At 43.6% G+C, this 57,671-nt stretch carries 52 protein-coding genes (1 of these 52 running past the window's edge); 48 read left to right on the top strand and 4 right to left on the bottom strand.

What is annotated here, in order from left to right; genetic code table 11:
- Both O9139_RS25305 and O9139_RS25310 read left to right on the top strand, forming a co-directional pair.
- Positions 1 to 804: pilus assembly protein N-terminal domain-containing protein (locus O9139_RS25305; protein ID WP_270884540.1), on the top strand; the 804-nt coding region annotated here is incomplete at its 5' end.
- A 335-nt stretch (positions 805 to 1,139) separates the two neighbouring features.
- A complete protein-coding gene (locus O9139_RS25310) occupies positions 1,140 to 4,310 on the top strand; it encodes an S-layer homology domain-containing protein (protein ID WP_270884541.1) in 3,171 nt (1,056 codons plus the stop codon).
- A gap of 50 nt (positions 4,311 to 4,360) precedes the next feature.
- On the opposite strand, the gene O9139_RS25315 is transcribed toward O9139_RS25310, so the two are convergent.
- Complete coding sequence (locus tag O9139_RS25315; protein ID WP_270884542.1) at positions 4,361 to 5,068, bottom strand: stalk domain-containing protein; 708 nt, start codon at positions 5,066 to 5,068, stop codon at positions 4,361 to 4,363.
- A 112-nt stretch (positions 5,069 to 5,180) separates the two neighbouring features.
- On the opposite strand from O9139_RS25315, the gene O9139_RS25320 reads away from it, so the two are divergent.
- The 23 genes from O9139_RS25320 to O9139_RS25430 all read left to right on the top strand — a co-directional run bounded on the left by O9139_RS25320 (position 5,181) and on the right by O9139_RS25430 (position 25,194).
- Complete coding sequence (locus O9139_RS25320) at positions 5,181 to 5,735, top strand: hypothetical protein (protein WP_270884543.1); 555 nt, start codon at positions 5,181 to 5,183, stop codon at positions 5,733 to 5,735.
- Between the two features lie 123 nt (positions 5,736 to 5,858).
- The gene (locus tag O9139_RS25325; protein WP_270884544.1) at positions 5,859 to 6,134 is read left to right on the top strand and encodes an alpha/beta-type small acid-soluble spore protein; all 276 of its coding nucleotides are present in this window, start codon (positions 5,859 to 5,861) and stop codon (positions 6,132 to 6,134) included.
- Between the two features lie 316 nt (positions 6,135 to 6,450).
- Positions 6,451 to 7,656, top strand: coding sequence for a methionine adenosyltransferase (metK, locus tag O9139_RS25330; protein WP_270884545.1), 1,206 nt, complete (start codon positions 6,451 to 6,453; stop codon positions 7,654 to 7,656).
- 175 nt (positions 7,657 to 7,831) lie between these two features.
- Positions 7,832 to 10,438 (top strand): stalk domain-containing protein, encoded by a 2,607-nt coding sequence (locus O9139_RS25335; RefSeq protein ID WP_270884546.1) that lies wholly within the window; start codon positions 7,832 to 7,834, stop codon positions 10,436 to 10,438.
- A gap of 92 nt (positions 10,439 to 10,530) precedes the next feature.
- Positions 10,531 to 11,718 (top strand): sensor histidine kinase, encoded by a 1,188-nt coding sequence (locus tag O9139_RS25340; RefSeq protein ID WP_270884547.1) that lies wholly within the window; start codon positions 10,531 to 10,533, stop codon positions 11,716 to 11,718.
- Positions 11,696 to 12,421 (top strand): response regulator transcription factor, encoded by a 726-nt coding sequence (locus tag O9139_RS25345; protein WP_270884548.1) that lies wholly within the window; start codon positions 11,696 to 11,698, stop codon positions 12,419 to 12,421. Before O9139_RS25340 ends, O9139_RS25345 begins: the two co-directional genes overlap by 23 nt.
- A 72-nt stretch (positions 12,422 to 12,493) precedes the next feature.
- A complete protein-coding gene (locus O9139_RS25350; protein WP_270884549.1) occupies positions 12,494 to 12,892 on the top strand; it encodes a hypothetical protein in 399 nt (132 codons plus the stop codon).
- A 35-nt stretch (positions 12,893 to 12,927) separates the two neighbouring features.
- On the top strand, positions 12,928 to 14,817 hold the full coding sequence (locus O9139_RS25355; protein ID WP_270884550.1) for a DEAD/DEAH box helicase: 1,890 nt from the start codon (positions 12,928 to 12,930) through the stop codon (positions 14,815 to 14,817).
- 257 nt (positions 14,818 to 15,074) lie between these two features.
- Entirely contained in the window at positions 15,075 to 15,584 is a 510-nt protein-coding gene (locus O9139_RS25360) for a ComF family protein (RefSeq protein ID WP_270884551.1), read from the top strand.
- 91 nt (positions 15,585 to 15,675) lie between these two features.
- A complete protein-coding gene (locus O9139_RS25365; RefSeq protein WP_270884552.1) occupies positions 15,676 to 16,098 on the top strand; it encodes a TIGR03826 family flagellar region protein in 423 nt (140 codons plus the stop codon).
- Positions 16,099 to 16,207: 109 nt separating this feature from the next.
- The gene (flgM, locus tag O9139_RS25370; RefSeq protein ID WP_270884553.1) at positions 16,208 to 16,480 is read left to right on the top strand and encodes a flagellar biosynthesis anti-sigma factor FlgM; all 273 of its coding nucleotides are present in this window, start codon (positions 16,208 to 16,210) and stop codon (positions 16,478 to 16,480) included.
- A gap of 38 nt (positions 16,481 to 16,518) precedes the next feature.
- Positions 16,519 to 17,025: a flagellar protein FlgN gene (locus O9139_RS25375; protein WP_270884624.1), complete on the top strand. Its 507-nt coding sequence runs from the start codon at positions 16,519 to 16,521 to the stop codon at positions 17,023 to 17,025.
- Positions 17,026 to 17,037: 12 nt separating this feature from the next.
- A complete protein-coding gene (gene flgK, locus O9139_RS25380) occupies positions 17,038 to 18,609 on the top strand; it encodes a flagellar hook-associated protein FlgK (RefSeq protein WP_270884554.1) in 1,572 nt (523 codons plus the stop codon).
- A 22-nt stretch (positions 18,610 to 18,631) separates the two neighbouring features.
- Complete coding sequence (flgL, locus tag O9139_RS25385) at positions 18,632 to 19,552, top strand: flagellar hook-associated protein FlgL (protein ID WP_270884555.1); 921 nt, start codon at positions 18,632 to 18,634, stop codon at positions 19,550 to 19,552.
- A gap of 18 nt (positions 19,553 to 19,570) precedes the next feature.
- Positions 19,571 to 20,137: a DUF6470 family protein gene (locus tag O9139_RS25390; protein WP_270884556.1), complete on the top strand. Its 567-nt coding sequence runs from the start codon at positions 19,571 to 19,573 to the stop codon at positions 20,135 to 20,137.
- Positions 20,138 to 20,199: 62 nt separating this feature from the next.
- On the top strand, positions 20,200 to 20,622 hold the full coding sequence (fliW, locus tag O9139_RS25395; RefSeq protein WP_270884557.1) for a flagellar assembly protein FliW: 423 nt from the start codon (positions 20,200 to 20,202) through the stop codon (positions 20,620 to 20,622).
- Positions 20,623 to 20,625: 3 nt separating this feature from the next.
- Positions 20,626 to 20,859, top strand: coding sequence for a carbon storage regulator CsrA (gene csrA / locus O9139_RS25400; protein WP_270884558.1), 234 nt, complete (start codon positions 20,626 to 20,628; stop codon positions 20,857 to 20,859).
- 146 nt (positions 20,860 to 21,005) lie between these two features.
- Complete coding sequence (locus tag O9139_RS25405) at positions 21,006 to 21,815, top strand: flagellin N-terminal helical domain-containing protein (protein ID WP_270884559.1); 810 nt, start codon at positions 21,006 to 21,008, stop codon at positions 21,813 to 21,815.
- A gap of 247 nt (positions 21,816 to 22,062) precedes the next feature.
- Positions 22,063 to 22,872, top strand: a complete 810-nt coding sequence (locus O9139_RS25410) for a flagellin N-terminal helical domain-containing protein (protein WP_270884560.1) — start codon at positions 22,063 to 22,065, stop codon at positions 22,870 to 22,872.
- Positions 22,873 to 22,935: 63 nt separating this feature from the next.
- Positions 22,936 to 23,988 (top strand): tetratricopeptide repeat-containing glycosyltransferase family 2 protein, encoded by a 1,053-nt coding sequence (locus O9139_RS25415; protein ID WP_270884561.1) that lies wholly within the window; start codon positions 22,936 to 22,938, stop codon positions 23,986 to 23,988.
- A gap of 70 nt (positions 23,989 to 24,058) precedes the next feature.
- Complete coding sequence (locus O9139_RS25420) at positions 24,059 to 24,433, top strand: flagellar protein FlaG (protein WP_270884562.1); 375 nt, start codon at positions 24,059 to 24,061, stop codon at positions 24,431 to 24,433.
- A gap of 6 nt (positions 24,434 to 24,439) precedes the next feature.
- Positions 24,440 to 24,829, top strand: coding sequence for a flagellar export chaperone FliS (fliS, locus tag O9139_RS25425; protein ID WP_270884563.1), 390 nt, complete (start codon positions 24,440 to 24,442; stop codon positions 24,827 to 24,829).
- Complete coding sequence (locus tag O9139_RS25430) at positions 24,826 to 25,194, top strand: hypothetical protein (RefSeq protein WP_270884564.1); 369 nt, start codon at positions 24,826 to 24,828, stop codon at positions 25,192 to 25,194. The genes fliS and O9139_RS25430 overlap by 4 nt, the downstream gene beginning before the upstream one ends.
- 268 nt (positions 25,195 to 25,462) lie before the next feature.
- Here O9139_RS25430 and fliD read toward each other — a convergent pair whose 3' ends face one another.
- From fliD to O9139_RS25445, 3 genes are all read right to left on the bottom strand, one after another.
- A complete protein-coding gene (fliD, locus tag O9139_RS25435; protein WP_270884565.1) occupies positions 25,463 to 27,286 on the bottom strand; it encodes a flagellar filament capping protein FliD in 1,824 nt (607 codons plus the stop codon).
- 131 nt (positions 27,287 to 27,417) lie between these two features.
- On the bottom strand, positions 27,418 to 29,373 hold the full coding sequence (locus O9139_RS25440) for a tetratricopeptide repeat-containing glycosyltransferase family 2 protein (RefSeq protein ID WP_270884566.1): 1,956 nt from the start codon (positions 29,371 to 29,373) through the stop codon (positions 27,418 to 27,420).
- 25 nt (positions 29,374 to 29,398) lie between these two features.
- Positions 29,399 to 31,357, bottom strand: a complete 1,959-nt coding sequence (locus O9139_RS25445; RefSeq protein ID WP_270884567.1) for a tetratricopeptide repeat-containing glycosyltransferase family 2 protein — start codon at positions 31,355 to 31,357, stop codon at positions 29,399 to 29,401.
- Between the two features lie 373 nt (positions 31,358 to 31,730).
- On the opposite strand from O9139_RS25445, the gene O9139_RS25450 reads away from it, so the two are divergent.
- The 23 genes from O9139_RS25450 to argH all read left to right on the top strand — a co-directional run.
- Positions 31,731 to 35,084, top strand: a complete 3,354-nt coding sequence (locus tag O9139_RS25450; protein WP_270884568.1) for a glycosyltransferase — start codon at positions 31,731 to 31,733, stop codon at positions 35,082 to 35,084.
- 19 nt (positions 35,085 to 35,103) lie between these two features.
- Positions 35,104 to 35,874: a glucose-1-phosphate cytidylyltransferase gene (gene rfbF / locus O9139_RS25455; protein WP_270884569.1), complete on the top strand. Its 771-nt coding sequence runs from the start codon at positions 35,104 to 35,106 to the stop codon at positions 35,872 to 35,874.
- A gap of 2 nt (positions 35,875 to 35,876) precedes the next feature.
- Entirely contained in the window at positions 35,877 to 36,956 is a 1,080-nt protein-coding gene (rfbG, locus tag O9139_RS25460) for a CDP-glucose 4,6-dehydratase (RefSeq protein WP_270884570.1), read from the top strand.
- Complete coding sequence (locus tag O9139_RS25465; RefSeq protein ID WP_270884571.1) at positions 36,953 to 38,182, top strand: class I SAM-dependent methyltransferase; 1,230 nt, start codon at positions 36,953 to 36,955, stop codon at positions 38,180 to 38,182. Before rfbG ends, O9139_RS25465 begins: the two co-directional genes overlap by 4 nt.
- A 1-nt stretch (position 38,183) precedes the next feature.
- The gene (gene rfbC, locus O9139_RS25470) at positions 38,184 to 38,714 is read left to right on the top strand and encodes a dTDP-4-dehydrorhamnose 3,5-epimerase (RefSeq protein WP_270884572.1); all 531 of its coding nucleotides are present in this window, start codon (positions 38,184 to 38,186) and stop codon (positions 38,712 to 38,714) included.
- A gap of 12 nt (positions 38,715 to 38,726) precedes the next feature.
- Entirely contained in the window at positions 38,727 to 39,572 is an 846-nt protein-coding gene (locus O9139_RS25475; RefSeq protein ID WP_270884573.1) for a phytanoyl-CoA dioxygenase family protein, read from the top strand.
- Positions 39,573 to 39,588: 16 nt separating this feature from the next.
- Positions 39,589 to 40,761, top strand: coding sequence for a class I SAM-dependent methyltransferase (locus O9139_RS25480; protein ID WP_270884574.1), 1,173 nt, complete (start codon positions 39,589 to 39,591; stop codon positions 40,759 to 40,761).
- 18 nt (positions 40,762 to 40,779) lie between these two features.
- A complete protein-coding gene (locus O9139_RS25485; RefSeq protein ID WP_270884575.1) occupies positions 40,780 to 41,472 on the top strand; it encodes a formyltransferase family protein in 693 nt (230 codons plus the stop codon).
- A gap of 23 nt (positions 41,473 to 41,495) precedes the next feature.
- Positions 41,496 to 42,185 (top strand): WbqC family protein, encoded by a 690-nt coding sequence (locus tag O9139_RS25490; protein WP_270884625.1) that lies wholly within the window; start codon positions 41,496 to 41,498, stop codon positions 42,183 to 42,185.
- Positions 42,178 to 42,915: a cephalosporin hydroxylase family protein gene (locus tag O9139_RS25495; RefSeq protein ID WP_270884576.1), complete on the top strand. Its 738-nt coding sequence runs from the start codon at positions 42,178 to 42,180 to the stop codon at positions 42,913 to 42,915. The genes O9139_RS25490 and O9139_RS25495 overlap by 8 nt, the downstream gene beginning before the upstream one ends.
- A 1-nt stretch (position 42,916) precedes the next feature.
- On the top strand, positions 42,917 to 44,047 hold the full coding sequence (locus O9139_RS25500) for a DegT/DnrJ/EryC1/StrS family aminotransferase (protein WP_270884577.1): 1,131 nt from the start codon (positions 42,917 to 42,919) through the stop codon (positions 44,045 to 44,047).
- Between the two features lie 318 nt (positions 44,048 to 44,365).
- Positions 44,366 to 44,563, top strand: coding sequence for a cold shock domain-containing protein (locus tag O9139_RS25505; RefSeq protein ID WP_270884626.1), 198 nt, complete (start codon positions 44,366 to 44,368; stop codon positions 44,561 to 44,563).
- A gap of 157 nt (positions 44,564 to 44,720) precedes the next feature.
- Positions 44,721 to 45,269 carry a ribosome hibernation-promoting factor, HPF/YfiA family gene (gene hpf, locus O9139_RS25510; protein WP_270884578.1) on the top strand — a complete coding sequence of 183 codons (549 nt, stop codon included), beginning with the start codon at positions 44,721 to 44,723 and terminating at the stop codon, positions 45,267 to 45,269.
- A gap of 249 nt (positions 45,270 to 45,518) precedes the next feature.
- Positions 45,519 to 48,035: a preprotein translocase subunit SecA gene (secA, locus tag O9139_RS25515; protein WP_270884579.1), complete on the top strand. Its 2,517-nt coding sequence runs from the start codon at positions 45,519 to 45,521 to the stop codon at positions 48,033 to 48,035.
- A 79-nt stretch (positions 48,036 to 48,114) separates the two neighbouring features.
- A protein-coding gene (prfB, locus tag O9139_RS25520) for a peptide chain release factor 2 (protein ID WP_270884580.1) occupies positions 48,115 to 49,234 on the top strand; the annotation gives its coding sequence in 2 pieces (ribosomal slippage) (positions 48,115 to 48,186 and positions 48,188 to 49,234; 1,119 coding nt in all).
- 91 nt (positions 49,235 to 49,325) lie between these two features.
- Complete coding sequence (locus tag O9139_RS25525) at positions 49,326 to 50,195, top strand: YitT family protein (protein WP_270884581.1); 870 nt, start codon at positions 49,326 to 49,328, stop codon at positions 50,193 to 50,195.
- Positions 50,196 to 50,518: 323 nt separating this feature from the next.
- Positions 50,519 to 51,568, top strand: coding sequence for an N-acetyl-gamma-glutamyl-phosphate reductase (argC, locus tag O9139_RS25530; protein WP_270884582.1), 1,050 nt, complete (start codon positions 50,519 to 50,521; stop codon positions 51,566 to 51,568).
- Positions 51,569 to 51,587: 19 nt separating this feature from the next.
- On the top strand, positions 51,588 to 52,814 hold the full coding sequence (gene argJ / locus O9139_RS25535) for a bifunctional glutamate N-acetyltransferase/amino-acid acetyltransferase ArgJ (RefSeq protein ID WP_270884583.1): 1,227 nt from the start codon (positions 51,588 to 51,590) through the stop codon (positions 52,812 to 52,814).
- 51 nt (positions 52,815 to 52,865) lie between these two features.
- Complete coding sequence (gene argB / locus O9139_RS25540; RefSeq protein WP_270884627.1) at positions 52,866 to 53,636, top strand: acetylglutamate kinase; 771 nt, start codon at positions 52,866 to 52,868, stop codon at positions 53,634 to 53,636.
- 33 nt (positions 53,637 to 53,669) lie between these two features.
- Positions 53,670 to 54,866 (top strand): acetylornithine transaminase, encoded by a 1,197-nt coding sequence (locus O9139_RS25545; protein WP_270884584.1) that lies wholly within the window; start codon positions 53,670 to 53,672, stop codon positions 54,864 to 54,866.
- A gap of 24 nt (positions 54,867 to 54,890) precedes the next feature.
- Entirely contained in the window at positions 54,891 to 55,850 is a 960-nt protein-coding gene (gene argF / locus O9139_RS25550; RefSeq protein ID WP_270884585.1) for an ornithine carbamoyltransferase, read from the top strand.
- A gap of 48 nt (positions 55,851 to 55,898) precedes the next feature.
- A complete protein-coding gene (locus O9139_RS25555) occupies positions 55,899 to 57,137 on the top strand; it encodes an argininosuccinate synthase (protein ID WP_270884586.1) in 1,239 nt (412 codons plus the stop codon).
- Positions 57,138 to 57,203: 66 nt separating this feature from the next.
- On the top strand, positions 57,204 to 57,671 hold the beginning of the coding sequence (gene argH / locus O9139_RS25560) for an argininosuccinate lyase (RefSeq protein ID WP_270884587.1). It continues 948 nt past the right edge of the window; 468 of the gene's 1,416 nt are visible here — the first part of the coding sequence; the start codon lies at positions 57,204 to 57,206; the stop codon falls past the right edge of the window.

Below are 57,671 nucleotides of genomic sequence, written 5' to 3' on the forward strand. Positions count from 1 at the left end.
GAAGGCACACATGTTGACTACACAGCAGTTATCCGCAAAAACGGTGTAGAAATTGCGAAAGTAACAAAAACATTGACGGTAGCTAGCAAAACAGACGACCTGACTTACGCTGTAGATGCTCTTCACCCAATGTTCAATGCTTTGGACAGCGGCGTAATTAGCGGAAAACAAGTTTACGGAAATGGCCAGGAATTGACTCAAGCAGATCAAGAAAACCCGGCAGTAAGCTTGTTCGGCCAAGAAGTCACGATCTCTGCTAAAAATGCAGCAGGTGACGTCGTCGAATTGCCTAACAGCATCAAATCCGTAACATCTTCGAACACAAGCGTAGCACGGGTTGCTCTGAACTCAACGAACCAAGCGTTCGTGATCGGTAACAAAGCGGGTACAGCAACAATCAGCATCACGTACCTGACAGCTAAAGGTGAAGTGAAGCAAGCAACTGTTCCTGTAACAGTGAAAACTGATGCGATCGCTGTAGACAAGATCGAAGCAGAAACAGATACAGTAGCAATGAACAACAACGAGAACCTGTTTGACAAAATCGACATCAAAGTAACGGACAACTACGGTACAGAGTATGACGATATGGAAGCAGGCGAGTACAACTTCATGTTGGGTCTGACATTTGCAGCAACTCACGTTAAAGGCGGTACAGTATCCATCGACCAAAACGGTAACGTAAGCGTGAAAGCAGATGAAACAAATACAAGTGGTAAAGTATCTTTCGATCTGACAACGTACTCCGCTAACGGCAAATCCGCAGTAACTCCTATTGAAGTAACAGCTCCAGTTGCTAACTAATAGTTATCTCACTGAAAAAGAAGGCCCTTTGGGGCTTTCTTTTTTTATTGAAAATTTTTCTAGAATATTTTTTTATTCATTGCGCAACTTTTTTGCAACGGGCGCGTTTAATACTTTGAAAACAAAGAAGCAATAATTAATTTCCTAACTTGGTTCACCTTATACAGTTTGGAAAATAACTCTTTACGACTCTATTCGACCAATGTATAATGTGAATTGGCATGAGCTTTTATTTATTCTACTATTTTTTACTAGTTTCAGATGTGGCTGACTCGAGCCGCATAATGAACTTAGTTATATATTGCTCTAACTCTGGAAAGGGGGTGAACCGGACAATGAGTGAATCGAGCTCAAATATGATTAGAACCAACCTAAAAAATAAACCCAAAGATACTCGAGGAGGAGAAAAAAAGGTTATGAAGAAAAGTTTATCCGTAGTTCTCTCTACAGCAATGGCATTATCCATGTTTTCTTCCGTAGCATTCGGTAAAACATCCGCTGATTTCACAGATCTTAAAGATCTTGATGCAGCTACAAAAGCAAAATTTGACGCTATGATTAGCGCTGGTATTTTTGACGGCGTGAGCGACACAACTTTCGGTCTTAAAGACGAAATGAACCGCGCTCAATTCGCAAAAGTTGCAGCTTTGATCATGGGTCTTGATGTTAACAAAGATCTGAAAACTTCCAGCTTCTCCGATGTTAAATCCGACGACGCAGCTAACGGCTACGCTCTTCCTTACATCGAAGCTTTGAAAACAGCTGGCGTAACTGATGGTTACGGCGAAGGCACTTACAACCCAGCTGGCAAAGTAACTAAAGAGCAATTGGCTACTTTCTTGGTTCGCGTATTGGGTCAAGACGCTGCTGCTAAAGCTAAAACAGGTAACGATTCCACAGTTTCTGACTGGGCTCAAGGTTATGTAGCTCTTGCTCTTGAACTGAAACTTCTTCCTAACGGCACTGACGGTAAGTTCTCCGGTCAAGCTAACGCAACTCGCGATCTGCTTCTGACTGGTGCTTACGAAGCTAAACAACAATACGTACCAGCTGGTAAAGTTTCCGTTACAGGCGCCAAAGCAACAGGTGCTCAACAAGTAACAGTTACTTTCAACAAACCAGTTGATACTACTAAAGCTACAGTATCCTTGAAAAAAGGTACATCTGATGTAGTTACAACTACTAAATTCTCTGATGACAAGAAATCCGCAGTTCTGACTTTGACTGATGTTAAAATCAGCAAGGGCGACTACACTGTAACTGTTTCCGGTTTGGATGCAGCTACTGTAGACAAAACAACTGCAACTTTCACAGGTGAAGACGAAGTTCTGAAAAGCATTGACTTCGTAACAGCTGGCGACACAATCGCTTACGCTGACAAAACTATCGTTAAAGTTAAAGCTTCCAACCAGTATGGTGAAAATGCAACAACTAACGCTGGTTCTTACAACGTTTACACATCTGCTGCAACATTCACAAAAATCACAAAAGACAACGATGGTACTTTGTTGATTACTTTGGATACAGCAACTTCCAACACAACTCAAGGCGTATCTGTAATCCCAGTAACTGTCGTTAACAACGACAGCCACATTACAGCTACTAAAAACTTCAAGTTGGGTACACAACCAATCTTGACTAAACTTGAGCTTGGTTCTGCTCGTTACTCCGTGGGTGATGCTTTAGGTGGTAAAGGCGAAAACGTTAAATTCGACCTTAACCTGTTCGACCAATACGGCGGTACAATCTCTTACGATTCTTTGATCAACGCTAAAGTAGCAAATTCCACTAGCAACTTGTTTGGTACTACTACTGTTATCTGGAACGACTACATCTCTACTGATGATGTGAAAACAGAAGTTGAGGATAACGGAAACGATATCCCAGAAGTTAAGATCTCCCTGTTGAACGATCTTGACAAAGCTGCTGATTACAACTTCACAGTGTTCAACCAAGCTGCGACTGCAACTGGTAAAATCACTGTTAAATCCGCTAAAGTAGCTAACAAAGTTGAAATTGGTGACCTTAACGATGTAATCGCTGCTGGCGATGCAGATGTTTATGTTCCAATCATCGCTTATGACGCTGCTGGAAATCAATTGAGTGTTGATGATCTGACTAGCGATCAAAACCTCAAACGTATCAATATTAATCTTTCTGGTGCAACAGGACTTAATAACGCGACTAGCGTGAAAATTGAAGATTCCGGCGAGCACAGAGGGACTGTTCGTTTGAACAAAATTAACGACAGCGCTAAAGGTGCTGTATCCATTACAGCAATCATCGCAACAGCTAACGCAAGCAGCACTTCCACTAAAACTTACACAATCGCTGATGCTCGTGTACCTGATCACTTCAAAGTGGTAACTGATTCTGCTAAGGGTGCTCTTCCAGGTGCTACATCTGCAATTGAGCTTGCTGTTGTTGACCAATACGGTAAAACACTTGACCATGCTCACTACACAGATAGCCAAGGTAACAACGTTGCTAGCCCTGCTGGTAATAACGAGTATAAAGTGACTGTAAGTGTTGCAACATACAATGCTGGTACAAACTCTACTTACCAAACATTTGGTTTGAAAGATGCTACAAGCGCACAAAACCCAATCAATGGTTCCATTAGTTATGGTAAAGATCTTAACGGCGACTTCGATGCTTTCAATGGCGAGTTCACACTGTTTACTAGTGCAAATACACCTGCAGGCGCTCGCGCTGAGTACTCTGCTGTAATCACTAAAAACGGAACTGAGATCTCCAAGTTGACTAGAACATTCACTGTTGCTAGCGTTGATGATGATCTGACTTACTCCGTGAATGCTGTTCCTACATTGTTCAACACTATCGATAGCGGTATCGTTGTTGGAACAACTTACGGTGTTAATCAATCTATCTCTGCTGACACTCTTAAAGATGTAACTCAAAGCCAAGTATTGGCACGCGAAGTTAAAGTATCCGCTAAGAATGCAGCTGGCGACGTGATTAAAGTTCCAGCTTACACAATTCAAAGCATCACTACTTCCAACAACGCTGTTGCTAAAGTGGTCTTGGCAAGTAACGGTAAAGCATATGTCCTTGGTAACAAAGTAGGTACTGCAACTCTGAACGTATCCTACAGAACTATCAAAGGCGAAATCAAGTCAGCTACAGTTGCTGTAACTACTAAGAACGATGCATTGGCAGTTGATAAAGTTGCTGCTGACAGCACAATGACTATCAACGTCACTAATGCTGCTACAGGTGCAACTGATGGTAATGCATTCTATACTCCAGACCTGATTGTTACTGACAACTATGGTAAAGAGTATGAGCAAAATGATGCTAAATTGGCTAACGGCGTATTGGGCGTAACATTCTCTGCTAGCCACTTCTCCTCCAACATCTCTAACGTTACAATCACTCCTTATGGTGATATCGTTGTAACTAAGGGTGCTGGCGCTGGTACATTTGATCTGACAATTACATCCCCAAGTGGTAAATCCGATGTAGTTGCAGTAACTGTTAACTAATCCATAAGATTAGCTAACGCTTATAAAAAGAAGGCCTTTCGGCCTTCTTTTTATTTTTGTTCAAATGTAGTATGCACATATTTGTTGGTATTCATAATGTTCTTCTGACTATTTTCAATGCTTGTGAACATGCTCATTTGCAAGCTTGTGTTGATCGTCAAATCGGTTTTCCGAGAAACCCAAATCTTAAATAAATCCTTGGTTTGTCCCACGGCATCAAGTACTTTGGATTGACTGGCGATAATTTCGGTTAGAGTCGTATCTGTACTGTTTTGCTTTTTAACCTCATTCGCAAAAGCTAATGATTTATTGTACTCTTCGGTAAGCTCTACGTAATCTCTATCAAGAATATCAGTGATGTTAGGAACCTGATCCAAATCCTTAAATTCCTTGATTTTACTTGCGAAAATATACAGCTGCTGATCTGTGTCGCTTAGCCATTTGTAAGCATTCATGAGGGCAACATTTTGAGCGGTATCAGGGTTAGCAACCTGGGGTTGTTCCTTATTGATACTGACGTTCACGCTATAAGTCGCATCATTCCAGGCTACATCGGCACCTAGCTGCCTTAGCATATAGATAGGCACCATCGTTCTTCCTTTGTAATTGATGGCTGGAACATCTTCAACTTTCAGCTCTTGCCCGTTGGAATGAACGGATACAATAGGACTCCCTTCATAGTCTCCGTGCGTGGAAGACGCATTGACGGTGCTGGATATAAAGAATAAAATCAGAGTGACAGTTAGTAATTTTTTCATGCCTTGTCTCCTTTTTAGTAGAAATAGTTTTCTTCAATAATTCAACAGGAGTTAGGCGATTTCCTTTACATTCCTAGATAAGGAAAAAGTTGATGATAGGAGCTTCTCAAACATGAAAAAAAATAAGTCGTTGATATTATTAGGCTTGTCTTCTGCTTTATTTTTGTCTTCAATGGTGACAACTTCTCAAGCCGAGGCACCTGCGCCCGGTTTCTCTTCGGATCCGGTCATTACGAAGAGCTATTTTGATCAGAACACCTTGAGCGAAGCTAAGGTGAAGGATCTTATCGCCTCCGCGCTCGCAGCGAATGCTGGCACAAGCCAGCCTAGCGGGAGCAATGGAGGCTCGGACACGACCGCGACGACAGCGGCAATGACCGTTGTCCAGATGAAACCAGGACAAACGCTTTATGCCGGCGCCGGCGCGGAATTCATCGTGCGATCCGGCAACGTGATCGCCGTAAGCAGTGACGAGAACGGGATTCCCGATGTTACCGGGGGCAAAGACATTGCCGCAGGGTCAGAGATTGCGACGAATCATCTTTTGATTTTCCCGCGGGATGGACGCGGCATTAAGCCTGCAGCCAAGAATACGGCAGATATTTATGTAATGGTCCGTGGCAACTATTTATTGATGAATCAGGATGGAAGTACAGCTACTCCATAATTTTACCCCTACTGACAAGTACTTATCCGTTTCGACTTCAGAGAAGGAGACATACTAGAGTTGTACTCTTCATCAGGGCATCAGCTGGTATTGTCTTAACAAAACTCTCTGGAGGCGATTGTTATGGCTAGAAGCAACAATGTGAAAGTAGTTCCCGAGTCGAAACAAGCATTGGACATGCTAAAGTACGAGATTGCTGCGGAACTCGGTCTTCCAGTCGGCAAAAACTTCTCTATGAACGCTGACACCGAATTCGCAACGGAGCTAGGTGCGATTCCAGCACACTCGATCAAAGAGGATTATTGGGGCCATATTTCATCCAGAGACACCGGAGCGGTTGGCGGAACGATTACAAAGAGGCTGATTCAAAAAGCTGAGGAAGTTCTATTTTCGCTGTAAAATCTGTAAAGCTATCATATAAATCTTAACAATTGTTTCATTGACACTAGACGACAAATAAAGTAAGATAATTTATTGAAGGTCAATGATTAATCAAACCTTTTCCGACAGGGAAAGGTTCATTTTTTATTGTCACCTATACTTATTTTTACCATATCGGAATTCAAGGTTCTTTGTAGCACTTCGAAGCGCGCATAAGAGGGAGATTCCGTTTGGCGTGAAAAGCTTCCGCTAAAGCCGGAGCCCACTTTATAAAATATAGGCATCGTTTAGAAGCTTTTCAAGCATACTATGATTGATTAGGAGGATGAATAACATGGCTCTAGAACGTGGACGTCGTTTATTTACTTCCGAATCCGTAACAGAAGGTCATCCGGATAAAATCTGTGACCAAATTTCTGATTCGGTTTTGGATGCATTTTTGGCCAATGACCCTAATGCTCGCGTAGCATGTGAGGTTTCTGTGGCAACTGGTTTGGTATTGGTAATCGGTGAGATTACATCCAGCTCGGAATACGTTGATATTCAAGCAATTGCAAGACAAACAATAAAAGATATCGGGTATACTCGCGCGAAGTATGGTTTTGACTCCACAACTTGTGCGGTACTTGTATCTTTGAACGAACAATCCCCTGACATTGCTCAAGGCGTGAACAAAGCGCTGGAAGCTAGAGAAGGTACTATGTCCGATGAAGAAATTGAAGCAATCGGAGCAGGTGACCAAGGTCTAATGTTCGGATTTGCGGTTAATGAGACGCCAGAGCTTATGCCGCTGCCGATTTCGATTTCTCACCAATTGGCTCGTCGCTTGACAGAAGTTCGCAAGAACGGAACGCTTCCTTACCTTCGTCCGGATGGTAAAACGCAAGTTACTGTTGAATATGATGGCGACAAACCAGTTCGCGTTGACGCTATTGTCGTATCCACACAGCATGATGAAGCGATTACTTTGGAGCAAATCCAAGCTGATATCAAAGAGCATGTGATTAAGCCAATCGTTCCAGCCAACTTGTTGGATGAGAACACAAACTACTTCATCAACCCAACTGGCCGTTTCGTAATCGGCGGACCACAAGGGGATGCTGGTTTGACAGGCCGTAAAATCATCGTGGACACTTACGGTGGTTACGCTCGTCACGGCGGTGGCGCATTCTCCGGTAAGGATCCAACGAAAGTTGACCGTTCCGGTGCATACGCGGCGCGCTATGTTGCGAAAAATATCGTAGCAGCTGGCCTTGCTGACAAATGTGAAGTTCAACTGGCTTATGCAATCGGTGTAGCTAGACCGGTATCCATTGCTGTTGACACATTCGGCACAGGCAAAGTAAGCGAAGAGAAGCTTGTTGAACTCGTTAGCAAGCACTTTGACCTTCGTCCGGCTGGTATTATTAAAGAGTTGGATCTTCGTCGTCCAATCTACCGTCAAACAGCTGCTTATGGTCACTTTGGCCGTAACGATCTGGATGTTCCTTGGGAGCGTACAGATAAAGCTGAGATCTTAAAAACAGAAGCATTGGCTTAATCCCAATTCAATAGAAGCCGCTCGTCATGATGACGGGCGGCTTTTTTGCTGTTTTTTTGCCGTATAAATACAACTATTTCTCAACGTAACTTTTTCCATAGTTGGCGAGTCTAAATAATAGTCATATATAATAGATTTATAGACTTAGACTGAAAGAGGAGCGTGGAGAAGCAACATGAAAGTGCAGAAGCAATTAGGTATAGGTGCGCTGGCTTGCGCATTAGTGTGGCAATTGACATCAGGGACAATGATATTTGCAGCAGATTCTACATTGACACTAAGTTCGCAGGAGACGATTACATCTGGGGCTACTCTCAAAAACTATGTATGGACGACAACAAGAAGCGGCAAGGGTGTATCAGTTAACGCGAATGTAATAGAAGTAGACTTAACGAATCCGAATGTAAAGATCGATGCAATGGCTGGCACGAAAAATCAATTTACAAAAAACCAAAGCGTACTGGGCATGGTGAAGGATACGGGAGCTGTAGCCGGTGTAAACGGTGATTTCTTTAATACCCAAGCCGAAGGCGTTCCTGAGGGCGCGCAGATTACGAATGGACAGGTCATGTCGACACCTGCCAAGATATCCGGGTTGTACTCGCTCGCGATTACGAAGGATAATAAGCCGATTATTGATATTTTCGATTTTCAGGGCAAGGTCACGGCAAAGGACGGCACATCGTTTGACCTAGGCGGTGTCAACAAGACCTATTACTGGGACGACAATGGGGTAGCGATGATTGCAGACGGCTTGTTCCTTTATACCAGCGCCTGGGCTATGAATCAGCGTGCTGTTGACGGAACACATGTTCCTACGGAAGCGTTAGTGGTGAATGGCATTGTCAAGGAAATCGCTATCGACACGAACGTCAAAATGATTGCCCCTGCGGACGGGTATATTCTCCGAGGCTCTGGGCTTGCCCGTGATTTTATTGTCAATCATTTGAAAGTCGGAGATCCGATTACAACGAAATACGATATGATCCCGCACGATTTATCCAAAACGTACGATTGGAAAAACTTCAAAATGATGATTGGCGGCAGCACCTTGCTGGTAGATGAGGCGAAACCAAGCTATTTCACCCGCAATATTGGGGATTTCAGCGGTTACAGTCCGAGATCCCGTACAGCTGTCGGATACTCGAAGGATAATAAGACCGTTTATATTATCACGTCTGATAATAGCGGCAGCAGTAAAGGGATGACGCTTCCTGAACTGCAGCAGTTCATGATTCAAGCCGGTGTATGGCGGGGAATGGTACTGGACGGCGGCGGTTCTACGCAGTTGGTATCGCGGCCACTCGGGGATTTCGATCCTAAACTAACGAACAACACCGAGAATGGCAATCAGCGTGCGGTGGCCAACGGTTTGGGCGTTTACTCAACGGCTCCGCAAGGGGAGCTGAAGGGTCTTATTTTACAAGGGCAGAAAGTGTTATTCGTAGGCGAATCCAGCGCTTATCAGTTTAAAGCTTATGATGACTATTATAATCCGATTTCTGTAACTTCGGTTGTTCCACAATGGAGCAGCACGATGACGAACGGCACTTTTAAAGATAATGTATTTACGGCAACACAACCTGGTAAATCTCAGCTTGTCGCCAAGTCTGGCAAAGGAACAGCAACCATGGACGTAGAGGTTGTAGGCAGGGACCAGATCCAGTCGATGAAGTTCAGCGCTGGCTCATTCTCGCTGACAGAAGGCGGGGATTTTAAACTGCCGCTGTCGGTCACAACCAAGAGCGGTGTCACCCGTGATCTGCCTCCGAATTCGGCTCAATGGGAGCTGAGCGGGGTTAAGGGCAGCATTAATGACGGAATCCTGCACGTTGACAGCACAGCAGGCAGTCAAACTGCACAAGTCATCGCCAGATACGACGGTTTCAGTTCGATGGTGACATTGCCGATCGGTCAAGAAAAGGTATGGTATGACCTGGATCATAACGCTGTTATGACGACGAGCGATAAATACCCGGCTGAAGTTGTATCCAACGTGAACATCGGCAAAGAGGCTAGTGGTAACAAAACTTTGGACATTACTTATGATTTCACCAAAGGATCTGGAACCAAAGCCGCCTATGCCCGTTTCGATGGAGCTTATGGTACTCCGGTTGCTGGCGAGCCTGATTTTATCTCAGCTAAAGTGCTGGGGGACGGAAGTTTCAACTGGGTACGCGCAGAAGTGATTGATGCCGATGGCAATTCGAATTTAGTGTCCTTCACGGAGAATATGAATTGGACGGGTTGGCGCAAAGTGACTGCGGATGTATCCAATTTGAAATTCCCGATCAAAATTAAGAGCGTTTATGTTGCAAATCCTGCAAACGGACAGGATGAAAGAGCGATGAAAGGGAAAGTTAGTATTGATGACATTTCGTTCATTTATAAGGGTCAAATGCCAACTTTACCGAAGAACTCCATTAAGCTAACTGTGAATAATAAAAATGCGACTTTGAATGACAAGTCCATGACGCTTGAACAGGCGCCAACGATTGTGAACGGCAATACTTTGGTGCCGATCCGGTTTGTAACGGAAGCGCTGGGCGGTAACGTGAAGTGGAATGATCAAGAGCGCAAGGTGACAGTGATCCGCGGCGATAAGTTGATTGATCTTTGGATTGATAATCCGGATTTGCTCGTTAATGGGGATCGGGTGACAGCAGAAGTTGCGCCGAAGATTATGAACAATGTAACCATGGTGCCTTTGCGGCTTATTTCTGAGAAGTTAGGATTTAAGGTAGGCTGGGAACCTATAAAACAAGGGATTACCCTTGAATAAATAGGGCTAGAAGTTCAATTCATGCCGTCGGAAGTATGGTACAATATGGGGTAGACTAATTTCGTTTTTATAAAAAAGGAGCTTGTTTCACTTTGCAGCCAGACGCTATAGATCGTGTCATAAAGAACGCCATCAACGTCGTGGAGAGCAGCAAGTATCAAATCTTTGAGATTGCCGAGACATCCAGACTTGAGAAAGAGGCACTGACCCGCGAGTTAGAAGAGATCCAGGAAGAAACCAGTGCCACTATTGATATGGTGGACAACCTGGAGAGGGATTATAAGCGATCCCGGATCAGGCTTACGGAAGTTAGTCGAGATTTCAACAAATATCGCGAAGATGATATTAAGACAGCGTATGAAGCCGCTATCGCTCTTCAACTGCAGCTAACGATCGCCAGGGAAAAAGAAGTTCACCTCAAGGCTAGGCGGAACGATCTGCAGCAGCGTGTGAAGAACGTGGAGAAGCAGGTGGAACGGGCTGAAACGATCGTCTCCCAGATGAATGTTGTGCTGGAATACTTATCAGGCGACCTGAATCAGGTCACTCGAATATTGGAATCTGCAAAAAACAGGCAGTTGCTGGGGTTGAAAATTATTTTGGCCCAGGAAGAAGAAAGAAAGCGGATCGCCCGCGAGATTCACGATGGTATGGCACAAACTTTAGCCAATGTCGTACTTCGTACCGAGATTGCCGAGCGTATGCTCATGAAACAGGACATGTCGGCCGTGAAGGAAGAGTTGGTCGATTTAAAGGGACAAGTTCGGGGGGGGCTTGAAGAAGTTCGTAAAATTATCTTCAACCTTCGCCCGATGGCCCTTGATGATTTGGGGATTGTGCCCACGTTGCGCAAGTATGTGCAAGATTTCGAGGAGAAGCACAAAATCCGTACGAAGTTTAATCTTGTAGGTAAAGAGACTCGCATACCGTCCGGGCTTGAAATCGCGATTTTCCGACTGGTGCAGGAAGCTCTCTCGAATGTGATTAAACATGCGAAAGCCACTTTTGTTTCTGTGGAGCTAAGGCTAGAAGCAGACCAAGTGCAGATCTATATTGTAGATAACGGAGTCGGCTTTGACGTGCCCCTAATAGAACAAAGAATTGCCAAAGGGAACAATTTTGGTTTGCTCGGGATGCGTGAGCGTGTTGAGCTTCTGGAAGGCTCGATGGTGTTAGAATCTGCTAAAGATTCGGGTACAAAGATAACGATGCTAATCCCTTTTGGCGGCGGAGCAGAGAACAAGGAGGAAAATCAGAATGGACAACACGGCGAGTCCTAAACGTAACGTGCGCATTGTGATTGCGGACGATCATCAACTCTTTCGTGAAGGCGTTAAACGAATCATTAATATGGAAGATGATATGGAGGTCATCGGCGAATGTGGTGACGGCATCCAGGTCATCGAGCTTTGCAATCAGATCACTCCGGATATTGTGCTCATGGACATTAATATGCCGCTTGAGAACGGCGTTGTGGCTACAGAGCGTTTAAAGCTCATTTTCCCTGATATCAAAGTGATTATCCTTTCGATCCATGACGATGAAAGCTATGTGTTCGAAACGCTCCGCAAAGGGGCTTCTGGTTATTTACTGAAGGATATGGAAGCGGAGTCATTGATTAATGCAATTCGCTCCGTAGTTGCCGGTCATGCTTATATTCATCCCAAAGTGACGGGCAAGCTGATCAACCAATTGCGACGAATGACATACCTGGATGATGTAGGTGTGGTTGGTCAGGGACAAGGCGTGAAGGATGCAGGCTTGAAGTACATCCATAATGCCAACAGTCCGCTGACGAAGCGAGAGGCTGAAGTGCTCCGCTTAATGGCGGAAGGCAAGAGCAATAAGCTGATTGGCGAATTCTTATACATTAGTGAGAAAACCGTTAAGAACCACGTCAGCAGCATTCTGCAAAAAATGGAAGTCGATGACCGTACACAAGCCGTAATCATTGCGATTAAGAATGGTTGGGTAACCTTATAGCCGAACACTCCATCACGTAGAGGAACCCCCCCTCCTTAAGCGGCATACAATGCTGATAAGGAGGGAGCCGCTATGTGGATGGGATTGCTATGGATCGTAGGCTGCTACGGTATCAGCATCGCTGTGCTTCATATCTTGTTCAGTACCCGAAAGGGAAGAAGCAAGAAACAAGCCAAAGTACTGTTAGTGACCAAAAACAATCAAAATCATATTGAATGGTATATTCGTTCTTTATTTTTCTTTTCACGCGTGAAAGGTGGTCAGGTGACGGCTGCGATCTTTGATGACGGGTCGTCAGATGAAACCTTGAAGATCATTGAACGATTATCCCATACGCATGTGCTGGAAGTCTATCATCGGGCAGATGATGAGTTTGTCGATGACTATTTGCGCCGGCACGAGAACGAGCCGTTAATTATTGTGAATCTCAGCAACCGGGAAGATATTGTTGATATTCCTGTTGTTATGTAGTAAACGGTTACAATACAAAGAGAGCAAGGTGAAGGATGAAGGTTCAACTTTACGCGTTGCACATAGGTTCGAAGTGGACGTGGAACTTGTCCGTCCATACACATACCGACATTCATTATTGGTTCGAGCAATACGGTGCTGACGCCAGCATACGATTGCTGGAACCTTTTGTTTCTTTAGGGCAGGCTATACGCATGCTGCAGGCTCTTTCTACGGACTCCATTTTAACCTCGGCGATGAATCGCAACTCCCCCTTAACTCCATTTAAAGCACGATTGCAGTACTTGGCAAGGAAGTGCGGCTTAGCGCAGCACGTGTGCGACTCTCTTACATTCAGTGAAATTTCTTATGTATTCTGGCAAATGGGTAAGGTCCTCCCACTTCAATTACAGGCAGATCGTTATGAGCGGATTGTAAAAGCTTGCAGCGGCAGGCAGCTACTCGTAGATGAACTCCATCAATTGTTGGCGTTACATGGCGTTGATAGCACCCAAAAGGAAGACTGGCTACCCTATTTGCAATTAGCCCATCTTCAAGGCGATCTCCGAATAAGCAGCGGGCTGCATATTTACGAACGCAGGGACTGGCGTCGCCCATTTGTGAAGAAGACCGTTGTACGCTGTAAAAGATGTGGCAGCGGGGCGGCGCGTATGTACTGGACAGATTGCATCCACTGCGGACAAGCATGTCCTTATTGCGAGGAGTGCCTCACAATGGGGCGCGCACGATACTGCTCACTGCTAATACAAGGACGTGCAGTAGATGTCTCCTTACATAGCGACGCGGATGATCTACATGCTTACATTGAGCCCTGGGGGCTCAGCCCGGCACAGACAGCGGCCTCTTTGGAAGGGCTGCGCTATGTGAGCGGAGGGACGGATGCCGGCGGTAAATCCAGTGTGGAGCAAGAAGCCAAAAGGTTCTTGATCTGGGCTGTGACGGGTGCGGGGAAGACGGAGATGATCTTCCCCTTTATTCACTATACGGTCGCTAGAGGAGGCAAGGCCTTAATTGCTACACCCCGAAAGGACGTCGTCCTGGAGCTTCGCCCCCGGATTAAACGGGCGTTCTCCGACTATACCGTCGTTACCTTGTATGGGGGGAGCGAGCAGCGGTGGGAACAAGGGCAGATTACGATCGCGACGACGCATCAGCTGATGCGATTTCATCAGGCATTCGACCTGGTCATTATCGATGAGATTGATGCGTTCCCCTATCACAACAATCCTACGCTTGCCTACGCCGCCGCTACTGTGGTCAAGCCTGGAGGGAGCAATGTTTTACTATCGGCAACGCCGCCAAAAGAGGTGAGAACAGCAGCAGACCGAGGCAGACTGCCGCATGTGCGCGTGCCGGTGCGGTATCATAGACATCCGCTGCCGGTGCCTGAGCTGCTATCCGTACCGACCTTGCGTAGATGCTGTCAGTCGAATACGCTGCCCGACGTGCTGGCTACCCGGCTGCAGGCGTCTATTAAGCGGGGCGCACAGGTTTTTGTTTTCGTACCTAATATTAAGCTGGTTGAGCCGATGGTTGAATTGCTGCGGTCGAAGCTGCGGGCCGAAGACGGAAGCTTGCCGCTACGTGTAGAGGGCACATCGTCCAAGGATGCCGATCGCACCGAGAAAGTTCAGCACTTCCGGGATAAAGCAATCCGTTTGCTCGTTACAACGACGATATTGGAACGGGGCGTGACGATACCGAAATCCGATGTATACATCCTCGACGCCGATTCCAGCCTGTTCGACGAAGCTGCGCTTGTACAGATGGCTGGTAGAGCAGGCAGATCCAAGGACGATCCGGCGGGCATGATTTATTTTGCGGCAAATGAGGTATCCCTGTCACAGAGGGAGGCGGTCCGGCAAATTAAACAAATGAACCGAATCGCGCGAAAAAAAGGATATCTGCGAGGGGAGAATGAATGAGTAAATGGTTGGAACATATTGTTGCCGGGATACAAGCTATGCTCCATCCCAGACGGGATGAGTGTTTACTCTGCAAACAATTAGGACGGCTGCAAAGTAATGAGCTGCGCTTGTGCCAGGTTTGTATGTCGCGGATTCCGTGGATTCAGGATGTACGCTGCCTCATCTGTGGAAGATCTGAGAAGTGTTCGGATTGTTTGCGACGAAAACATTCCTATTTCATAAAGAATCGTAGTGCAGTCCGGTATGATGATACCATGAAGGAACTGCTGGCACGGTATAAGTATCGTGGTGATGAAAGGCTATGTACCGTCATGGGGTACATGCTTTACTATGCCTACCGGATATTAAGCAGTGAAAGCGGAACGGATTTGAGCTTGAATGCAGAGGCAGGATCTACAAACAAGATCATTACATATGTGCCTGTCAGTGAGCGCCGCTTGCAAGAACGAGGGTTCAATCAGGCGGAGCAAATGGCCCGCGAGCTTGGCCGGAGGACCGATCTGCCGGTCGTGCCGCTTTTACTTCGAACTAAGCATACCGATAAGCAGAGCTTTAAGACAAGAAGTGAACGATTGGACGATATGGAACGTGTGTTCGAGATTCATTTAGAAGGCATGAAGGAGGTCCTGTGTACAAGGGCTTCCACTTTGGTCATTTATTTGATTGATGATGTATACACAACGGGAAGTACGATGAATCACTGCGCTAGAGTACTAAAGGAAGATCTCGGTGCAGAAGTTTTTGGTCTTACTTGGGCTCGATGAGCCATTAAATTAATAGTGTAAAAAGATGTCGAATTAAGTTAAACTGGAATTAAATTAGGATATAAGGAAATAATACAAGGAGGGCTGTACAATGAGCATGAATGTTGCGAATTGTCCGCGCTGTGGAAAGATTTTTATTAAGGGTGTCAGTAGTGTTTGTCCCGCATGTATGAAAGATATAGATCGACAATACGAGAAGTGTTTGAAATACTTGCGTGAAAATAAAGGATCGACAATACAGGAACTTAGCGAAGCTACCGAAGTCTCAGTTAATCAAATCACCAAGTTCATCCGTGAAGGCAGAATCTCGTTGGCCAATTCGCCAAACATGTCGTATGCCTGCGAGGTTTGCGGGACGTCCATTCGGGAGAATACAATTTGCGATTCCTGCCGGAGCAAACTAATGCGGGATGTGAGGAATACTGCAGAGGATGAACGGCGCAAGGAAGAGCTGAAAAAGAACGACAGTAAAGTCAGTTTCAATATTCAAGAGCGTTTGAATGACCGTCATTAATATTTAAATGGGACTGTAGGAGTATAAAATTTTATAAGATTGATGCCGATAATAATACTAAAGATTATCGGCTTTTATTTTATATGTCGGGATATAGAGGTGAATTAGCATGAAAATTAATGATAATCAGCGTGTAGGTGCGGTGAATCCTTATAAAAAAGCAAGTGATATGAAATTCGCCCAAACAATGGGCAAGAAAGATAAACCTAAAGATCAGGTTGAGATCTCAGCTGAGGCGAAAGAACTGCTTGATGCTCAAGGGACTACTCGTACAGAGGAGCAAACTCGCCGTATTGAAGAGTTGAAGGCTTCTGTAACTTCAGGAACGTATCATGTAGAAGCGGGTAAGATTGCTGAGAAATTGCTACCGTTTATTAAATAAAGTTATAGACCATAAGAAACAGGTGATATCAAGTGAGTATGGCCGCTTTGATAGAAGTGCTAGAGCAGTTAATTGAACTCCATCAAGCATTACTGCAACTGGGAAAGGACAAGACACCAGTTCTGGTTAAGAATGAAGTGGATAAACTGAGTTCGATTGTCCAGAAGGAGAAAAGTCTAGTCAAAAAGGTAGAAGAGCTTGATCGCAAGAGGGTTCAGCTGATAGGCGAGTATCTGATATCACGCGGTTATAATCCTGATCCGAGAATACGCATCAGTGACTTAGTTAAAGTTGTTTTTAAAGCGGAAGAGAAAAAAGCTCTGATTGATGTGCAAGCAAGATTGCTCGAAAGCATAAGAGAACTTCAAAAACAAAATGAAATGAATCAGAAACTAGTGGAGCAATCTCTCGCTTTTATAAATTACACCTTGGATTTATTTGTGAAAACGCCGGAGCAAGATGCATTTTATCAGCGTCCGCAAGCACAACAGCCACAACATGCATATAACACAGTGCGCAGTGGACTGTTCGATACCAAAGCTTAAGGGAGTGTAACAATGACTTCAACATTTCATGGGATAGAAACCGCCAAGAGGAGCTTATTTACTCAACAAGCAGCATTAAATACAACAGGTCATAATATAGCGAATGCAAATACTGAAGGATTTTCAAGGCAAGTTGTTAATATGAACGCTTCTATACCTATTGAGTACCCTGGTTTAAACAAATCTAATATGCCTGGACAACTTGGTACTGGTGTAGAGTTCAGTTCAATAACTCGTATTCGAGAAGCATTTTTGGATGATCAATATCGAAATGAAAACAAGTCGCTAGGCAGTTGGGAAGTACAGTCAGATACGCTGGATAAATTGCAAACGATCATGAATGAGCCATCAGATTCCGGTCTACGCACTGTTCTCGACAATTTCTGGAAGTCATGGTCTGATTTGAGCAAAGACCCAGAGAATGTGACTGGTCGCAAGATCGTACGCGAGAATGCGATTGCTCTAACTGACGCTATGAACCAAGTCAGTAAACAGTTGAGTGATCTAGGTAATGACTTAACGTCTAATATCGATGTGAAAGTAAATGAAATAAACTCCTCAATCACAACAATTGCTAATTTAAATCAGGAAATTCAACGCATTGAAGGATTAGGCGATGACGCTAACGATTTAAGAGATCAACGGGATTTGCTGACCGATAAGTTGTCCAAAATCGCCAACATAACGGTAACCAACACACAGCAAGGTTATAACATATCGATTGGCAGTATTAACTTGGTAACCGGAGGCACAACGACACCAACTTCAGCGGACGCACTTCAAGCAGCTTTCAATAACGGGGATGGTACTGGAAATTTAAAAAGCGGTGAGATATTTGGTATGATGCTTTCCCGAGACAAATATGTAGCGGACTACCAGAATCAATTAGATACATTGGCTAATACGCTTGCTAATGGCGACCTTACGGTTACTATTCCTGCAGGGTCAGTGATTCCTGAAGGTACCATCTTGAACGGGACAACCTACTCGAATGCCAATGGTAACAGAGAGCTAACTTCCGATCTTACAGTGACGGTAAAAGGTATTAACGGTCTTCATAAATTGGGATATACGTTCGACACACCAGCCAAACAAGGAGTAGACTTCTTTACCTCTACATCGGGAACGGTAACAGCGGCTAGCATTCAGCTGAATCCAGCCATTGCTGCAGACGCCAGCTTAATTGCAACATCGTTAAGAACGACCGGAACTGGTAACAGTGAAACAGCAGTTAAAGGAAATAATACATTGGCCATGTTATTCGGGGGCTTGAAGGATACAACTTTTTCATTTAGCGGTACGAGCAATGGGGTAACAAAGGGAACCATTGATGACTACTTCCAATCAATTGTTGGGCAATTAGGTGTTCAAGGTCAGGAAGCGCAGCGGCAACTTACGAATCAACAGACATTAGTCGATCAAGTCGATTCCCGCCGTCAGTCTGTAAGTGGAGTTTCCTTGGATGAGGAAATGACAAACTTGATCAAGTTCCAACATGCTTATGGTGCAGCATCTCGCTTCATGACAACATATGATCAGATCTTGGATAAACTCATTAATGGAACGGGACAAGTAGGGCGTTAATAGAAGATAGGAGGGGACATCATTGGCATTAAGAGTAACGCAAGGCATGATGCATACACAACTGCTTAGAAATGTGAATAATAATCTAGATCGTATGAATACAAACCAAAATGTTTTAGCTACTGGAAGAAAAATTAATCGTCCGTCGGATGATCCTGTTGGCATTACTTATGCGCTTCGATACCGTAGTGAACTTTCCATGAATGAGCAATACCAAAAGAATATCGATGCGGCAAAATCTTTTGTTGATCATACTGATACGACATTATCGCAATTGACAGAGGTTCTTCAGCGTGCTACTGAATTGACAAACCAGGGTGTGAACGGCTCCAACCCTCAGACAGCACTAGATGCCATTGCCAAAGAAATGGGGCAGCTTTATGAGCAAGCAGTAACCATTGGTAATGACCAGATTAACGGCAAGTCGACCTTCAATGGTCAAATGACGGACAAAACGCCTTACTCTGTCGCGAATGCAGACCAAGAGCAAACAGATACACAACAAGTTGTATATCAATTCTCGGCTGGCGTAACCATCCCTATTAACGTAACGGGTAATGAGGTGTTTGGTTCGCCTAATCCAGCTCCGCCGGCAACGCCTACTACCCCGGATAATCTATTCACTGTATTGAAAGGTTTACAGAATGCGTTTTCTTCTGGAGATCAAACACAAGCAAGAAGTTTAATGGATCAATTAGAAAGTAGATTGAATAAAGTCTTGGATGTGCGCGCAGATGTTGGCGCGAGAGCTAATCGTATCGACCTTATGCAGACGCGAATTGAAGATATGGGAACAAATATCACAGAGCTGGATTCCAAGACGGAAGATGCAGACATGGCTGCTACGATTACACAGCTACAACAGGATCAGAACGTTTATCAAGCCTCTTTGTCAGTCGGGGCCAAAATTATTCAGCCGAGCTTAATGGATTATCTCAAATAATCTGTAGGAGGTATACCTTTGGAGCTTTCAAGGCTGTCTATTCATCAAACCAATGCTCAAATTGGAGTTCAGACGCAACCCTCAAGCTTTGACGTTCAAAAGCAAGATGGATTTATGTCAATTGAGCAGCCATCGGCCAAAATGGAAATACATTCGCACCTGGGTGAGCTGAGTATCGACTCTTCAGCTGCTTGGGCGGCATTAGGGAAAGGCTCGAACCTGGAGTGGTCAAGTTCTATTTACAGCCAGGGAAAGAATATTGCCCTTCAAGCTATTGCTAAGACGGTAGAGAGGGGCCATAGAATGGCACAAATCACAAACCCTCAGAACCCTTTTGCTGAGTTCGCGAAGGAAGATCTTAAGCAGAGAGATCCTGTTGAATATGCGGGATCCCCATCGTATTCTAACGTGAAGGTTCACTATGAGGCGCGTTCGCCCGATATTAACATTGAACCGCAAAAAACCGAGATCCAATACACACCTACTAAACTGGATGTTCAATATCGTCCAGGCTCCGTCGAGGTATATTTAAAGCAAAAGAATTCGATTGATATCGATGTAAGTCCATATAACTGGTATAAATAATAAATATTTGAAAATGCTATGGCGTAAGCTATAGCATTGTCTGCTTTAAGGAGGAGTTATAAGTGCTTAGTTTTATACAAAAAAGAACGATCCAATTGAATGGAAGCATTCTGGGGTTTGAAGAGTGCAATCAATTTTCCATTGACGTTATTGAAGATAATCATGAGTTCGCTTATTTGCAAAGCTTAGAGCAAGAACATGTCAGTTTTTTAGTCGTATCTCCGTTTAGCTTCCATCCGGACTACTCCATTGAATTAGAGGAAAAGGATCGCAAGGCTCTAAATATTGAGACGCATGAGGATGTTGTCGTTCTCTCTATAGTGACGGTATCTGAACCATTTCCTGCATCAACTATAAATTTGCTTGCACCGGTCATTTTTAATATTAAGAATGGACAAGGGAAGCAAATCGTTCTTCCTCCCAAATACAAGTACGGTACAAAAGAACCTTTGTTTGAAGAACTCCATGTAGAAAGTGGTGAATAAAGTTTGCTGATCTTAAGTAGAAAAAAAGGGCAGTCCATCATCATCAACAATCAAATTGAAATTATCATTTCATCCATAGATGGAGAACAAGTGAAGGTTGGCATTAAAGCCCCAAATGACATTAACGTCTTACGTAAAGAAGTTTATGAAGCGGTGCAAGAGAGTAATAAAAATGCACTAAAAGCGAATATAAACCTGAATGAACTGAAAAATTTGCCTAAAATCAACAAAAAGTGAAGCAAATCATATTCCCCCGACAAAATATTTGAAAAAATAGTAGATGACTATAAACAAATTGAGACTTACTGCCGATATATGTTATGTAAGGCAAACAGCCTAATCCACAAGGAAGTGGAGATTTAACATTCAGGGAGGAATTCTCAATGTCTACTATTATTAACCACAATCTTAGCGCAATGAACGCGCACCGTAACCTGTCTTTCAACGACACGCAACAAAGCAAATCCGCTGAGAAGCTATCTTCCGGTTTGCGTATTAACCGTGCAGCTGACGATGCAGCAGGTCTTTCGATCTCTGAGAAAATGCGCGCACAAATCAAATCCTTGAACCAAGCAGAACGTAATGCGCAAGACGGCGTATCCCTTGTACAAACTGCAGAGGGCGCAATGAATGAAGTTTCCGACATGCTGACTCGTATGAAGGAACTTGCAACTCAAGCTTCCAACGGTACTTACAACGCTTCCGACTTGGCAGCTATGGACAATGAGTATCAAAAACTTGCAGCTACTATTACTAACGACATTCCTAGCAACACGAAGTTCAATGGTATTAACTTGTTGAACGGTAACAGCGACGTGGCTATTCAAACTGGTGACAATTCGAGCGACACAGTTTCGATTAAATTGTCGAGTGTTAACCTTACTTCCATCAGCTTTGGTAGCTTGACTGGTGGCGGTGCGGCTTCTGAGTTGGCTGCTGTAGATACAGCAATCGGAACTGTTAACACTGCTCGTTCTGAGCTGGGTGCTACGCAAAACCAATTGGAGCACAGAATCAACAACATTGCTTCTACATCCGAGAACCTTCAAGGTGCGGAATCCCGTATCCGTGATACGGATATGGCAAGTGAAATGATGAAGTACAGCAAGTACAACATTCTTCAACAAGCTTCTACTTCGATGTTGGCTCAAGCTAACCAAAACCCGCAAGGCGTTCTGCAATTGTTGCGTTAATAATTTTAACTGGAAGAAGCCCATTGAATTTCAATGGGTTTTTTTATTTGCTAGGGATGGTTGTGCTTGTTAGAATAACTAACCAAGTAAATGATTTTATGAAGCGGCACAGAAACTTTCGACAAAATACCTGATAATTTATAGATGACTATAAACAAATTGAGACTTACTGCCGATATATGTTATGTAAGGCAAACAGCCTAATCCACAAGGAAGTGGAGATTTAAAATTCAGGGAGGAATTCTCGATGTCTACTATTATTAACCACAATCTTAGCGCAATGAACGCACACCGTAACCTGTCTTTCAACGACACGCAACAAAGCAAATCCGCTGAGAAGCTATCTTCCGGTTTGCGTATTAACCGTGCAGCTGACGATGCAGCAGGTCTTTCGATCTCTGAGAAAATGCGCGCACAAATCAAATCTTTGAATCAAGCAGAACGTAATGCGCAAGACGGCGTGTCCCTTGTACAAACTGCAGAGGGCGCAATGAACGAAGTTTCCGACATGCTGACTCGTATGAAGGAGCTTGCAACTCAAGCATCCAACGGTACTTACAACGCTTCCGACTTGGCAGCTATGGACAATGAGTATCAAAAACTTGCGGCTACTATTACTAACGACATTCCTAGCAACACGAAGTTCAATGGTATTAACTTGCTGAACGGTAACAGCGACGTAGCTATTCAAACTGGTGACAATTCCAGTGACCAAGTTACGATTAAATTGTCGAGCGTTAACCTTACTTCTATCAGCTTTGGTAGCTTGACAGGTGGCGGCGCGGCTTCTGAGTTGTCTGCTGTAGATACAGCGATCGGAACTGTGAACACTGCTCGTTCTGAGCTGGGTGCTACGCAAAACCAATTGGAGCACAGAATCAACAACATTGCTTCGACATCCGAGAACCTTCAAGGGGCTGAATCCCGTATCCGTGACACAGATATGGCGAGCGAAATGATGAAGTACAGCAAGTACAACATTCTTCAACAAGCTTCTACTTCGATGTTGGCTCAAGCCAACCAAAACCCGCAAGGCGTTCTGCAATTGTTGCGTTAATTTTATTTGGAAAAAGCCCGTTGAATATCAATCAATGGGCTTTTTTACTTACGGAGGATGGTTATGCTTGTTAGCGTATGTATGATTGTTCGAAATGAAGAGAGCAACCTCGAACGTGCTTTGAACAGCATTCCGAAATCATACGAGAAGATCGTTATTGATACAGGTTCAACTGACAATTCAAAAGAAGTAGCAAGAAGTCTGGGAGCTCGCGTTTATGACTACACATGGATAGATGATTTTGCAGCTGCGAGAAATTATAGCCTTTCACAAGCGTCTGGGACGTACATTTTAGTCATGGATGCGGATGAGGAGCTTTCAAGCGAAATTGAGATTCAAGTTGAACAATTCGTTTCACAATACCCTGACGCAGCAGGGACGGTAAATATACTAAATAAGATTAAAGATGAAGTGCACAAACACCGGATGGTTCGTTTTTTTCCTAATAATAAGACTTATATGTTTAGCGGAATTGTTCATGAAACGTTATACCAGCATGGACAACCAACCGGCTTTGTATCGTCCGAACTAACAATTTACCATTATGGATATCAAGAAGAGCTGTATTCAAATGGTGTAAAGGTAGATAGATACCTAAATTTATATAATAAGCACCTAGAGAAAGATCCTTACGATGGATATATGGTATACCAGTTGGCGAAGCTGCATTACTCACAGAAAGAGCTAGGCAGGGCTCTAGAAGCGCTTGAGCGTTGTCTCGAGATTAATCAGAGGGAGCGGTTATACTATCCTGTCATGGTCGTTATGCTTGGCTATGTACTGAAGGACATGGGGCAAAGCAAGCTTGCTTGGGATCTGCTTGAACCCTTACAGGCCGAATTTCCTTACTTTCCGGATCTGCCATTTTTACTAGGCTTACTGGCGATGGAAACAGGTAAAATCAATAATATTGAAGCTTGCTATATGAGAGCTTTGGAAATTGGAGAGACGACCAAATATTCATCGGTGGATGGCGTGGGTTCTTATAAATCCGAATATAACTTGGCTGTTTACTACGAAGTAACAGGTAATTTAAATATGGCATTGCAATATTATAAGAAAGCGGCGGCAGCGCAATACTTGCCGGCACAAGAAAGATTATTAAAATTAGCTTAATACTCTAAAAAAAGCAATTGAAAATTACGATATACTTTCTAAGAGATCTACTAAAGGAGAGGTATCGTTTATGCAAATTCATTCAAATGGTTTGAGTTCAAATGGAATTACTGGTGCAGGCTCAGCTGCTAAAGGTGACGGGGGCATATCGGATAATAGCAGCGGCATTATTCAGTCATCTGTAACGTTAAAAGGACAACCTGCTTATAAGCTAACTAGTGCGGAGCAAGCGATCTTAAAGGCAGTTGAACGGGCTAATAAAGCCAGCGCGGGGGAACTAAGCCATACTGAATACAGAATGCACAAAAACAGTAATGATATTGTTGTAAGGCTTGTAGATACAGCAACGAACAATGTCATCCACGAATACCCTTCAGAGAAAATACTGGATATGTTAGATAAATTCATGGAGATTAACGGCAAGGTGATTGATGAAAGGAGATAGAGTAGAATGAATAACCGAGCGCAAACTATCTATCAAAATACCCAGATTAATACGGCTCATCCTGGTGAACTTACCCTAATGCTGTTTAATGGTTGTATAAAGTTCATGAAGTTGGCTATGGAGAATATAAATAATAATGATATTGAAGGAAGACATAATCATATTCAACGGTCATTGAATATTATTGATGAGCTTCAGATTACGCTGGATATGAAATATGAGATTTCGCACAATTTATACAGTTTGTATAGATTTATGAAAGAAAAGCTAATTGAAGCTAACATCAAGGCAAGTACGGAGAGCTTACAGGTGTCTCTTGATCTAATGACAGAGCTTCGGGATACTTGGGCTCAAGCAGTTAAACTAGCGAAGTCAGGGCAAAAGGCAAGCGTATGAGCATAACACAAGAGGTGCTAGATCAGCTTCTTAGCATGAAGGAAGCTGCTCAGGAGATTTTATTATTGGATTTTGAAGACGAGAATTCTCTAGCAAAGTTAGAGCTATTACAAGAGATGCAAGACGATGCAAGAGGTCAAATCGATCAGATTCGTTCTCGCAGCTCAGTACTTGTTAAGAATGGTTTGGAAGATATAATTTCAGAATGTATAGAATTGGAAATGAAAGTTAAAGATAAATTAGAGAATTACAGGGATAAAGTGGATAAGACGATGCAAGAGCTGAAAAATGCGCAATTTATAAGAAGTAAATATAATGTGGTTTATGCTCAGACAGAAGGTTACTTCTTGGATCAGCATAAGTAGAGATATTTAATATTCCCCTTACGGTAGACAGTGTTAAAAGAGTTCATGAACGATGAACAGAACACTGCAGGCTGAAGGGGATTTTTGTTGTGTCGGTCTATTCAGATCTTGAAGATAGGAGAGGCTAGAGAGAGTTTTTCGCTAACTAGAGGTCTTAGAGTATCACTAAGGTCACTGAAGCTGATACGTAGTTAGAATAGTGCGACTAACAAAATAGCGACCGCTCTCAAATTGAAGGTTAGGAAAGCGATCGCCACATAAGCTAAATTTATAGTTTTTGCAAGTAGGCCATCTGCGAGTTGCTTTTGCCAATAGCGTTATCCATATTCGTAAATGTCGTCACATAGCGTTTATATTCTAGATCGAGTCGTGACTCTGCAGTTGATATCTGTGATTCCAAAGTCTGCGCTTGATATCCAAGAGAGTAGATTGGTGAATCGTACGAAGACCCATTGCTACCTGCCCTTTTGACAATACTACTGACCGAGTCAAGAATAGAAGAGTTTAATTTTTGGGCAGTATTTTGCATAATTGAAATGACTTCGTTAGGGTTAGAAGCTAAAGCTGCTTGCAATTTATTTGTATCAACTACTAGCTTGCCGGCATTAGCTTGATCGTTAGCATTATAAGCCTGTGTTGTAATACCGATATCGTATAGCGCACGGTAAGTTGTATTGCCAGGAGCAGTCTGATACACGGTCGACCGGAAGTTATTATAAGTCTGCTTCAAAATGTCGTCATCTTTTAACAGACCGCTTTGAGCTAGAGCGTTATACTGGCTTAATTGATTTTCAGTCATCACAGAGCTTTGATCGTCTGTTAATGGCGGATATCCTCTGTAGGTGGGCTCACTTATTTTAGTAGAAATTTTATTAATCAACGTATTATAGTTATTAACGAAATCTGTAATTTGCTTCGTTAGAGCTGTTGTATCGTTGGCAACGCTGACTGTAGTGCTGCCCTGGCTGACCAAATTATAGGTAACCCCGCCAAAAGTAAAGTTATTGCTACTTTGGCTTGTTGTCGTCCCGTCAATTGTAACATTAGCATCTGTGCCTTTTACGGTAGTTGCCGTGTTTATTTTTAGAGCGGCAAGTAAGCCTTTGTCTCCAGTAGCGTCCCAAGAAATCTGTGCACTTTGACCTGTGTTTTTTGTTGTAACAACCACTTTGTCACTTGTAGCGTCGTATGACATCGTTACATTAGCCGCGGATTGATTTACTTTAGATATTAACGAATTTAGGGTATCTACGGTAGGGTCAAACGAGATGGTTTGACCGTTGATTTGAAATGATCCGGAACTTGTTAAAGTAGAACTTATTTTGCCGGCCGTTGCTTGTGAAGCTAAAGTAGCCGTTGGATCAAATTTATAAGCCTGTCCACCACTTTGGAAACCGAGATCAGATGTTAGGCTAGAACCACTCGTTGCACTGATCTTTACTTGCGGTATTGCGCCTGATCCAAAAGGCGTAATTGAAAGCTGATTGCTTGAGTCAGCACTGACAATGGCCGTGTTAGCTCCAAAAGCTTGATCAACAGCACTTTGTACAGCTTTAGATAGTTCAGAGGTTCCACCGGTTGCTGTGTTGCTATAAGTTCCAGCCGCAACCGTGATGTTCTTAGTTACACCGTTTACAGTGAGGTTAAATTGGTTATTGGTAGAGGTTACAGTAAGACTGCCTACAGCTGATCCGGTCAATCCTGGGGAAGCAGTAATGCCGGCTGTTGAATTTACGGATGCGCCGCTGGCTAGAGTATTTACGGTAACCGTATGAGTTGCGTTAGGAGTGCCCGCAGTAGCTGTTGCCGTTACTTTGGTTGGATCATTCGATGTCGCTGTCTGTGCTTGCCAACCCGTACTATATTGTAAATTGGTAATTTGTCCTTGAAAAGCAGTAAGTGAAGTATTAATGGAGCGATAGGCGTCTTGCTTCCATTGATTCACCTGTAACTTCTGCTGAAGCGGGATGCGTTTTTGAGCATTACTGGCTTGCATGAGTTGATTAATCATGGATGAAAGATCCATGCCGGAATTTACACCCATTGTGCTAGGAGCGGTTCCCCACGTATTTAAACCTATTCGTATAGTCATATTTAGACAAACCTCCTTATTATTTATTGCCCTTGTTTAACCTATATACCGTATTTATCGGCATTTTAAGTAAAATTCTGTATACCAGAACGAGAACAGGAGGTTATATAAAATAATAATTTTATATTCGTTCATAATTTGATCGATCTTATGAAGGGAAGATCCTTATAGCGAGGGAAGTTGTCGATAAATTGTTGATTATAAGCTTTTTTCTTAGAATCATTTGCAGCGTGCTTGCTATAGAGAGCATATAAAGCCATGTTATTAGGTTGCAGACCAAGCGCTCTTTCTAGAAATGCCAACCCATTCTCTATGTCACCTTGGTTAAAGTGGAGGTAGGATAGATTTTCATACCCAGTAGCATGAAGCAGGTCCTCCTTTAAGAGAATCGAGTAGTAGTCTATGGCAAGATCTAGCTGTTGAATGGAGTAAAAATGATCTGCAACTCGATTAATGATATCTGGGTTCGATAGATGGGTCATTAGCAAGTCAAATGCTTCAAAAGATTGTACTTCAAATAATTTCACCAGAAGCTCAGTGAATGAAGCTGAGTCTTCGTCGGTAATCGCCACTGGATCTGCACCATTAAACACTGCTAGGATCGATTGTGTAATTTTATATAAAGAGTGTTCTAGCTGGATGTTGAATCTTTTAATGTATTCAGGAAGTCTCCAGGTTGCAATAGCAACCAGCAAAAATTTGTAAACCGGAGATTTTGAATCAGGTGTATCTCCTATGCTGTCAAGTATTTGATTGAATAGAGAGATATCGTGGGTTAGCAAAGCATAATTAAGCAGTTGTTCTTTTTCCAGCGCAATGTCTAATCTTTCAATTCGCTGATAATAATATTTGGCCAGATCGGTCGAAGCGGCTAACACGGATATCTGAAACATCAATGATAGATTAGCTTGATGCTGTGATGGATATAGCTTTTCAAAGAACGTAATCATGGATTCTGCTGATTCAGATTTTGAAAGGACTTGAATAAGTTTGTATAATACGGCAGTATCTCTAGGTGTGCTGTTTAGAACTTTGGTAAAGTAAAAAACAGCTTGAGCTAAGTTGTTCTCCTTGAGATATATTTGTGCAAGATATCGTGATGGATAGACGATCGACAAATGGGGCTTAACAAGGGTAGTTTGTTTTCCGCTTGAACCAGCTTCCTCACCGATTTGAATTGCCGCAAGGTAGTTTTCTTTTGCTAAATCATCGAAACCGAATTTGTTGTAAATATAACCGGTATAGGCATAGTAATCACTAAATTGTCCCCAACGCTGCAACCCTGTTTGGATTAACTCAAAGGCTTTGCTGTAGTCTTCAACAATGAAATAGTTATTTATCAAATAATCCATGCAAATAGGAATCCAATTCAGGTTAGGATCTGATTGTTTATACGCCCGTTGGTAATAGTCAATAGCCTTGTTGTGATCGCCAGTTTTAGCGTACTCGTTAGCTAATGTAAAGAAATGATAGGGATCATTCTTTTCCGTATCCAAATCCATTTTTTCAAATATTTCTAAATTTCTTTTAGACTTTTCTTTCCTTGTCACGGTCTCGTCTGTATAACCGGAATGATAGATCGTAAAGGCGAATGAGTCTTGATGGAAATCTCCGCTATCAATTGTCAATTGTTCATGAATAGGCTTTGTATAGTAAATTCCATTGAAGTTAGAGAAAATACGCGGTCCAGATGACTCAAGTAGACCTTTCATGTTACTTTCATTTTCACCAAAAATGTTCATGATTGGTAATATTAAATAACGCGGAATTGTAGAGTCAATTCCCAAAAGAAATTGTTTAAGTTTGCTATGCTGTTCTTTTTGTACATATTCGTCAGCATCTAGAACAAGTATCCATGTGCCCGTTGCCTTTGAAAGAGATTCATTTCTCGCCGCTGCGAAGTCTTTGGTCCAAACAAAATCAGAAATTTTTGCCCCGAATCTGGCTGCAATATCTTTGGTAGAGTCGGTTGACCCCGTATCTACAATAATAATCTCATCGACAAGTCCTTGTACACTTTCGAGGCAACGGCCTAAGGTTTGTTCCTCATCCTTGACAATCATGCATAGAGACAACAATTTATCCATAGATTCTCCTAATACGCTGTTATATTTACTGAATTTGATTAGCAAAAATAAAGTTAAGGCTCTTATATAACGGAAACCTGTCCTCAAATTGTTCTTTATAAGCTTTTCTTTTGATTTCATCTGTAGCAAATCTGTTGTATATGCCATACAAGGCAATATTAGCTGGAGTTAACTCTAAAGCTTTCTCGAGAAAAGCTAAGCCTTGTTCAATATCGTTTTGATTAAAGTGCAGATGAGCTAGATTTTCATAACCGGTCACATGCAACAAATCATTCTCTAACAAGATTGAGTAATAATCGATAGCCAATTGAAGCTGGTTAGCGTCATAAAACCGATCAGCAACCAAATTAATGATGGCTGGACTCGAAAAGTGACTCATAAGAAGGTCAAATGCTTCGAATGCTTGCAACTCAAACAGTCTGATTAGAAGATCTGTAAAAATCGCGGAGTCCTCATCTGTAATGGATGTTGGTTCTGTTCCACTCAAAAGTACTAAGACAGATTGAGAAACTCTAAATAAGTGATGATTCTCTGGGATGTCAAGCTTTTTATAGTGTTCTGTATTTCCCCATGTGATGACAGCAAGCAATAAAATTTTATGAATCAAAGATTCAGCTGGAATGGGGCTATTTACTTGTTGAAGAACGCGATTGAATAATAATAAGTCCTTCGTTAATAATGCATAATCAAGCATCTCAGTATCACCTAATTGGATCCCGACATTCTCAATTTTTTGAAAATAATAAGCTGCGAGCTCGCTTGAGGCGGACACGACAGAGATTCGAAATAGCAAGAGTAAGTTTGAGCTATTATCTAATGGGTAGAGCTTTTCTAAGAATGTGATAATCGATGAAGCGTTCTCCGATTGCAAGAGAATAGACATGAGCTTGTGCAAGGCTGTAGCGTCTTGAGGTGTGCTATTTATAATTTTAGTCAAATAAAAAACCGTTCTATCTATATTTTTGCCTATTTGAAAAATATTGGCGAGTTTCTGATAGGGGAATACATTTGAAAGATGAAACTGGAAAATTGCCGCAGGTTGACCCAATCTACTCGCGTTCTCTCCTATGTTGATTGCTTCGAGATACTTTTCTTTGGCCAAGTCGTAGCAACCAAAGGATTCATAAAGATACCCGAGCATTGTATGATAATCGCTATAATTTCCCCAGCGCTGAAGGCCAAATTGAATGAATTGAAGGGCTTTGCTGCAATCACCGATCAATAAATAATTACTAACCAGGGCATCTACACAGGCTGGCATCCAAGCTTCGATCGACTTTCCCTGGTTGTAAGCTTTCTCATAATAATAAAGAGCTCTTTTAGGGTTCCCTGCATTCCTGTATTCGTTACCTAGCGTATAACAATAATAAGCATCCAATTTTTGTTTCTTCTGACGTATTCCCTCAAAAATCTCCATATTCCTTTTCGACTTATCTTTTCTTGTCACAGTCTCTACTGTATAGCCAGAATGGTAGATGGTAAATTGAATGTTTGAATATTTTAATTTCCCATTATCAATAGTTAATTGTTCATGAATGGGCCTTGTATAATAAATGCCTTTGTTGTTTGGAAAAAGGCGAGGTGCAGAGGACTCAAACATTCCGCTAATTTTACTTTCATTCTCGCCTGCTATGTTCATGACCTTAAGAAGGAAACACTGTAAGCTAGAAGGATCTACGGTTGAAAGAAAGTCTCTGAATTTGTCGTGTTCCTCTTTTTGGACAAATTCATCAGCGTCTAAAACAAGTATCCATTGACCCGTAGCCTTCTGTATGGATGCATTCCTGGCGGCGGAGAAGTCCTTAGTCCACTCAAAGTCATAAATTATTGCTCCGAATCTACTAGCGATTTCTTTTGTTGAATCGGTCGATCCTGTATCTACGATAATAATTTCATCGACCAAACCTTGTACACTTTCAAGACATCTGGCTAGAGTAAGCTCTTCATTTTTTACGATCATACAAAGAGAAATTAATGTATCCATGGATCCTCCAAAGAAAATCTGTCTAGTTAGTTAATTTTATAGTATTTATAGGTATATTATCGACATTTGGGGAGAGCTTTTATAGATCTTTCTCTAGGTTATGATTAAATGATTTATGAATGCCCTTCCAGGGTTGAAAGTGTGCTTCTCACAAATACTTTACCAGATCTAACAATGTTCTTTATTGTAGCCGATATAACTTAATGTGATTAAATTAGTATAATTTCACCGCTTGACAAGTTGGCAAGGCAATCACTTTGCAAATATAAAGCATTTGAATAAAAGAATGCTTTGAGAGTTACTTGCCTTATATAGTGAAGAGCCGGTGAGATAATTTATTATTGTCAATCTCATACAAAGGTGAGGGTTTAATATGAATGTGATCTCCCAGATTCAGGACTATATTAGTAATAACGAGATTGAAAATGCCTATCAGCTAATAATAGACTATGAAAATGAGTATAATCAAGATGCCCTTTTTTGGATGTCGAAAGCAAATCTGTGTATCAAACTCAAGATGTATCATACGGCTTATGATTGTTTAAGGTCAGCGATGGCATTAGAGTCTTATGACCCTAGTATTTACTTCAATATGGCGTATGTTTGCGAGTGCATGCAAATGTTCAGTGAAGCTGCTTTATACTATGGTATGGCATCCAAACACACAGAAGATGAGCAGTTGAAACAAGAGATCGATGATATATATTCCTCAAATGAACAATTCACATATATAAAAAACATTGCATCTTCAAACAAAAAACGCACATACTTAATTCTCTCATCTTGTGGGTGGGGGGATGTCTTACAAAGGATGCATCATATAGCGCGATCACTTGTTAAATTTGGTAATGATGTAATATATGTATCAGCTCCTAGCGTAGTAGATTCAAATAGTAATAATATAAGTGTGGATGAATTAGTAAATTATACTTTAGAACATAAACGAGTAGTAGATGGGGTTGCAATATATGATCCATTTAGAGTTAGATTTCAAGGAAAAGTTCTCTTTAGTAATTTTGACAAGTTGGTTCAGGCTTTACTAGATAATAAAACAGATTCTCATGAGACCATTATCATTACTTATTTACCTTACCAAATCGAAACGATTAAAAAATTGAATGGAGATTTTAAAGTCATTTATGAATGTGTTGATGATCATAATGACTTGGAATATGCATTCTGGGGACATAAGAAAGACCTAGTTTGGGAACAGGAACTAATGGATAAAGCACATGCAGTTACCACGACTGCAGTTTCTTTATATTTGCAGCGTACTATCGTTGAAGGAAGGAACAATATATTTTTATCAAGAAATGCAGTGAATGAATTTGATTTCTTGAAAGATGAGGAAGATACGATCCCAGAGGATCTTAAGGATATCCCGGAGCCAAGAGTTGTTTATTCAGGGGCAATCTTTCAGTGGTTTGACGTAGATTTGTTTTATAGCCTTGTGAAGGATAATCCAGACAAGTCTTTTGTCGTCATTGGATTTGGACAAAATGATTTATTGAAAGAAAAGTGTAAGAATCTTTATTTCCTTGGAGTAAAAAAGCATCAAGAGCTTAAGAGTTATTTAAGGCATATGCAAGTAGGGATAATTCCGTTTAGAGATAATATCGATATCGTTATTCATTGTGATCCAATTAAACAGTATGAGTATCTTGCATGTGGGTTGCCAGTGGTAGCAACTTATATGCCGGAAACTGTAATCGACAAAAAATTTACGTTTCTTGCAGGCACTGTAGAAGAGTTTAATGATGCTCTAAGTAGAGCTTTAGCTTTAAATGTTAATCAAAAAGAAATTAGCGAATTCATCCTCGCAAATTCATGGAATGCTCGAGCTGCTTTGTTATGTGAGATTTCTGGCCAGTTAGAAGATTACCCAATGGAGGCAAGACTGGATGAGGTCCAGGTAAGTATTCGATCCGCCTTAGATGAATACAAACACCCGAATGTTGAAATATTACATGCAATTGCAAGCAGGAAGCGCAATCAGGAAATGTTTTTGAATGAGGTAAGACGCCTATACTATCAATCCCAAACCAAGTTTATTACTAGACATTTTTTAGCCGCGTTGCTTCTCGATAATAAAAGGGACGAATTTTGGGATGTTATTGAAAAGTCAGGCGTAAATGAATTGTATTTATTGGTTGAAATGCGTCATCGAAAAGAACAGTCAATTGAAAGTTATTCTGAAATATTGGAGCGTTTTATTACCAAAGAATTTAGCCAAATTGAACGGCTTCTGAATCAAATTCAGAATAGTGAAGATAAAAAGTTATTTTTAGGAGCATATCTGTTTAATATAGGTGCTTATCAAGAAGCACATAACGAACTAATAAGTATTTCAGATAAGAATGCTAATAGTTCACCGTTAGCCTGCTACTTGCTAGCGAGTTTGATGAAGTTGCGTGGTGATGAGGAAAGGCATGATAAATTCAAGGAGAAATATAAGAAATATGAACAAAAGTATATAACGCATTATAGTAAAAGTGAAGAGTTATTTGGATCTCTTCCCAATATAAAACTAGATCCATTTATAAGCATTTTAGTACCAACAAGAAATGCGGCCGAGGTAATAAAATACACTTTAAAGACTTGCGTTGAACAAGAATATAACAATTATGAAATTATCGTGAGTGATAACAGTTCGCTAGGAAATGATGAAACCAAGAAGGTCGTTGAAGAGATAAACAGCAATAAGATCAAGTATTATAGAACGCCAGAAGAATATGCAATGGTCGAGAATTTTGAACATGCATATAACAAATCTAGCGGTGAATATCTGATAATTATTGGCTCAGATGACGGATTAATGCTGCACAGTCTCAACACATTATCTGAAATTATAAAGCAAATGAAAAATCCACTATCTATATCATGGGAAGCTGTTGCTTATGGTTGGCCTAAAGTAGCAATTAATAGTATAAGAAATGGTTTGTTTATCCCTTATCCAACGCAAAAAGGAAATATAAATTGCGACTACCTTGACCAATCCATGCTTAAGTCGGTACTCAATTTCGAGCAAAGATATAGTGTATTGCCCATGTTCTATTACAATTCTATTATTAAAAGGGAATTGGCTGAGGAAGTTAAGAAATTAACGGGTAAAGTGTTCATAGCTAATTCGCCGGATGTGTATACAGGAATGGTATTTGCATATCTTCAGAAAAAATATTTATATATTAACATGCCTATGACGATTGGCGGGTCATCTGAAAGAAGCAACGGAATTAATGTGGGTCGGTTGCTGTATAAACAACAAGAAAGTGGAAATGATGTGTTTTTTGAGGTTCAAAAAATTAAAAACCTAAATCAAGATCTTCATTCTTTCCATGCCCCTTACTTTGCTGCAGAAGAATCCGCAGTAGCAATGTGTAGTGCTATAGCAAAACAAGTGTTTAATATTAGTGGAAATGATTTCGATATAAATAGAAGGAATTTCTATAAAAAATGCACAAGTCATCTATTCGCAGACAATGATCTTGAAATAAAGATGACCGAGTTATACGAGTGTATAAAATCTTATGGCGATCCTTCTATAATTAAATGGTACGAAAGTGAGTTTTTTTATAACAATAATTTTAAAGGTTACTCGAACAATCGAGACAACGTAATGGTCGCAGGATTCAAAAAAAATGGCGGATTGGTTATTGATGCTTCCAGATTCGGAGTAAGGGATGTCTTTGGGGCCGCTCATTTATACCGTAGTATTGTTGGATATTAATAAGGAAGTGATTCATAAAATGAAAGCCGTTATTTTAGCGGGAGGTTTTGGTACTAGGATAAGCGAGGAAGCGCATTTAAGACCAAAACCTATGATTGAGATAGGTGGTAAGCCTGTTCTTTGGCATATTATGAAGATTTATTCACATTACGGAATCAACGATTTTATCATTTGTCTCGGGTATAAAGGTTATTTAATTAAAGAATATTTCGCTAACTATTATCTTCACTTATCAGATGTAACCTTCGATATGCGTAACAACAATATGCAGATTCACAATAACTACAGTGAACCTTGGCGGGTAACTCTGATTGACACTGGACTGGAAACTATGACAGGTGGACGGTTAAAGAGGATAAAGGACTACATCGATAATGAGACCTTCTGTTTTACGTATGGTGACGGGGTTAGTGATGTGAATATTGCTGAACTTATTGAGTTTCATCGAAACAGTAATACATCGGCAACACTTACTGCGGTTCAGCCTCCCGGACGTTTTGGTGCTTTAGATTTTGTTCAGAACCGAATTTCTAGTTTTGAAGAAAAGCCTCAAGGAGATGGTAGCTGGGTAAATGGTGGTTTCTTTGTCCTTGAGCCCATTGCACTAGATCGGATTTCTGGTGATATGACAGTTTGGGAGCGAGAGCCTTTGGAGGGATTAGCTAGAGACAATGAGCTATCCGCTTTTAAACACACAGGTTTTTGGCAACCGATGGATACATTAAGGGATAAGGTAAAGCTTGAAGAACTATGGGTCTCTGGTAAAGCGCCATGGAAGGTGTGGGAATAGCGATGTCATTTTGGTATGGGAAGAGAGTGTTGATAACAGGGCATACTGGATTTAAAGGGAGTTGGCTGTCACTGTGGCTTCAACGGATGGGTGCAGAGGTGGTTGGTTACTCTGCCGCACCCCCGACCATTCCTAATATGTATTCTCAGGTGAGGGTTGGGGATCATATGATGTCAATTTACGGCGATATTCGGGACCTTCAGCAGTTACAAGATACAATAAGGCGGTATGACCCGGAAATTATCTTTCACCTAGCAGCACAATCGCTTGTCCGCGAGTCCTACTTAAACCCATTAGAGACATTTTCAACGAATATCATGGGGACAGTTAATTTATTCGAGGCCTCGCGTTCTGCCAACAATTTACGCGTTCTGATTAATGTAACTAGTGATAAGTGTTATGAAAACAATGAATGGTCACGAGGATACAGGGAATCAGACCCGATGGGCGGGCATGATCCATATAGTGCAAGCAAAGGGTGCGCAGAGTTGATTACTTCTTCCTATCGGCGTTCCTATTTCTCGCAAGGCGAACATTCCCATCATATTTCGGTGTCTAGTGTAAGAGCAGGTAATGTAATAGGAGGCGGGGATTGGGCCAAGGATCGGCTCATCCCTGATATTATCCGATCTATTCAGTCGCGGCAGCCGTTGCTCATAAGAAATCCATCAGCCATTAGACCATGGCAGCATGTTTTGGAGCCTATTAATGGATATCTATTATTAGCCCAGAAAATGTGGGAGCATGGAACAGTGTTCGGTGATGCATGGAATTTTGGGCCAAATGAAGGTGACGCCTTATCTGTAAGCTCACTGCTTGAGATATTTTCTCGGACATGGGATGAAAAACTGTCTGTTCATGTATGCGAAGGAACTCACAATCCCCATGAAGCTGGATTGCTGAATCTCGACTGTTCCAAAGCAACTCATCAGCTAGGATGGAGACCATATCTGCCTGTACGGAATGCTGTCGAATGGTTAACAAACTGGTATCGGGCGTATTTCCAGGAGGAAGATTTACGAGAGACAACAATAAAACAGATTGCTCGTTACGAAGAGATTATAAAGGAGTCAAACCTATGAAGGGATACTACTGCCGATTTTGCGGAGAACTTTTAACACAAAGCTTTGTTGATTTGGGAATGTCACCTCTATCGAATTCCTATATCAAGCCGGACTTAGCGCATGCAAAGGAAAGTTTTTATCCACTTCACGTACATGTTTGTGAACATTGTTATTTAGTTCAGCTTGAAGAGTTTGAGACACCGGATAATATCTTTCAGGATTACGCGTATTTCAGTTCTTATTCTGAAAGCTGGCTTCAGCATGCGGAACGCTATGTGAACAAGATGACATCTGAGTATCAAATAAACCGAAACAGTTTGGTTGTTGAAATTGCTAGTAATGATGGTTATTTATTGCAATATTTCAATAAGAATGAGGTGCCTGTGTTAGGCATAGAACCGGCTAAGAATGTATCCAAGGTAGCAATTGACAAAGGGATTCCGACGATAACCGAGTTCTTTGGGAAGAATCTGGCGTTGCAATTGCGAGAACAAGGCCGACAGGCTGATTTGGTATTAGGTAATAACGTGTTGGCCCACGTACCATCCGTCAATGATTTTGTAGCAGGTATGAAAGTGCTGCTGAAGTCTTCAGGGATCATTACGTTGGAGTTTCCACATTTGTTGAAGTTAATAGAACAGATCCAATTTGACACGATATATCATGAGCATTTCTCCTATTTCTCTCTTACGACGGTGGATAAGATTTTTCGAGCCCACGGATTGCGGGTATTTGATGTAGAAGAAATTACGACTCATGGAGGTTCCTTGCGTGTCTATGCAAAGCATGAGGGTGATAATAGACCTATTAAACATTCGGTCCAGGAATTATTGATACGCGAAGAGAGTGCTGGACTATTAAATATAGAAACCTATGCAAAATTCGGTGAGCAGGTAAAGAGGGTTAAGCGAGAACTTCTGACATGCCTGATTCAAGTCAAGGATGAGGGTAAATCTATTGTGGGATACGGTGCTCCGGCCAAGGGCAATACCTTGCTAAATTACTGCGGAATTGCAAGGGATTTTATTGAGTATACCGTGGACCGAAATCCATATAAACAAGGGACACTACTACCGGGTACTCACATTCCAATTTATGATCCCGCACAAATTAAGTTAACAAGACCGGATTATGTGTTGATCCTTCCTTGGAACCTTAAGGAAGAAATCATGGATCAATTATCTTTCATTCGAAATTGGAGTGGGAAATTTATCATTCCTATTCCGAACGTTTTGGTGGTATAAGATGGTTTTCCAGGAAACTTACTTGTCAGGGGCTTTTGTTATAAGAGTGGAACCGATCGAAGATGATCGCGGACATTTTGCCCGAGTATGGTGTCGCGATGAATTTCTCAAGCATGGATTGAACGCAGATTTAGTCCAATGCAATGTCTCTTTTAATAAGAAGCAAGGAACTCTGCGCGGTATGCATTATCAAGTCGCTCCGTATGAAGAAGATAAATTGGTTCGCTGTACCCGAGGTGCGATCTATGATGTTATCATCGACCTGCGTCCGGAATCAACAACATATAGAAAATGGTTTGCGGTTGAATTAAGCGAGAAAAATCGTAAAATGCTATACATTCCTAAAGGGTTTGCTCATGGATTTCAGACGCTGGAAGATAACACAGAAGTCTTCTATCAAATGAGTGAATTTTATCAACCCGACTACGCGCGTGGAGTAAGGTGGAATGACCCCATTGTTGGTATTGTATGGCCGCAGTTGAATCCGATTATATCTGACAAAGATAAGGGAATATCAGAGTTGATAATATAAGGAGAGTTTGTGATGGAATTAAAATCGATACTATCCAAGGATCAAGTAAACCAATTTTTCAAAGATGGATTTCTGAAAATAGAATCTTTTTATGATAAGCAAAAAGATATTGAGCCTATTCAATACCATATATATTGTATTATTGGTTTGCTGTTAAAAAAGTATAACATAGATTTCCAACAATTGCCATATTCATCTCTCGATTTTGATTCCGGATATCAGGAGTTGATTGCGGCCGATAGAAAGATTGGCGGTGAGGTTTATGATGCATTAAAACATGTTCCTTCCTTTTTGCGGCTCGTATGTAATGAGAAACACGATGCAATTGTGGCTCAATTACGCCAAACTACGCTTCCTGGTATTGCAAATGGAGGTTATGGGATTCGCATAGATAATCCAAAAGAGGAAAAGTATAGGGCTGGATGGCATCAAGATTATACTTCTCAGTTCCGAAGTCTAGATGGGATTGTGTTTTGGAGTCCATTAATAAAAATAACAGAGGAGTTGGGGCCAGTACAACTTTGTACGGGGTCACACAAAGATGGTTTAGTCCCAGTACATGCGCAGGATCCCAGGTATCCAGATAAATCTGGCGCATATGGTTTAGTATTTAAGGATGAAGCGAATTTGGTTAGGCGATATCCGATAGCAGCCCCCTTGTCAGAACCCGGGGATCTTATTTTAATTGATTATCAAACCATTCATGCATCTGGGTATAACAATTCGAATCGATCCAGATGGTCAATGCAGATGAGATATTTTAATTATGAGGAACCTACAGGAATTCGGATTGGCTGGAAAGGATCATTTGCTGCCGGAAATGCTATTAAGGAGATACACCCTGAATTAATGTTCTAATGTAAGGGGGAATTCTGTGAATACTTGTAATATTTGTGGAAATTATATTGATGATCCTGTCTATACCTCATCTAATTCAATTTCAATTACATCATTATGTGAAGTTGTAAAAATAGATACAAAAGTATACTTTTGTAATGTTTGCGGTCATCTCGGGAACGAAGCAATAAGCAATTTAGATGATTACTATGATCATAACTATAAATTGTTAGTAAATAGCGAAGAAGAAGATCAGCTTTACGATGTCGTGAATAATCAAAAGGTTTATAGAACAGAACACCAAGTTATGACTTTGCTTAGGAAGTTGAATATATCTGAGGGTGCCAAAGTTCTTGATTATGGCTGTGCAAAAGGTGCGACATTAAGGGAACTTGTCAAAATTAGACCGGATATCACGCCATATCTTTTTGACGTTAGCAAGGATTATATTCCATATTGGAGTAAGTTTGTAAATTCTAACAATTGGGCCGTCTATCAACTTAAGACGTCTTGGTGGGGAAACTTTGAGCTCATCACATCATTCTTTTCATTAGAGCACGTAGCAAAACCCAGAGAATTTATTGAGAATATTGCAGAATTACTAATGGAAGATGGTACCTTTTATTGCATAATTCCTAATGTATATGCTAATATAGCAGATTTTATAGTCGTCGATCATGTTAACCATTTTTCTTCTGAATCTATTAGATTTTTATTTGAAACGTGTGGCTTAAAAGTTATTGAGATTGACGAGTTCTCACATAATGGTGCATTTGTTATCGTCGCCAAAAAACAAGCGAATAAAGCGGAATACATACCAATTGATAGAAACATAGAAGTTTTGCTGCAAAACAAGGTTCATGATATAGCAGAATATTGGAAACAAACTTCAATAAGGATACAGGAGTTCGAGTCGATGCAGTCAGATAATCAAACGGCAGCTATATACGGATCCGGATTCTATGGGACTTTTATTTTTACTTGTTTAAAAAATACATCAAAAATAAAATATTTTATTGATCAGAATTCTTTCGTACAAGGAAAACAGATTTTTGGAAAAAAAATAATTCCTCCTAATGAATTAGAGGATCAATGTAAAGTAATCTATGTCGGCCTTAACCCATTGAGAGCAGCGTCTATAATTAACTCTATAAGTTCATGGAAGGATAAGAAGTATACGATTTTCTATCCAATGGCAAAATGTCCTTGAAGTCATCCAGGAGGTTTTATGAGAATTGGTATAATTGGTTCGGCCGGTGGAAGTGCCTTTGATGAGATTGTAAAAATATTAAATGAAGTCTCACCAGGTGAACATGAATTCTTTGTTGTTACTGACAGAGAATGTTCGCTGGAATTAAAATGCAAGTTCCATAAAATCCCTTGTAAGAGGATTGAGGATTCTGATAACTATTACTTCTCAGAAAAAGCCAAAAAACATTTTGATCAAATCGGTCAGATTGATTTTGTGTTGCTGTTTTTCTCTAGATTAGTTACGGAAGTATTGTTTACTAATTATGTTACATTCAATATCCACCCATCTTTACTACCCGCTTTTAAGGGTATGAGTGCGGCAAGAAAAATGATATCTAGTAGTGTGAAATTTATTGGGGCTACACTGCACTTAGTAGATGAGACGATAGATATGGGTCCAATAATTGCCCAACTTTCTATGCCAGTATCATCAAAACTTAATGAGAATTTATTGAACAAATACTCATTTATTCATAAAGTTTATTTAGGTTTATTAGCTATCGAGTTGTTAGAAACTAAATCCATAAACATTTCGAGACAATCGAAGGGGATTTTTTATTCAAAAGAGTTGCCATATACGGACCGATGCAATCCAAGCTTAGCTAACCTTGAATTAATTCAAGCTGTTAAGAGACTTCAAGATGAAGTGAATGTTGAGGTGATTTTTTGACTAAGATTGTTATATCTCAACCGATGTTCTTTCCATGGATTGGTTTGTTCGAGCAAATTAAACTAGCTGATATTTATGTACATTTGGACGACGCTCAATTCCCGCAAGGGAGAAGTTTCATGAATCGTGTACAAATTAAAAGTCCTCACGATATTCAGTGGCTGACAGTTCCTGTGAAAAGGAAAGGAATTCAACCAATCAATGAGGTAATAATGGAGTATGACCATATCTGGAGAGATAAACATTTAAAAACATTAAAAACGAACTATAGCAGAGCCCCATACTTCCAAGAAATGTTTGAACTTATAAACTCAATATATAACGAGCCTATTGAACTTTTATCAGAATTAAACATTCTTGCGATTGAAAAAATTTCCAAATATTTTGGCTTGAATACAAAATTTGTTAGGTCGTCAGAGTTGGGGATTACAACAAAAAGCAGTGAACGATTGTTGCAAATTATAGAGGAATTTGATGGGGATATGTATATTACCGGTCACGGAGCACGGAATTATATCAACCATGAGCTGTTTGAAAACCATAATGTAAAAATTGAGTATATGGATTATAAGAGAACAGCATATCCTCAATTGTTTGGCGCGTTTAACCCGCATGTTTCCATATTGGATTTACTGTCTAATACAGGAAAGGATGGGGTAATTTATATTGACTCAGGCACTAAGAATTGGAAGGAGTTTATTAAAAATGAGTGAAGTTAAGAAATTTCAAGAGGAAGTAAAAAATAATATAAAGTCACTTAGCGAAGATAAAGAATTACAGTTATTGTCTAATAAGTGGATCGAGAAAATATCCCCTCATAAATATTCATACAATTTTACTTGGATGGGCAGACCAATTATTCAATTGCCACAAGATATTATTGCGCTGCAAGAAATTATTTGGAGTATTCGCCCTGATTTAATCATAGAAACAGGTGTAGCACATGGAGGCTCAATAATTTTTCATGCTTCAATGCTCGAGTTGATTGGGGAGGATGGCGAAGTTGTTGGAATAGATATAGATATTCGTAAACATAATCGTGTTGAGATAGAAAATCATCCAATGTTTAAACGAATTACTTTAATAGAAGGGTCGTCAACCGATCAGGAAGTGTTTGCACAAGTTAAAGAAATATCAAAAAACAAGAAAAAAGTTATGGTAATACTAGACTCAAACCACACACATCAACATGTGCTTGATGAGTTGAATTTATTTTCGCCACTTGTAACCAAGGGAAGCTATATGATTGTCCTTGACACGGTCATAGAAGATATGCCTGAAGATTCTTTCCCGAATCGACCTTGGGGCATAGGCGATAATCCCAAAACAGCTGTTTGGGAATTCGTAAAAACCAATGATAGATTTGTTATTGAAAAGGAGTTTAATCACAAGCTTATGATTACAGTAGCTCCAGATGGATATTTGTTATGTGTGGGGGATTGAGATGACAGAAAGAATTCCAGTATCCGGTCCATCAATTACACAAAAAGAAATTGACTATGTAACTGATGCTGTAACCAATGCATGGTATGAAAATGCTAATGTGTATAATAATAAGTTTGAACGCGCTTTCTCGGAATACATCGGTGTCAAGTATGCAATCTCTTTGCCTTCATGCACCTCAGCTATTCATTTATCGCTATTAGCGTTAGGTATTGGCCCTGGAGATGAGGTTATTGTTCCAGATATCACTTGGATCGCGACCGCGGCACCAATAAGCTATGTGGGTGCAACACCGGTATTTGCCGACATTGATCAGAAATCATGGTGTTTATCGGCTCGTAGTTTTGAAGAGAATATAACAGAAAAAACAAAAGCAGTAATAACTGTCGATTTGTACGGAAACATGCCTGATATGGATGAAATTCGTGAAATTGCAGGTAAATACAATATTGCTGTGATTGAGGATGCCGCGGAAGCACTGGGAAGTGAATACAAGGGTCGAAAAGCAGGTTCTTTAGGCGATACAGGTGTATTCAGTTTTCATGGATCGAAGACGTTAACTACAGGGGAAGGAGGTATGTTGGTTACGGATCGGGAAGATATCTATAATAGGTGCCTCTTTTTGCGTGATCATGGACGAAAGCCTAGCGACAAAATGTTCTGGAATACCGAAGTAGGATATAAATATAAAATGAGCAGCATGCAAGCTGCACTAGGACTTGCTCAGCTTGAAAGAGTTGAAGATCTGGTAGATCGCAAAAGGGAAATTTATTCTTGGTACGCTGATGAACTAGGTGGCGATCAACACTTTCTGCTTAATAGTGAGGATTCGTCTGTAAAAAACAGCTACTGGATGATTACCGTGATCTTAGACCAAGAAATTGGTATAGAAAAAGAGGCTCTAATCGAGAGTTTGGCTAAAGATCGTATCGATACCCGGCCGTTCTTCTACCCATTAAGCTCCCTGCCAGCATACCGAGAAATAAATTCTCCTCAAAAAGGAATAATAACGAATAAAGTCGCTTATACGATTTCACCTTTAGGAATAAATTTGCCAAGTGGATTAAATTTGAATCGGGATCAAGTGAGATATGTCTGTGAAAAATTGAAAAACGTCATAAAATGCCGTTGATCACGACCCCCTGTGATTGGAAGGCGGACATTTGAAGAAATCAAATTTTGTGAAATATGGCTAGTCATTCTCCACACCTCACCTGTGGATAATGTGAATAAACTTGTGAATAACTTTGTTAATAAGTTGTAAAAGTGTTGATACGACAAGGTTCTACAAAATGTGCATTTATCCACGGAGTGTGGATACCTTAATTTTCAAAAAATTTAAATTTATCCCCTTGAATAAATTGACATGCCAAGCATATGGGTGTTATAGTCAAAAAGTAAGGGCTTACATTTTATGAACTTATTTGATTATGAAGGGAATGTGTACGGCATGCAAGGTAAAGTGAAATGGTTTAATGCGGAAAAAGGTTATGGTTTCATCGAGCGCGAAGATGGTGGAGATGTATTCGTACATTTTTCAGCCATCCAGACAGAAGGCTTCAAGACTCTAGAAGAAGGCCAAGCAGTGTCGTTTGATATCGTGGAAGGCGCACGTGGCCCACAAGCAGCCAATGTCAGCAAACTATAATCATTCGGCCAATACAGCCGCTTGAATATACGAATGTACGCACCCTGAAATTTTCAGGGTGTTTTTTTACGTTTTATTTCATAGGTTGAAATATAAAGGAATTTTGAAGATGAGCCAGGAATGTAGTATAATAGAAGTGTGAAGGGAGATGTTGAACATGGAGATTAACATTCGTGGAGAACACCTTGAAGTAACTGAAGCACTCAGGGATTACGTTGAGAAGAAGCTTAACAGACTTGAGAGGTATTTTGAGTCCCCCCTTACATCGGATGTACATGTGAAGTTAAGCGTAGTTAAGGGAATGCAAGCCATTGAAGTCAGCATTCCGCTGGCTGGCGTGCTGCTCCGCGCAGAAGAGCGCAATAATGACATGTACGCGTCCATAGATTTAGTTGTGGACAAGTTAGAACGCCAAATTCGTAAGCATAAGACGAAAACCAACCGTCAGATTCGTTTGCAAGGCGGTAAACGCGATCTATTTAGAATGGAAACGGCAGCAACCATGTACATGGAAGAAGAGGAAGACTACGAATTAGTTCGTAATAAACGCTTCGCAATGAAACCGATGGATGTGGAGGAAGCGATTCTTCAGATGAACTTGGTGGGCCATAACTTCTTCGTATTCTCCAATATGGATACGGATCAAGTGAATGTCGTATATCGACGTGATGATGGCAAATACGGTTTGATTGAACCGGCGATGTAACCGGCAAGATCGTTCCAATTGTATATAAGTTAAGATAAGCTTGGTTCGGCTTCGGTCGGGTCAAGCTTTTTTCATGCATGCATTTCGGGAAACGATTCAATACTAAAGAAACAGACAGTAACGTTAACTTTGTGCAACACAGCCGCAAATTATACGTATATAAGAAGGAGTAGCCAGAGCGTTTCTTGCGGCATGACCGCCAAACTGATACAATTTAAGGATACGAATGCAAGGGAAAGGGGTTCACCGATGCTAGGACTAGTGAAGAAAATTTTTGGTGATTCCAATGATCGGGAAATTAAGAGAATGTTGAAGGCCGTTGATTTGATCAATGAGCTTGAAGCCAGCATTCAACCGTTATCTGATGAAGAGCTTCGCGGCAAGACAGTGGAGTTCAGAAACCGCCTGGAGCAAGGTGAGGAACTGGATGATTTGCTGCCGGAAGCCTTCGCCGTTGTACGTGAAGCGGGTAAGCGGGTATTGGGCAAACGTCATTACGACGTTCAGCTTATCGGAGGTATGGTGCTGCACGAAGGCCGTATCGCGGAAATGAGAACAGGGGAAGGGAAGACGCTAGTCGGAACGCTTCCTGTATATTTGAACGCTTTGCTTGGCAAAGGCGTACACGTTGTAACCGTCAACGACTACTTGGCGCAGCGCGATAGCGCGGAGATGGGTCAGATCTATCATTTCCTCGGCCTCACAGTGGGCGTGAATTTGCACAATTTGTCTCATGAAGAAAAGCAAGCAGCTTACGCTTGTGATATTACGTATGGAACAAATAATGAATACGGCTTTGACTATCTGCGTGACAACATGGTGTTGTACAAAGAGCAGATGGTGCAGCGTCCGCTTTATTTCGCCGTCATTGACGAAGTGGACTCCATTCTGGTCGATGAAGCCAGAACACCGCTGATTATTTCCGGACAAGCTGCTAAGTCGACGGATCTATATTACTCCGCTGACCGTTTTGTAGCTACGCTTAAAGCGGAAGAGGACTACACTATTGATATTAAAGTCCGTTCCATTGCACTCACAGAAGAGGGCGTAGCGAAGGCGGAGCGTGCATTTGGCATTGAGAACTTATTTGATCATCAGAATGTGAACATCAACCATCACGTCACCCAAGCGCTTAAAGCACGTTACATTATGAGACGCGATGTGGATTATGTCGTACAAGAAGATGAAGTCATGATCGTTGATGAATTTACAGGTCGGATTATGACGGGCCGCCGCTACAGCGATGGCTTGCACCAAGCGATTGAGGCGAAAGAACAGCTGCAAGTGCAAAATGAGAGCATGACGCTGGCAACGATTACGTTCCAGAACTACTTCCGGATGTACCGCAAGCTTTCGGGTATGACAGGTACTGCGAAGACGGAAGAGGAAGAATTGAAGAAAATTTACGGGCTGGAAGTTATCATTGTTCCGACGAACCGCCCGATGATTCGTAAAGACATGCCGGACGTTGTTTATAAATCGGAGAACGGCAAATTCAAAGCCGTTGTCGAGGGGATCGTCGAGCGCCATAAGAAAAACCAGCCAGTGCTGGTCGGTACGGTGTCTATCGAGAACTCGGAGCGTTTATCCGAGATGCTGAAACGTAAAGGCATCAAGCATCAGGTGCTGAACGCGAAGTATCATGCCGAGGAAGCGGAAATCGTATCGCGAGCAGGTCAGCCTGGCGCAGTAACGATTGCAACGAACATGGCCGGACGCGGTACGGATATTATGCTGGGCGAAGGCGTACATGAAAATGGCGGTTTGCATATTATAGGAACGGAACGTCACGAGAGCAGACGGATTGATAACCAGCTGCGCGGCCGTGCAGGACGTCAAGGGGACCCAGGCTCTTCGCAGTTCTATTTGTCCCTCGAGGATGAACTCATGAAGCGTTTTGGCGCCGAAAATATTATGGCCATGATGGATCGTCTTGGTATGGAAGAAGACCAGCCGATCGAGAGCAAACTGATTACGCGTGCGGTTGAATCGGCGCAGAAGCGTGTGGAAGGCAACAACTTCGACGTGCGTAAAGTCGTCTTGCAATATGACGATGTGATGAATCAGCAGCGTGAGATTATTTACAAACAGCGCCGCGAGCTGCTGGAATCTGAGAATATCCGGGTTATTGTCGAAGATATGATCAATGCAGTCATCGAGCGCGTCGTGAAGGCTCACTGTCCGGAAGAGCAAATTCCGGAAGAATGGGAACTGACGGAAGTCGCCAACTTCGTGAACAACAATCTGTTGAACGAAGAATCCCATATTACGGATCAAGACATTTGGGGCAAGGAACAAGAAGAGATTATCGAGCACATCCAAGCGCTTGTGAAGAAACGCTATGATGAGCGTGAAGAAGAAATCGGCGCGGAATTCATGCGCGAGTTCGAGAAAGTCGTTGCTCTCCGTGCGGTAGACAGCAAATGGATGGATCACATCGATGCGATGGATCAGCTTCGCCAAGGTATCCATCTTCGCGCTTACGGCGGTACGGATCCGCTTCGTGAATATCAATTCGAAGGCTTTGAAATGTTCCAGGACATGATCGAGAACATCCGTGAAGAAGTGGCGATGTACATTATGAAAGCACATGTACAAAGCAATCTGGAGCGTCAAGTCGTCGCGGAAGGTCAAGCTGTAGATCCGAAGAACGAAGCGGGCGGCAAGAAACCAGTCGTGCGCGATGAGGAGCGGATCGGACGCAACGATCCATGCCCATGCGGCAGCGGCAAGAAGTTCAAACAGTGCCATGGACTAGGCAGCTAAGTGTAGGTTAAGGCCTGCTAAGCTATGCAGCCGACAAGGCGCTGATTTCAAGCTCAACGAGATAAATGAGGTGTAAGTCATGCTAGAACCAGAAGTAAAGCAAGACCTAAGAGAGACAGCAAAGCGACTAACCGAATTACGGGGGTCTCTTTGACTTAGATCATAAGCTCGAAGCGATTGGTGATTATGAAGAAAAAATGGCGGCGCCTGATTTCTGGGACGATAACGAAAAAGCCCAGAAAACCATCGCCGACCTGAACGGGATCAAGAGCGTCGTGGATCAGTTCCAATCCTTCTCTAACGAGTATGACGACCTGATGGTGCTGGTCGAGATCGAGGAGGAGGAAAGCGACGCCAGCCTAGCAGCGGAGATCGCCAGCGGCATCTCGGCCTTGGTGAAGAAGCTGGAGGCGTTCGAGCTGCAGCTGCTGCTCAGCCAGCCGTATGACCGGCTGAACGCTATCCTGGAGCTGCACCCGGGCGCCGGCGGCACCGAGTCGCAAGACTGGGCGGAAATGTTGCTGCGCATGTACCGCCGTTGGGCGGAGAAGCGTGACTTTAAAGTCGAGGTTCTCGACTATCTTCCGGGCGATGAGGCCGGTGTGAAAAGCGTCACGCTAATGATCAAGGGCTTCAACGCCTATGGCTATTTGAAGGCGGAGAAGGGCGTGCATCGGCTCGTGCGCATCTCGCCGTTCGACGCATCTGGACGTCGTCATACGTCCTTCGTATCGTGCGACGTGATGCCGGAGATCGAAGACGACGCGGAGATTGAGATCCGCACAGAGGATCTGAAGATCGATACGTATCGCGCGAGCGGCGCCGGCGGTCAGCACATTAACACGACCGACTCTGCCGTACGGATTACGCATATACCGACGGGCGTTGTGGTCAGCTGTCAGCAAGAGCGCTCGCAGATCAAGAACCGTGAGAAAGCGATGAAGATGCTTCGTTCCAAGCTCTACGAGAAGAAAATCGAAGAGCAGGAAAAGCAACTGGCCGAAATTCGCGGTGAACAATCCGATATCGCTTGGGGCAGTCAGATTCGCTCTTATGTGTTTCATCCATACAGCATGGTCAAGGATCATCGGACATCGGCAGAGACGGGTAATGTCGGCGCCGTTATGGACGGAGATCTGGATATGTTTATCGACGCTTATCTCCGCTTGCAAATTCGCAAGCCGGAAGAGCAGCAATAAAAAGCCGAATGCGACAGTTGCATACAGGCTGTGAAAGACGATCATCCTACACCCAAAAGGTGTAGGATTTTTTGTGAGAGGAGAAGGCGGAGTGTCCAGAAAAGAACCACGTGTAACACTTGGTAGTCCCGCGCATACCGTGCTGGAATATGTGCTGCTATGCATCGGTTCGCTGGTGATGGCGGCGAGCTTCAATGCATTTTTAAATCCGAATCAGATTGCCAGCGGCGGCGTGGCGGGGTTGTCCACGATCGTGCAGCACCTCAGTGGAGTGAATCCGGCGATTATCCAGTGGTCGCTAAATATCCCGATTTTCCTGTTAGCCTTATGGTTGTTAGGCGGTCAATTCGGCATTAAAGCCGCAGTGGGCTCGGTCATTTACCCGCTGTGTGTACTGCTCACAACCCATATTGGCGCGCCTACGCATAACCCGCTGTTAGCGGCGGTTTATGGCGGAATGGGCGTCGGGCTTGGGTTGGGCATCGTTTTCCGCGGACGGGGGTCGACGGGCGGGTTGGGGTTGGCTGCGCAAATTTTACATAAATTTACAGGTTTGAGCTTCGGTATTTGTGTGGCGATCTTTGATGGGATTGTGATCTTGAGCTCTGCACTCGTGTTTACGCCGGAGACTGCGCTGTATGCCTTAATCGGGCTGTTTGTGACAAAAAAGACGATTGATGTCGTACAGCTCGGCCTGAACGATGCCAAAGTAGCGTTTATTATTTCAGATCATACGAAAGAATTGCGCAAAGTGATTCTGCACGATCTCGACCGGGGACTGACGGAATGGGGCGGAGCCGGTGGCTTCACCGGGGAGTCCAGGACGATCATGATGGTAGTCGTGAAGCAGAATGAAGTGACGCGGTTGAAGTCGCTGGTCCGTGCGGTGGACCCGGGGGCTTTTGTAATTTTGAGCGAGACGAATGAAGTGCTGGGTGAAGGGTTCAAAAGGCATGCCTAAGTCACGCTGCACCAAAGGTAGAAGGACGTGCTTGATGTACGTCCTTTTTTTATTAAGCCTAAAACAAAAGTTGCCTGATTCGGTTCATATTTGGGATAATATAACTATTGGACTATCAGTGTCTTCAGTTCAATGCATAATTGATAGCTTTGGCCTGCAAAAATGCAGCGAAAACTGAAAATGTGACAATCTTTTAAAACTTTAAAAAACCCTTATATGACAAGACTTTGAGCGCACAAAAATGATCAAAAAAATTCATTGAATTATTATGTATACGAATGTATAATAATACATATATTTTTGGGACGTCTGGGGGAAATCATATGAGCAATGCGGTTAGAGCGGCTATTATTGGGGCCACCGGGTACGGCGGCGCGGAAGTTATTCGTTTGTTGCAAGCACATCCATTTGTACAAATCACGTCGGTGATCTCGACGTCTAGTGCAGGGACGCCGTTGGCGGACCATTTTCCTCATTTACAGGAAATTGTCGTAGATATTCTCGATGAGTTGAATGTAGAACTGATTGCTGGCAAAGCGGACGTCGTTTTCTTGGCGACACCGGCTGGCGTGAGTGCCGAGCTTTCGCCAAAGCTGCTTGCGGCAGGGCTGAAAGTGATCGACATCTCCGGTGATTTGCGTTTGAAGTCGCGTGAGGATTATGAGAAGTGGTATAAGCGTACGGCTGCTCCTGAGGCAGCGTTAGAGCAGGCGGTATACGGACTTGCTGAAGTGTTCGGAGATGAAGTCAAAGGTTCCGAACTGATCGCGAATCCGGGCTGTTACCCGACAGCTACCCTGCTAGGTCTTATTCCAGCAGTTAAAGCGGGATGGATCGATCCTTCTACCATTATCATCGACGCCAAGTCCGGTGTTTCCGGAGCGGGTCGCGGTGTAGGTCTGGGCACACACTACGCAGAGGTTAATGAGAATTTTTCGGCTTATAAAGTGAATAAGCATCAACATATTCCGGAAATTGAGCAAGCTTTGAGCCGCGTTGCGGGCCATCCGGTTGTGACGACGTTTACGACGCATCTGGTGCCCATGACTCGGGGTATTATGTCGACGATGTATGCAACGGTCATCGGAGAGCATTCCACGGAAGCTTTCACGGAATTGTACCGTCAATTCTATGAAGGCCGCAAATTCGTGCGTGTGCGTAACAGTGGCAAGATGCCGGCGACAAAAGAGGTATCCGGATCGAATTACTGCGATATCGGCTTTGCTGTCGATGAGCGTACGGGTCGAGTAACGATCGTTTCGGTGATTGATAATGTGGTCAAAGGCGCAGCGGGGCAAGCAATTCAGAATTTGAACTTAATGATGGGCTGGGACGAAACGACAGGGCTGTTGTTCGCGCCAGTGTATCCATAACGGAGGGCGAAGGTCGAACATGTCAGGTCAAAGTCAATTCTCAGTCGTGCCCGAGGGCACAGTTACGACGCCAAAAGGCTTCCGCGCAGGCGGTCTGCACTGCGGTTTAAAGAAAACAGAGCGCCACGATCTGGGCGCAATCGTGTGCGATGTGCCGGCGGCAGCGGCGGGCGTCTACACGCTGAACGCGTTTCAGGCGGCACCGCTGCGCGTGACGCAGGAGAGCATCGCCCGGGACGGCAAGCTGCAGGCGATGATCGTCAACAGCGGCAACGCCAACGCGTGCACTGGCCAGCAGGGCGAAGACGACGCGCGCGCGATGCGTACCGTAGCAGCTCAGGCGCTGGGCGTAGCGGAGCATCACGTCGGCGTGACGAGCACAGGCGTCATTGGTGAGCTTCTGCCGATGGGCAAGGTGCTGAGCGGCATTGAGCAGCTGCCGCAGCGAGTGAAGCAGGACGGCGGCGATGACTTCTGCCAGGCGATCCTGACGACGGATCTCGTGCAGAAGATGACGTGCGTCCGTCTTAAAGTCGGCGGCAAGGAGATTCATATTGCCGGTGCAGCCAAAGGTTCGGGCATGATTCACCCGAACATGGCGACGATGCTGGGCTTTATGACCACAGACGCCAATATCGAGAGCCAGTATTTACAGCAGCTGCTGAACCGGATTACAGATAATACGTTTAACATGATAACTGTAGACGGCGATACAAGCACGAACGACATGGTCGTCATTATGGCGAGCGGATTGGCAGAGAACGAGGCGTTGACGCCGGAGCATCCGGATTGGGAAGCTTTCGCTGCAGGCGTGCAGTATGTTGGTGAATATTTGGCTAAAGCGATCGCTCGCGACGGCGAAGGGGCGACGAAGCTGATCGAGACGACAGTAATCGGAGCGGAGAACGATGAAGCAGCACGCAAAATCGTGAAGTCGATCATCGGATCGAGCCTGGTGAAGTCGGCCGTATACGGCGCTGATGCCAACTGGGGCCGAATTATTGCGGCTGTCGGCTACTCGGGCCAACCGGTGAATGTGAACACAGTCGATATCCGCTTGGGCGATATTGTCGTTCTGGAGCAATCCCGGCCTGTGAAGTTCGACGAGGAAGCGGCATTGGTCTATTTGAAAACCGACACGATTCAAATTCATGTGAATTTAAATATGGGCACAGGCAAAGCGACGGGCTGGGGCTGTGACCTGACTTATGATTATGTAAGAATTAATGCGGCTTACCGGACTTAAGGAAGCATAAACAAAGGGGAAACGAGCGCAGTGAAGAACAATTGCTTTGTGATGAAATGCGGCGGAAGCACCTTGGCGGCACTGCCTGGCAGCTTCTTTGAGGATATGCGTCAGCTGCAGGATGAAGGGATCGTGACGGTCATCGTTCATGGCGGCGGACCGGCGGTTTCGGATACGTTGAATAAGCTTGGCATTGAGACGGAGTTTGTAAATGGGCTTCGTAAAACGAATGAAGCGGTGCTGGATGTTGTTGAGATGGTGCTATCCGGCCAGATCAATAAAGAGATCGTGCGGCGCATTCAACTGACCGGCGCTGCGGCGCTTGGTTTGTCCGGCGTTGACGGGCACCTCATTGAGGCTCAGCCGGTCAGCAACGCGCACGAAGTTGGTCTAGTCGGCGATGTGACCAAAGTGAACGCAGAGCTCATTCAAGGCATCGTCAGCATGGGCTATATCCCGGTCATCGCGCCGGTCGGCCTTGGCGCTGATGGCGGGCAGCGTTACAACATTAACGCAGATACGGCTGCAGGGGCGGTAGCTTCCCATTTGGGCGTGGAACAAATGATCGTGGTCACCGACGTGCCTGGCATTATGAAGGAAGTTGACGGCGTGAAGCAGGTGCTGCCAGTCGTCAGCGTGGCTGAAATTGAAGAAATGATCGCAAGCGGAGTCATCTATGGCGGTATGATTCCGAAGGTGCGCGCAGCGATTGCATGTATACAAGGCAAAGTGCAAGAAGTTGTTATCGTCAACGGCTCCGAACCGAATGTGCTGAGCAAAGTGCTCAAAGGTACCGGCATCGGAACGCGGATTGTTCGATAAACAGTTTTTATAACCATTAAGGAGGGAATGGACATGACTGAAACGGGGAAAAGCTCGCTCTTTCCAACCTACGCCAGATTTCCAATTACGCTAGTGAAGGGTGAGGGCAGCCGACTGTGGGATGACACAGGGAAGGAATACATCGACTTGATGAGCGGCATCGCGGTGACGAATCTCGGACACGCGCCGCAAGCGGTGAAGGAGAAGTTGATCGAGCAGCTGAACACATTGTGGCATGCGAGCAACTTGTTCCACATTCCTAACCAGGAGAAGTTGGCGAAGCTGTTGACGGACAACAGCTGTGCAGACGCGGTGTTTTTCTGCTCGACAGGGGCAGAAGCGAATGAAGCGGCGATTAAGCTGGCTCGACGCTATTCCCAAAAAGTGCTCGGAAACGGCCGGTATGAGATTATCACGTTCAACATGTCTTTCCACGGACGGACGTTGGCTACTTTGACTGCGACAGGGCAGGATAAAGTGAAGGAAGGATTCCATCCGCTTCCAGAAGGGTTTAAATATGCGCCGTATAACGACTTTGAAGCAGTTCGCCAATTGGTTAGCGACAAGACGTGTGCGATTATGCTGGAGATGGTTCAAGGCGAAGGCGGCGTGCTGCCGGCGGACGCGGATTTTGTCAAGCAGATCGCTGAGCTGTGCAAGCAAGAGAACCTGCTCTTGATCGTCGATGAGATCCAAACCGGCATCGGCCGTACGGGTAAACTATTCGCCTATGAACACTATGGTATTGAACCGGATATTTTCACATTGGCCAAAGGTCTGGGCGCGGGCTTTCCTATTGGTGCGATGCTGGGCAAAGAGCATCTCCGCGAAGGCTTCAACGCCGGCAGCCATGGCTCCACATTTGGCGGAACGCCAATTGCGACAGCTGCGGCGATTGCGGCGGTTGAAACTGTGGTTGGCGAGAAGCTGCCTGAGCGTGCGGCCGAGCTGGGCGCTTATGCAGTTGAGAAGCTGGAGAGCAAATTGGCTGGCAACCCGCTTGTCGCGAAGATACGTGGCGTAGGACTTTTGATCGGTATTGAATGTACACAACCGGCTGGTGAGATCATCAGCGAGATTCATAAACAAGGTGTGCTGGTCATTCCGGCAGGACCGAACGTCATCCGGATCGTACCGGCATTGACGATTTCGCAGGAAGATTTAGATCGCGGCTTGGACGTGGTGTGCACCGTGCTGGCGCAAAAAGCGGCGGCTTCCACAACGGCATAGCGAACACAAGAAAGGTAGGATGAAATGAACAGTACCCTACAGGAAGAGCTGGTTGCCCAGTTGAAGGGCAAAGATTTTCTTGCATTGGCTGATTATACGGCAGAAGAAATTGAATATTTGATCCAATACGCCATCGAGCTCAAACGGAAGCAAAAAGCGGGCGAGCCGCACCGGATTCTGGAAGGCAAGACGCTGGGGATGGTTTTTGAGAAGTCTTCGACACGAACACGCGTATCTTTTGAAGTCGGTATGTACCAGCTTGGCGGTCAGGCGCTCTTTTTGAGCAAGAACGATATCCAGCTTGGACGCGGCGAAACGGTATGGGATACGGCGCAGACGCTGTCCCGTTACCTCGACGGCATCATGATCCGCACCTATGAGCACCGCAAGGTGATTGATTTGGCGAGAGGCGCGACGGTGCCGGTCATTAACGGCTTGACCGATCATGCGCATCCTTGCCAGGTGATGGCGGACTACCAGACTGTTCTGGAGAAAAAAGGCCGTTTGAAAGGCCTCAAAGTCGCCTACATCGGAGACGGCAACAATATGGTACACTCATTGATGATGGGCGCCAGTAAGCTGGGCATGCATTTTGCGGTGTCCTCTCCTGAAGGCTATATGCCGGACGCACATGTGATTCAGGCGTCAAAGGATAATGCGGCGCAAACAGGCGGCAGCTTGTTAGTGACTGCGGATCCGCGCGAAGCGATCGAGAATGCCGATATCGTCTACACGGACGTATGGGCGAGCATGGGCTTTGAAGCGGAGCAGAAAGAGCGGGAGCTCGCTTTCAAGAACTATCAAGTGAATGAAGCACTTGTGCAATATGCGAAGCCGGACTATTTGTTCATGCACTGTCTGCCAGCGCATCGCGGCGAAGAAGTGAGCGAAGGTGTTATCGACGGCGCGAACTCGGTTATTTTTGATCAGGCGGAAAATCGCCTTCATGCACAGAAGGCCATCATGGCTGCAACGATGATCTAATATATATACTTTATTTCCAGAAACAGGGAGAAACGGAGAGATTGTTACATGGCTAAGGAAAAAATCGTACTCGCTTATTCCGGCGGGTTGGATACGTCCGTTATTTTGAAATGGCTCAAAGAAACATATGATGCGGAAATTATTGCTTTTACAGCGGATATCGGTCAAGCGGATGAGCTGAACGGCTTAGAGGAAAAAGCGCTGCAAACCGGTGCTTCCAAGATCTACATCGACGACCTGCGCGCTGAGTTCGCTCAAGATTTCATCTACCCGATGTTCCGTTCGGGCGCTTTGTACGAAGGCCAATACCTGCTCGGCACGAGCATTGCCCGCCCGCTGATCGCGAAGCGTATGGTGGAGATTGCCCGCGCAGAAGGCGCTACGGCAATTGCCCATGGCGCAACAGGCAAAGGCAACGACCAAGTGCGCTTCGAGCTGACAGCCGCTGCGCTGGCGCCTGAGCTGTCCGTGATCGCACCTTGGCGTCTCGAAGAATTCCGCGAGCAGTTCCCGGGCCGTGCGGAAATGATCGCCTATGCCGAGAAACACGGCATTCCGGTTACAGCGTCGGCAGCGAAGCCGTATTCGACGGACCGCAACTTGCTGCACATCTCGTTTGAGAGCGGCATGCTGGAAGATCCGTGGTTCGATGCGGCTGCAGATTCGAACAAAGACATGTACGTGTTGAGCGTGGCGCCAGAGGACGCTCCGGATCAAGCGGAGTATCTGGATATTGAGTTCGAAAAGGGCGATGTGGTGGCTCTGAATGGCGCCAAAATGACACCGCTGGAAGTTATGGAAACCTTGAATGCCATCGGCGGCAAGCATGGTATCGGCCGTGTCGATATGGTGGAGAACCGCTTCGTCGGCATGAAGAGCCGCGGCGTATACGAGACACCAGGCGGCACGATCTTGTTCACGGCTCACCGCAAAATGGAGTCGCTCACGATGGATCGCGACGTTATGCACCTGCGTGACTCCCTGATCTCCAAGTACGCGACGTTGGTATACAACGGCTTCTGGTTTGCTCCTGAGCGCTTGGCGATCCAAGCGTTGGTGGAAGAAAGCCAGAAGAATGTTACAGGCACTGTGCGCCTCAAATTGTACAAAGGTAACGTTATGGCTGCCGGCGTGAAAAGCCCGGTATCCTTGTACAATCCGGATATCGCTACAATGGAAGCAGATCCGACCAAAGCTTACGATCAAGGCGATGCAGCTGGATTCATCCGCTTGAACGCTTTGCGTTTGAAAGTATCTTCAGGCGTTCATCAAAACGCAAACAAATAGATTGGCGCCAGCGGGCTTTCCCATTGTGGAAAGCCCTTGGGCTATAACTTGAGAGGGGAATCTACTGTGTCTAAGCTTTGGGGTGGACGTTTTACGAAGCAAACCGACCAATTGGTCGAGGAATATACAGCATCGATCTTGTTCGACAAAGAGTTGGCGGAAGAAGATATTCAAGGCAGTCTGGCGCATGTTACGATGCTGGGCAAATGCGGCATTCTTCCGGCGGAAGATGTGGAGAAGATCAAAGATGGCCTGCATGAAGTGCAGCGGATGATCCGCCGTGGCGAGCTGGAGTATACGGTTCAGAACGAAGACATTCACATGAATATCGAGAAAACGTTGATCGACCTGATCGGCCCAGTCGGCGGCAAGCTGCACACTGGCCGCAGCCGCAACGATCAGGTGGCCACGGACATGCACCTCTACCTGCGCAAGCGTGTGGTCGAGTTCGTCGGTCTCCTGATCAAGCTGCAGGAAGCCTTGCTTGAGCAAGCCAAGAACAATCTCGATACGATTGTTCCGGGTTATACGCAT

This window comes from Paenibacillus aestuarii (genome assembly GCF_027789125.1).
In the GTDB taxonomy this organism is placed as follows: domain Bacteria; phylum Bacillota; class Bacilli; order Paenibacillales; family NBRC-103111; genus Paenibacillus_E; species Paenibacillus_E aestuarii.

Excerpts from the sequence above, each read along its gene's own strand:
- O9139_RS25545 (WP_270884584.1), top strand. The coding sequence starts at position 53,670 with ATGACTGAAACGGGGAAAAGCTCGCTCTTTCCAACCTACGCCAGATTT.
- secA (WP_270884579.1), top strand. The coding sequence starts at position 45,519 with ATGCTAGGACTAGTGAAGAAAATTTTTGGTGATTCCAATGATCGGGAA.
- O9139_RS25495 (WP_270884576.1), top strand. The coding sequence starts at position 42,178 with ATGAGTGAAGTTAAGAAATTTCAAGAGGAAGTAAAAAATAATATAAAG.
- O9139_RS25485 (WP_270884575.1), top strand. The coding sequence starts at position 40,780 with ATGAGAATTGGTATAATTGGTTCGGCCGGTGGAAGTGCCTTTGATGAG.
- O9139_RS25555 (WP_270884586.1), top strand. The coding sequence starts at position 55,899 with ATGGCTAAGGAAAAAATCGTACTCGCTTATTCCGGCGGGTTGGATACG.
- O9139_RS25310 (WP_270884541.1), top strand. The coding sequence starts at position 1,140 with ATGAGTGAATCGAGCTCAAATATGATTAGAACCAACCTAAAAAATAAA.
- O9139_RS25320 (WP_270884543.1), top strand. The coding sequence starts at position 5,181 with ATGAAAAAAAATAAGTCGTTGATATTATTAGGCTTGTCTTCTGCTTTA.
- flgM (WP_270884553.1), top strand. The coding sequence starts at position 16,208 with ATGAAAATTAATGATAATCAGCGTGTAGGTGCGGTGAATCCTTATAAA.
- O9139_RS25465 (WP_270884571.1), top strand. The coding sequence starts at position 36,953 with ATGAAGGGATACTACTGCCGATTTTGCGGAGAACTTTTAACACAAAGC.
- O9139_RS25475 (WP_270884573.1), top strand. The coding sequence starts at position 38,727 with ATGGAATTAAAATCGATACTATCCAAGGATCAAGTAAACCAATTTTTC.
- O9139_RS25350 (WP_270884549.1), top strand. The coding sequence starts at position 12,494 with ATGTGGATGGGATTGCTATGGATCGTAGGCTGCTACGGTATCAGCATC.
- rfbG (WP_270884570.1), top strand. The coding sequence starts at position 35,877 with ATGTCATTTTGGTATGGGAAGAGAGTGTTGATAACAGGGCATACTGGA.
- flgK (WP_270884554.1), top strand. The coding sequence starts at position 17,038 with ATGACTTCAACATTTCATGGGATAGAAACCGCCAAGAGGAGCTTATTT.
- O9139_RS25345 (WP_270884548.1), top strand. The coding sequence starts at position 11,696 with ATGGACAACACGGCGAGTCCTAAACGTAACGTGCGCATTGTGATTGCG.
- O9139_RS25335 (WP_270884546.1), top strand. The coding sequence starts at position 7,832 with ATGAAAGTGCAGAAGCAATTAGGTATAGGTGCGCTGGCTTGCGCATTA.
- O9139_RS25365 (WP_270884552.1), top strand. The coding sequence starts at position 15,676 with ATGAGCATGAATGTTGCGAATTGTCCGCGCTGTGGAAAGATTTTTATT.
- O9139_RS25420 (WP_270884562.1), top strand. The coding sequence starts at position 24,059 with ATGCAAATTCATTCAAATGGTTTGAGTTCAAATGGAATTACTGGTGCA.
- O9139_RS25430 (WP_270884564.1), top strand. The coding sequence starts at position 24,826 with ATGAGCATAACACAAGAGGTGCTAGATCAGCTTCTTAGCATGAAGGAA.
- O9139_RS25360 (WP_270884551.1), top strand. The coding sequence starts at position 15,075 with ATGAAGGAACTGCTGGCACGGTATAAGTATCGTGGTGATGAAAGGCTA.
- O9139_RS25410 (WP_270884560.1), top strand. The coding sequence starts at position 22,063 with ATGTCTACTATTATTAACCACAATCTTAGCGCAATGAACGCACACCGT.
- O9139_RS25415 (WP_270884561.1), top strand. The coding sequence starts at position 22,936 with ATGCTTGTTAGCGTATGTATGATTGTTCGAAATGAAGAGAGCAACCTC.
- O9139_RS25355 (WP_270884550.1), top strand. The coding sequence starts at position 12,928 with ATGAAGGTTCAACTTTACGCGTTGCACATAGGTTCGAAGTGGACGTGG.
- argF (WP_270884585.1), top strand. The coding sequence starts at position 54,891 with ATGAACAGTACCCTACAGGAAGAGCTGGTTGCCCAGTTGAAGGGCAAA.
- O9139_RS25450 (WP_270884568.1), top strand. The coding sequence starts at position 31,731 with ATGAATGTGATCTCCCAGATTCAGGACTATATTAGTAATAACGAGATT.
- argB (WP_270884627.1), top strand. The coding sequence starts at position 52,866 with ATGAAATGCGGCGGAAGCACCTTGGCGGCACTGCCTGGCAGCTTCTTT.
- metK (WP_270884545.1), top strand. The coding sequence starts at position 6,451 with ATGGCTCTAGAACGTGGACGTCGTTTATTTACTTCCGAATCCGTAACA.
- O9139_RS25445 (WP_270884567.1), bottom strand. The coding sequence starts at position 31,357 with ATGGATACATTAATTTCTCTTTGTATGATCGTAAAAAATGAAGAGCTT.
- argJ (WP_270884583.1), top strand. The coding sequence starts at position 51,588 with ATGTCAGGTCAAAGTCAATTCTCAGTCGTGCCCGAGGGCACAGTTACG.
- O9139_RS25490 (WP_270884625.1), top strand. The coding sequence starts at position 41,496 with ATGTTCTTTCCATGGATTGGTTTGTTCGAGCAAATTAAACTAGCTGAT.
- O9139_RS25375 (WP_270884624.1), top strand. The coding sequence starts at position 16,519 with ATGGCCGCTTTGATAGAAGTGCTAGAGCAGTTAATTGAACTCCATCAA.
- argC (WP_270884582.1), top strand. The coding sequence starts at position 50,519 with ATGAGCAATGCGGTTAGAGCGGCTATTATTGGGGCCACCGGGTACGGC.
- rfbF (WP_270884569.1), top strand. The coding sequence starts at position 35,104 with ATGAAAGCCGTTATTTTAGCGGGAGGTTTTGGTACTAGGATAAGCGAG.
- O9139_RS25315 (WP_270884542.1), bottom strand. The coding sequence starts at position 5,068 with ATGAAAAAATTACTAACTGTCACTCTGATTTTATTCTTTATATCCAGC.
- O9139_RS25325 (WP_270884544.1), top strand. The coding sequence starts at position 5,859 with ATGGCTAGAAGCAACAATGTGAAAGTAGTTCCCGAGTCGAAACAAGCA.
- fliS (WP_270884563.1), top strand. The coding sequence starts at position 24,440 with ATGAATAACCGAGCGCAAACTATCTATCAAAATACCCAGATTAATACG.
- O9139_RS25440 (WP_270884566.1), bottom strand. The coding sequence starts at position 29,373 with ATGGATAAATTGTTGTCTCTATGCATGATTGTCAAGGATGAGGAACAA.
- rfbC (WP_270884572.1), top strand. The coding sequence starts at position 38,184 with ATGGTTTTCCAGGAAACTTACTTGTCAGGGGCTTTTGTTATAAGAGTG.
- fliD (WP_270884565.1), bottom strand. The coding sequence starts at position 27,286 with ATGACTATACGAATAGGTTTAAATACGTGGGGAACCGCTCCTAGCACA.
- O9139_RS25505 (WP_270884626.1), top strand. The coding sequence starts at position 44,366 with ATGCAAGGTAAAGTGAAATGGTTTAATGCGGAAAAAGGTTATGGTTTC.
- O9139_RS25405 (WP_270884559.1), top strand. The coding sequence starts at position 21,006 with ATGTCTACTATTATTAACCACAATCTTAGCGCAATGAACGCGCACCGT.
- O9139_RS25500 (WP_270884577.1), top strand. The coding sequence starts at position 42,917 with ATGACAGAAAGAATTCCAGTATCCGGTCCATCAATTACACAAAAAGAA.
- hpf (WP_270884578.1), top strand. The coding sequence starts at position 44,721 with ATGGAGATTAACATTCGTGGAGAACACCTTGAAGTAACTGAAGCACTC.